Origin of the sequence: Pseudomonas sp. BTN1, assembly GCF_001907715.1 — a bacterium.
Classification (GTDB): Bacteria; Pseudomonadota; Gammaproteobacteria; order Pseudomonadales; family Pseudomonadaceae; genus Aquipseudomonas; species Aquipseudomonas paracarnis.
This window is the reverse complement of record NZ_MPBM01000001.1, coordinates 1-57,671: the sequence shown is the minus strand read 5'-3', so window position 1 is coordinate 57,671 and position 57,671 is coordinate 1. Positions and strand designations below refer to the sequence as shown.

General features: G+C 61.3%; 46 protein-coding genes (1 of these 46 running past the window's edge). 17 read left to right on the top strand and 29 right to left on the bottom strand.

Features of this window, described 5'->3' with window-relative positions:
- The 9 genes from BMH52_RS00230 to BMH52_RS00190 all read right to left on the bottom strand — a co-directional run.
- A protein-coding gene (locus BMH52_RS00230; protein WP_072434081.1) for a carbohydrate kinase crosses the window boundary here: on the bottom strand, window positions 1–152 show its 5' portion. 787 nt of this gene lie to the left of the window's left edge; only the first 152 of its 939 coding nucleotides appear in the window; it begins with the start codon at window positions 150–152; its stop codon lies off the left edge, out of view.
- 12 nt (window positions 153–164) lie between these two features.
- Window positions 165–1,646: a xylulokinase gene (xylB, locus tag BMH52_RS00225; protein ID WP_072434082.1), complete on the bottom strand. Its 1,482-nt coding sequence runs from the start codon at window positions 1,644–1,646 to the stop codon at window positions 165–167.
- A gap of 135 nt (window positions 1,647–1,781) precedes the next feature.
- Window positions 1,782–3,263: a mannitol dehydrogenase family protein gene (locus tag BMH52_RS00220; RefSeq protein ID WP_072434083.1), complete on the bottom strand. Its 1,482-nt coding sequence runs from the start codon at window positions 3,261–3,263 to the stop codon at window positions 1,782–1,784.
- An 18-nt stretch (window positions 3,264–3,281) separates the two neighbouring features.
- Window positions 3,282–4,385: an ABC transporter ATP-binding protein gene (locus BMH52_RS00215; protein WP_072434084.1), complete on the bottom strand. Its 1,104-nt coding sequence runs from the start codon at window positions 4,383–4,385 to the stop codon at window positions 3,282–3,284.
- Between the two features lie 23 nt (window positions 4,386–4,408).
- On the bottom strand, window positions 4,409–5,239 hold the full coding sequence (locus BMH52_RS00210; RefSeq protein ID WP_005788583.1) for a carbohydrate ABC transporter permease: 831 nt from the start codon (window positions 5,237–5,239) through the stop codon (window positions 4,409–4,411).
- 10 nt (window positions 5,240–5,249) lie between these two features.
- Window positions 5,250–6,140 carry a carbohydrate ABC transporter permease gene (locus BMH52_RS00205; RefSeq protein WP_034127650.1) on the bottom strand — a complete coding sequence of 297 codons (891 nt, stop codon included), beginning with the start codon at window positions 6,138–6,140 and terminating at the stop codon, window positions 5,250–5,252.
- A gap of 176 nt (window positions 6,141–6,316) precedes the next feature.
- Complete coding sequence (locus BMH52_RS00200; RefSeq protein WP_072434085.1) at window positions 6,317–7,627, bottom strand: sugar ABC transporter substrate-binding protein; 1,311 nt, start codon at window positions 7,625–7,627, stop codon at window positions 6,317–6,319.
- Between the two features lie 924 nt (window positions 7,628–8,551).
- Window positions 8,552–9,457 carry an AraC family transcriptional regulator gene (locus BMH52_RS00195; protein WP_014718698.1) on the bottom strand — a complete coding sequence of 302 codons (906 nt, stop codon included), beginning with the start codon at window positions 9,455–9,457 and terminating at the stop codon, window positions 8,552–8,554.
- Window positions 9,458–9,529: 72 nt separating this feature from the next.
- On the bottom strand, window positions 9,530–10,819 hold the full coding sequence (locus BMH52_RS00190) for a glycosyltransferase (RefSeq protein ID WP_073842484.1): 1,290 nt from the start codon (window positions 10,817–10,819) through the stop codon (window positions 9,530–9,532).
- Between the two features lie 158 nt (window positions 10,820–10,977).
- Here BMH52_RS00190 and tpx point away from each other — a divergent pair, with 158 nt between their 5' ends.
- The 7 genes from tpx (at window position 10,978) to BMH52_RS00155 (ending at window position 24,011) form a co-directional block, all read left to right on the top strand.
- Window positions 10,978–11,478, top strand: a complete 501-nt coding sequence (gene tpx / locus BMH52_RS00185) for a thiol peroxidase (RefSeq protein ID WP_014718696.1) — start codon at window positions 10,978–10,980, stop codon at window positions 11,476–11,478.
- 232 nt (window positions 11,479–11,710) lie between these two features.
- A complete protein-coding gene (locus tag BMH52_RS00180) occupies window positions 11,711–13,009 on the top strand; it encodes an MdtA/MuxA family multidrug efflux RND transporter periplasmic adaptor subunit (protein ID WP_014718695.1) in 1,299 nt (432 codons plus the stop codon).
- Complete coding sequence (locus BMH52_RS00175) at window positions 13,006–16,107, top strand: MdtB/MuxB family multidrug efflux RND transporter permease subunit (protein ID WP_014718694.1); 3,102 nt, start codon at window positions 13,006–13,008, stop codon at window positions 16,105–16,107. The genes BMH52_RS00180 and BMH52_RS00175 overlap by 4 nt, the downstream gene beginning before the upstream one ends.
- Complete coding sequence (locus BMH52_RS00170) at window positions 16,104–19,211, top strand: efflux RND transporter permease subunit (protein WP_073842482.1); 3,108 nt, start codon at window positions 16,104–16,106, stop codon at window positions 19,209–19,211. The genes BMH52_RS00175 and BMH52_RS00170 overlap by 4 nt, the downstream gene beginning before the upstream one ends.
- A complete protein-coding gene (locus tag BMH52_RS00165; protein ID WP_083610630.1) occupies window positions 19,208–20,749 on the top strand; it encodes an efflux transporter outer membrane subunit in 1,542 nt (513 codons plus the stop codon). The genes BMH52_RS00170 and BMH52_RS00165 overlap by 4 nt, the downstream gene beginning before the upstream one ends.
- 364 nt (window positions 20,750–21,113) lie before the next feature.
- On the top strand, window positions 21,114–23,210 hold the full coding sequence (locus BMH52_RS00160) for a bifunctional diguanylate cyclase/phosphodiesterase (RefSeq protein WP_019816867.1): 2,097 nt from the start codon (window positions 21,114–21,116) through the stop codon (window positions 23,208–23,210).
- A gap of 54 nt (window positions 23,211–23,264) precedes the next feature.
- Complete coding sequence (locus tag BMH52_RS00155; protein WP_014718690.1) at window positions 23,265–24,011, top strand: SDR family oxidoreductase; 747 nt, start codon at window positions 23,265–23,267, stop codon at window positions 24,009–24,011.
- Here BMH52_RS00155 and mapR read toward each other — a convergent pair.
- The 3 genes from mapR to BMH52_RS00140 all read right to left on the bottom strand — a co-directional run bounded on the left by mapR (window position 24,008) and on the right by BMH52_RS00140 (window position 27,406).
- Window positions 24,008–25,417: a GntR family transcriptional regulator MpaR gene (mapR, locus tag BMH52_RS00150; protein WP_073842480.1), complete on the bottom strand. Its 1,410-nt coding sequence runs from the start codon at window positions 25,415–25,417 to the stop codon at window positions 24,008–24,010. The genes BMH52_RS00155 and mapR overlap by 4 nt on opposite strands.
- Before the next feature lie 155 nt (window positions 25,418–25,572).
- Window positions 25,573–26,982 carry a cytochrome c oxidase accessory protein CcoG gene (gene ccoG, locus BMH52_RS00145; RefSeq protein ID WP_073842517.1) on the bottom strand — a complete coding sequence of 470 codons (1,410 nt, stop codon included), beginning with the start codon at window positions 26,980–26,982 and terminating at the stop codon, window positions 25,573–25,575.
- 184 nt (window positions 26,983–27,166) lie between these two features.
- Window positions 27,167–27,406, bottom strand: coding sequence for a DUF3203 family protein (locus tag BMH52_RS00140; protein WP_032901622.1), 240 nt, complete (start codon window positions 27,404–27,406; stop codon window positions 27,167–27,169).
- 122 nt (window positions 27,407–27,528) lie between these two features.
- Between BMH52_RS00140 and BMH52_RS00135 the strand changes: the two genes are divergently transcribed.
- On the top strand, window positions 27,529–28,020 hold the full coding sequence (locus BMH52_RS00135; protein ID WP_014718686.1) for an MgtC/SapB family protein: 492 nt from the start codon (window positions 27,529–27,531) through the stop codon (window positions 28,018–28,020).
- Between the two features lie 19 nt (window positions 28,021–28,039).
- Here BMH52_RS00135 and BMH52_RS29435 read toward each other — a convergent pair whose 3' ends face one another.
- Window positions 28,040–29,053: a M10 family metallopeptidase C-terminal domain-containing protein gene (locus BMH52_RS29435; protein ID WP_256575652.1), complete on the bottom strand. Its 1,014-nt coding sequence runs from the start codon at window positions 29,051–29,053 to the stop codon at window positions 28,040–28,042.
- A gap of 195 nt (window positions 29,054–29,248) precedes the next feature.
- Window positions 29,249–29,413 carry a hypothetical protein gene (locus BMH52_RS29235; RefSeq protein ID WP_165835081.1) on the bottom strand — a complete coding sequence of 55 codons (165 nt, stop codon included), beginning with the start codon at window positions 29,411–29,413 and terminating at the stop codon, window positions 29,249–29,251.
- A 204-nt stretch (window positions 29,414–29,617) separates the two neighbouring features.
- Here BMH52_RS29235 and BMH52_RS00120 point away from each other — a divergent pair, with 204 nt between their 5' ends.
- The 4 genes from BMH52_RS00120 to BMH52_RS00105 all read left to right on the top strand — a co-directional run bounded on the left by BMH52_RS00120 (window position 29,618) and on the right by BMH52_RS00105 (window position 38,539).
- Window positions 29,618–31,606, top strand: a complete 1,989-nt coding sequence (locus BMH52_RS00120; protein WP_073842478.1) for an alpha-1,4-glucan--maltose-1-phosphate maltosyltransferase — start codon at window positions 29,618–29,620, stop codon at window positions 31,604–31,606.
- Between the two features lie 139 nt (window positions 31,607–31,745).
- Window positions 31,746–35,093 (top strand): maltose alpha-D-glucosyltransferase, encoded by a 3,348-nt coding sequence (gene treS / locus BMH52_RS00115; protein ID WP_073842476.1) that lies wholly within the window; start codon window positions 31,746–31,748, stop codon window positions 35,091–35,093.
- Complete coding sequence (glgB, locus tag BMH52_RS00110) at window positions 35,090–37,336, top strand: 1,4-alpha-glucan branching protein GlgB (protein ID WP_072434093.1); 2,247 nt, start codon at window positions 35,090–35,092, stop codon at window positions 37,334–37,336. The genes treS and glgB overlap by 4 nt, the downstream gene beginning before the upstream one ends.
- A 42-nt stretch (window positions 37,337–37,378) precedes the next feature.
- The gene (locus BMH52_RS00105) at window positions 37,379–38,539 is read left to right on the top strand and encodes a diguanylate cyclase (protein ID WP_019816876.1); all 1,161 of its coding nucleotides are present in this window, start codon (window positions 37,379–37,381) and stop codon (window positions 38,537–38,539) included.
- Here the strand turns inward: BMH52_RS00105 and BMH52_RS00100 are convergent.
- From BMH52_RS00100 to BMH52_RS00075, 6 genes are all read right to left on the bottom strand, one after another.
- Complete coding sequence (locus BMH52_RS00100) at window positions 38,518–40,722, bottom strand: GAF domain-containing protein (RefSeq protein ID WP_073842474.1); 2,205 nt, start codon at window positions 40,720–40,722, stop codon at window positions 38,518–38,520. The two genes, BMH52_RS00105 and BMH52_RS00100, sit on opposite strands and share 22 nt — an antisense overlap.
- A gap of 172 nt (window positions 40,723–40,894) precedes the next feature.
- Window positions 40,895–41,746: a CAP domain-containing protein gene (locus BMH52_RS00095; protein WP_014718680.1), complete on the bottom strand. Its 852-nt coding sequence runs from the start codon at window positions 41,744–41,746 to the stop codon at window positions 40,895–40,897.
- Window positions 41,747–41,828: 82 nt separating this feature from the next.
- Window positions 41,829–43,154, bottom strand: a complete 1,326-nt coding sequence (locus BMH52_RS00090; RefSeq protein WP_014718679.1) for an MFS transporter — start codon at window positions 43,152–43,154, stop codon at window positions 41,829–41,831.
- A 56-nt stretch (window positions 43,155–43,210) separates the two neighbouring features.
- A complete protein-coding gene (gene lhgO, locus BMH52_RS00085; RefSeq protein ID WP_072434094.1) occupies window positions 43,211–44,404 on the bottom strand; it encodes an L-2-hydroxyglutarate oxidase in 1,194 nt (397 codons plus the stop codon).
- 106 nt (window positions 44,405–44,510) lie between these two features.
- On the bottom strand, window positions 44,511–45,221 hold the full coding sequence (locus BMH52_RS00080; RefSeq protein WP_072434095.1) for a FadR/GntR family transcriptional regulator: 711 nt from the start codon (window positions 45,219–45,221) through the stop codon (window positions 44,511–44,513).
- A 38-nt stretch (window positions 45,222–45,259) separates the two neighbouring features.
- Complete coding sequence (locus BMH52_RS00075; protein ID WP_072434096.1) at window positions 45,260–46,492, bottom strand: MFS transporter; 1,233 nt, start codon at window positions 46,490–46,492, stop codon at window positions 45,260–45,262.
- 113 nt (window positions 46,493–46,605) lie between these two features.
- Here BMH52_RS00075 and BMH52_RS00070 point away from each other — a divergent pair, with 113 nt between their 5' ends.
- Both BMH52_RS00070 and BMH52_RS00065 read left to right on the top strand, forming a co-directional pair.
- Window positions 46,606–47,490: a LysR family transcriptional regulator gene (locus tag BMH52_RS00070; protein WP_073842472.1), complete on the top strand. Its 885-nt coding sequence runs from the start codon at window positions 46,606–46,608 to the stop codon at window positions 47,488–47,490.
- Window positions 47,491–47,546: 56 nt separating this feature from the next.
- A complete protein-coding gene (locus BMH52_RS00065; protein ID WP_073842470.1) occupies window positions 47,547–48,224 on the top strand; it encodes a GNAT family N-acetyltransferase in 678 nt (225 codons plus the stop codon).
- Here the strand turns inward: BMH52_RS00065 and BMH52_RS00060 are convergent.
- Window positions 48,214–48,816, bottom strand: coding sequence for a TetR/AcrR family transcriptional regulator (locus BMH52_RS00060; RefSeq protein WP_014718673.1), 603 nt, complete (start codon window positions 48,814–48,816; stop codon window positions 48,214–48,216). The two genes, BMH52_RS00065 and BMH52_RS00060, sit on opposite strands and share 11 nt — an antisense overlap.
- Window positions 48,817–48,888: 72 nt before the next feature.
- Between BMH52_RS00060 and BMH52_RS00055 the strand changes: the two genes are divergently transcribed.
- Complete coding sequence (locus BMH52_RS00055; RefSeq protein WP_073842468.1) at window positions 48,889–49,488, top strand: NAD(P)H-dependent oxidoreductase; 600 nt, start codon at window positions 48,889–48,891, stop codon at window positions 49,486–49,488.
- A gap of 1 nt (window position 49,489) precedes the next feature.
- Here BMH52_RS00055 and BMH52_RS00050 read toward each other — a convergent pair whose 3' ends face one another.
- From BMH52_RS00050 to BMH52_RS00040, 3 genes are all read right to left on the bottom strand, one after another.
- Complete coding sequence (locus tag BMH52_RS00050; RefSeq protein ID WP_034127625.1) at window positions 49,490–49,879, bottom strand: hypothetical protein; 390 nt, start codon at window positions 49,877–49,879, stop codon at window positions 49,490–49,492.
- A gap of 61 nt (window positions 49,880–49,940) precedes the next feature.
- Window positions 49,941–51,197: a 3-phosphoshikimate 1-carboxyvinyltransferase gene (aroA, locus tag BMH52_RS00045; RefSeq protein ID WP_014718670.1), complete on the bottom strand. Its 1,257-nt coding sequence runs from the start codon at window positions 51,195–51,197 to the stop codon at window positions 49,941–49,943.
- Window positions 51,198–51,330: 133 nt separating this feature from the next.
- On the bottom strand, window positions 51,331–51,885 hold the full coding sequence (locus BMH52_RS00040; protein WP_073842467.1) for a UPF0149 family protein: 555 nt from the start codon (window positions 51,883–51,885) through the stop codon (window positions 51,331–51,333).
- A 184-nt stretch (window positions 51,886–52,069) separates the two neighbouring features.
- On the opposite strand from BMH52_RS00040, the gene BMH52_RS00035 reads away from it, so the two are divergent.
- Both BMH52_RS00035 and nudC read left to right on the top strand, forming a co-directional pair.
- A complete protein-coding gene (locus BMH52_RS00035) occupies window positions 52,070–52,882 on the top strand; it encodes a crotonase/enoyl-CoA hydratase family protein (RefSeq protein ID WP_073842464.1) in 813 nt (270 codons plus the stop codon).
- Window positions 52,883–52,887: 5 nt separating this feature from the next.
- Window positions 52,888–53,721 carry an NAD(+) diphosphatase gene (gene nudC / locus BMH52_RS00030; protein ID WP_032901605.1) on the top strand — a complete coding sequence of 278 codons (834 nt, stop codon included), beginning with the start codon at window positions 52,888–52,890 and terminating at the stop codon, window positions 53,719–53,721.
- Here the strand turns inward: nudC and BMH52_RS00025 are convergent.
- The 5 genes from BMH52_RS00025 to BMH52_RS00005 form a co-directional block, all read right to left on the bottom strand.
- Window positions 53,689–54,468, bottom strand: a complete 780-nt coding sequence (locus BMH52_RS00025; RefSeq protein WP_073842462.1) for a TSUP family transporter — start codon at window positions 54,466–54,468, stop codon at window positions 53,689–53,691. The two genes, nudC and BMH52_RS00025, sit on opposite strands and share 33 nt — an antisense overlap.
- Window positions 54,469–54,577: 109 nt before the next feature.
- Window positions 54,578–55,294 carry a phosphatidylcholine synthase gene (gene pcsA, locus BMH52_RS00020; RefSeq protein ID WP_014718666.1) on the bottom strand — a complete coding sequence of 239 codons (717 nt, stop codon included), beginning with the start codon at window positions 55,292–55,294 and terminating at the stop codon, window positions 54,578–54,580.
- Window positions 55,295–55,442: 148 nt separating this feature from the next.
- Complete coding sequence (locus BMH52_RS00015; RefSeq protein ID WP_073842460.1) at window positions 55,443–56,363, bottom strand: class I SAM-dependent methyltransferase; 921 nt, start codon at window positions 56,361–56,363, stop codon at window positions 55,443–55,445.
- Window positions 56,364–56,412: 49 nt separating this feature from the next.
- A complete protein-coding gene (locus BMH52_RS00010; RefSeq protein WP_014718664.1) occupies window positions 56,413–56,901 on the bottom strand; it encodes a DUF1289 domain-containing protein in 489 nt (162 codons plus the stop codon).
- A 230-nt stretch (window positions 56,902–57,131) separates the two neighbouring features.
- Window positions 57,132–57,671 (bottom strand): ribonucleotide-diphosphate reductase subunit beta (locus BMH52_RS00005; protein ID WP_143192505.1); only part of this gene is annotated, 540 nt, incomplete at its 5' end.

Here is a 57,671-nt window from a genome sequence, read left to right as displayed (position 1 = left end):
AGCCCCGACTCGATCCCCAGGCGGCGCAAACCCACCGCGACGTTGAACGGCGAGCCACCGGCAATCGCCTTGTAGTTGAGCTTGGCGGCCTGCCCGCTGGCATCCTCCTCGCTGAAGAAATCAAACAGCGCTTCACCACACACCAGATACATAGTTGCTCGCTCTCAAAGGGTTGCCACGTGCTGTTGATAACGCTCATACGCCTGTTGATAAGCGCTGACATTGGCCGCCACGGGTAAGGTGCGGCTGGCCGGGTCAATGCTCACGCATTTGTCGCACAGGCTGGCCAGCGGTTCGCCGCTCTGGCACCACGCCGCCTGGATCGCCGCGCCCAGGGCGGCCGCCTCGCTCTGTTCGGTACACACCACTTCGGTGTGCATGATATCGGCGACCATCTGCCGCCACAGCGGGCTTTTCGAGCCGCCCCCGATCAGGCGGATGCTCTGGCTTTGCAGGCCGGTCTGGCGCAGCAGGTCCAGGCCATAACGCAGGCCGAAGGTGGTGCCTTCGACCACCGCGCGGCACAGGTTGGCACGGGTCAGGTTGGTCATGGTCAGGCCCTGCAGGCTGCCGGTGGCGTGGGGCAGGGCGGGCACGCGTTCGCCGTTGAGGAACGGCAGCATGCTCACCCCATCGGCCCCGATGGATGCCTGTTCGACCAGCGCGTTGAAGGCATCGAGGTCCAGTTCGAACAGCTCGCGAATCACCCCGGTGGCGTTAGTCAGGTTCATGGTGCAGATCAGCGGCAGCCAGCCGCCGCTGGAGGAGCAGAAGGTCGCCACCGAGGCCTGGGGACTGACGTTGGGCTGGTCGGCAAAGGCATACACGGTGCCCGATGAGCCCAGGCTCATGGTGATCACGCCGGGGGCGATATTGCCGGTGCCAATGGCGCCCATCATATTGTCGCCGCCACCACTGGACACCACCGCGTTGGGGTTGATGCCCAGGCGCTCGGCAATGGCCGGCAGGATCGTGCCCACCGCTTGGTCGGCTTCGATCAACGGCGGGAGCGCTGCCTCCAGGCGTCCGCTGGGGTCGATGTGCCTGAGCAGCGCCACATCCCAGGTGCGGCTGCGCACGTCAAAGTAACCGGTGCCCGAGGCGTCGCCGTACTCGGCGCAGGCGCGGCCGGTGAGCCAGTAGTTGAGGTAGTCGTGGGGCAGCAGGATATGGGCGATGCGCGCGAACACGTCCGGATGCTGCTCGCGGGTCCAGAGCAGTTTCGACACCGTGTACCCCGGTGCGATTGCAACGCCCAGGCGCTCCAGCGAGCCGCTTTCGCCGCCAAGGTGTGCCAGCAGGCGCTCGTTCTCCGGCGCGGTTTCGGTGTCGCACCACAACTTGGCCGGGCGCAACACTTCACCTTGTTCGTCCAGTAGCACCAGGCCATGTTGCTGGCCGGATACGCCGATGCCGAGGATGTCCTGGCCGTCCACCCCGGCTTGTTGCAGGGCGCGGTGGGTGGCTTCGGTGAAGGCGTCCAGCCATTCCTGGGTGTGTTGTTCACGCCGGCCGTTGGCGCCGCTGATCAAGGTGTGCGCGGCGGCGCCCAGGCCCAGCACCTTGCCGCTGGAGGCGTCGAGGACGATGGCCTTGGTGCCTTGGGTGCCGCAGTCGATTCCGAGGAACAGGTTTTGCTGGGTCATGATGGAGTGCTCAGCATTATTATTGGGTTGAAAATACGGTCGATGTGGGAGCTGGCTTGCCTGCGATAGCGGTCCGGCAGTCATCACAGGGTTTACTGGACCACCGCTATCGCAGGCAAGCCAGCTCCCACCTGTTTAATCCGGTTTGTTCAGCAGGTTTTGTAGTGTGGTGGTGACGCCTTTGTCGCGCAGGCTTGCATAACACCGCTCGAACGCTGCCACAAACGCCGCCGACTTGGGAATAGCTGTGCCAAAAATCTCTTCCACCCCCAGCAACCGCTGGCTGATCAGCGCGTCATCGCTCACCAGGTCCTGGCAGAACGCTGCCCGCGGATCCGGGATGCTGTAGCGCACGCCGTTTTCATCCACACCTTTCAAGTACAGCGCCCAGGCCGCCACCACCAGGGCGGCACGGTCCGTGTCGCGGCCGTCGGCAATCAGGCGGTTGATGGTCGGCACGGTGAACTTGGGAAACTTCGATGAACCGTCGGAGCACACGCGCTCCAATTGGTCGGCAATCGCCTGGTTGGAAAAGCGTTCCACCAGGGTCTGCTTGTATTCGGTCAGGTCGATACCAGGTACCGGCGCCAGGTTCGGCGTGACGTCCAGGTCCATGTAGGCGCGCATATACGCCACGAACAGGGGGTCGTTCATGGTCTCGTGAACGAACCGGTAGCCCTTGAGGAACCCCAGGTACGTGAGGGCCAGGTGGCTGCCGTTGAGCAGGCCGATCTTCATTTCTTCATAAGGCGTGACGTCATCGGTGAACTGTACGCCGACCTTTTCCCAGGCCGGGCGGCCGTTGACGAATTTGTCTTCCAGCACCCACTGCACAAACGGCTCGCACACCACCGGCCAGGCATCGTCGATCCCGTGCTGGTCATGCAGTTGCAGGCGGTGGGCGGTGCTGGTCATGGGCGTGATGCGGTCAACCATGGCGTTCGGGAAGCTCACGTTGGCCTTGATCCAGTCATGCAGGCCCGCGTCGTGCAGGGCGGCGAAGGCCAGCAAGGCCTTGCGGGTGACGGCGCCGTTGTGAGGCAAATTATCGCAGGACATCACCGTAAAGGCCGGGGTGCCAGCGGCGCGACGCTGGGTCAGCGCGGCGCAGATAAAACCGAACACGGTTTTCGGCACTCTCGGGTGCGCCAGGTCATGCTGGATCTGCGGCAGGTGGGCCATGAACTCGCCGTTGCTGTCGTCGATGCAGTAACCGCCTTCGGTGATGGTCAGCGAGACGATGCGGATCTGGGGGCTGGCAAGTTTATCGATCAGCGCCTGGGCGCCGTCTTCGGCCAGCAGCATGTCGCTGATCGAGCCGATCACGCGCACTTGCGTGTCGTCGGTGTCGCCCAGTTCATACAGGGTGAACAAATAATCCTGGCCGGCCAGGTCATCGCGGGCCTTGCGGTCTTCACTGCGCAGGCCGACGCCGCAGATGCCCCAGTCCAGGCCTTCGCCAGTGTTCATCAGGGCATCAGTGTAAAACGCCTGGTGCGCACGGTGGAAACCGCCGACGCCAATGTGCGCGATGCCCTGGCGGGTGTCGGCAATCGCATAGGCAGGCAACTGCACTTGGGGCGCCAGTTGGGTAAGGTTGGTTTTATTCAATTTCATCTGGAAATACTCACGGAATCAGGCGGCAGCGCGCAGTGGACGGGCCACGGCTACGCCATCGGTGTCGAACAGATGGCAGTGCGCCGGGTCCAGGTGCAACTGCAGCGTTTCGCCGTATTGGCTGGCCATGTCGCCACGGATACGCATGGTCAGCGGTTCGCCGTTGCGGGTGATGACGTGGCAGAAGGTGTCGCTGCCCAGGCGCTCGCCAACGTCAGCGGTCACGGTCAGGGTGGTTTGCCCTTGCGCGGCGATTTCCAGATGTTCCGGGCGAATGCCCAGGGTTACCGCGCTGCCCACGCTCAGGGTGGCGCCGCTCAACGGCAGGCTGATCAGGGTGCCGGCGTCCAGTTGCACCTCGCAGCCTTGGCTGTCGACGCGGGTGACCTGGCCCTTGAGGAAACCCATCTTCGGCGTGCCGAGAAAACCGGCCACAAACAGGTTGGCTGGCTGGTGGTACAGCTCCAGCGGCGAGCCGACCTGTTCGATGCGCCCACTGTTGAGCACCACCACCTTGTCGGCCAGGGTCATGGCTTCGACCTGGTCGTGGGTCACGTAGATCATGGTCGCTTGCAGTTCTTTATGCAGGCGCGCCAGCTCCAGGCGCATCTGCACACGCAGGGCGGCGTCGAGGTTGGACAGCGGTTCGTCGAACAGGAAGATCTTCGGATTACGCACAATCGCTCGGCCAATCGCCACGCGCTGGCGCTGGCCACCCGAGAGTTGCTTGGGCTTGCGCTCCAGCAAAGGCCCCAGCTCAAGGATGCGTGCCGCTTCGCTGACTTTGCTCTCGACCAGCTTCTTGTCGACGCCCGCCAGGTCCAGGGCAAACGACATGTTCTTGCGCACGCTCATGTGCGGGTACAGCGCGTAGGTCTGGAACACCATGGCCAGGTCGCGCTTGGCCGGGGTGACTTCGGTGATGTCGCGGCCATCGAGTTCGATGGTGCCGTCGCTGACTTCTTCCAGGCCGGCGATCAGGCGCAGCAAGGTGGACTTGCCACAGCCCGACGGGCCGACGAACACCACGAATTCCTTGTCGTTCACTTCCAGGTCGATGCCCTTGATGATGGAAAAACCTTCAAAGCCTTTTTGCAGATTCTTGATTTTCAGGTTGGCCATGATGGGCCCTCCGCTGGGAATTATTATTTGACGGCGCCAAAGGACAAACCGCGTACCAACTGCTTCTGGCTGATCCAGCCAAAGATCAGGATCGGCGCGCAGGCGAGGGTCGAGACGGCGGACAGCTTGGCCCAGAACAAGCCTTCGGGGCTGGAGTAAGAGGCGATCAAGGCGGTCAGCGGCGCGGCGCTGGAGGAGGTCAGGTTCAGCGACCAGAAGGCCTCGTTCCAGCACAGGATCAACGACAGCAGTACCGTGGACGCCAGGCCACCCTTGGCAATCGGCAGCAGCACGCGCACCATTTCCTGCCACAGGGTGGCGCCGTCCAGGCGGGCGGCTTCGAGGATGTCCTTGGGGATGTCCTTGAAGTAGGTGTACACCATCCACACCACAATCGGCAGGTTGATCAGGGTGTAGATGATGATCAGCGCAATGCGCGTATCCAACAGGCCAAAGCTCTTGGCCAGCAGGTAGATCGGCATCAGTACGCCCACCGGCGGCAGCATCTTGGTGGACAGCATCCACAGCAGCGTGCCCTTGGTGCGCTGGGTTTCGTAGAACGCCATGGAGTAGGCGGCCGGTACCGAAATCAGCAGGCACAGGGCGGTGGCGCTGAACGAAATCACCACCGAGTTCCAGGCGTAGGCAAAGTAGTTGCTGCGCTCGTTGATGTGCAGGTAGTTCTCCAGCGTCGGCGTGAAGATGAACTGCGGCGGCGTGGCGAACGCGTCGATTTCGGTCTTGAAACTGGTCAGCACCATCCAGAAGATCGGGAAGAAAATCAGGATCGCAATGGCCCAGGCCAGCGTGCCGAGCAACAGGCTTTGCAGGCGGCGGGATTGTTGAAGCGTCATGGCGCGGCCCTCAAGGTTTGTCAGTCAGATTTTTGCCAATCATCCGCACCAGGATGATCGCCGCGATATTGGCGATGACCACGGCAATCAAGCCGCCGGCCGAGGCCATGCCTACGTCGAACTGCACCAGCGCCTGGTTGTAGATCAGGTAGGCGAGGTTGGTCGAGGCGTAGCCGGGGCCACCGTTGGTGGTGGTGAAGATTTCGGCGAACACCGAGAGCAGGAAGATGGTTTCGATCATCACCACCACGGCAATCGGGCGGGCCAGGTGGGGCAGGGTCAGGTGCCAGAAAATCGCAATGGCGCCGGCACCGTCCAGGCGTGCCGCTTCCTTTTGCTCTTGGTCTAGCGACTGCATCGCGGTCATCAGCAGCAGGATCGCAAAGGGCAGCCATTGCCACGACACAATGATGATGATCGACAGCAGCGGGTAATGCGCCAGCCAGTCCACCGGCTCGGCGCCAAAGAACTTCCACACGGCGGCGAGAATCCCCGACACCGGGTGAAAAATCAGGTTCTTCCAGATCAGCGCGCCCACCGTGGGCATGATGAAGAACGGCGAAATCAGCATCACCCTGACGATGCCGCGCCCCAGGAACTCACTGGCCTCCAGCAGCGCACTGATCAACACGCCGAACACCACGCTGATCAGCAAGACGCTGCCCACCAGCAACAGGGTATTGGTGGCGCCGGGCAGGAACCCCGAATCGGTGATGAAGTAGCTGAAGTTTTCCAGCCCCACGAATTGGTTTTCGCCGGGGTAGAGCAGGTTGTAGCGGATCAGCGAAAAGTACAGGGTCATGCCCAGCGGCACGATCATCCACAGCAGCAACAAGGCCACCGAGGGGCTGACGAGAAACCAGCCGGGGTTGGCCAGGCGGTTTTTTGGAGGTGTATTCATGGTGATCAGAACCAGTCAGATGCCTACAGAACCTGTGTCGGAGCGCGGTCACTGTGGGAGCTGGCTTGCCTGCGATGGTATCGCCTCGGTACTACTGATAGACCGAGTTGTTTCCATCGCAGGCAAGCCAGCTCCCACAAAAGCCCTGCTCCTACATTTGCGCGGGTGAAGCTGGGTTACTTGGGGTAACCAGCCCGCTTCATTTCCCGCTCGGTGGTGGTCTGCGCGGCGGTCAACGCAGCATCGACGCTCTGCTGACCGGTCAACGCGCCCGAGAAGAACTTGCCCACCTGAGTACCAATCGCCTGGAATTCAGGAATGGTCACCAACTGGATACCGATATACGGCACCGGCTTCTCGGTCGGCTTGGTCGGGTCCGCCACTTTCAGCGATTCCAGCGTCACCTTGGCGAACGGCGCGGCCTTCATGTATTCATCGCTGTAGGTGGATTGGCGCGTACCTGGCGGCACATTGGCGATGCCATCGGTCTTGGCCACGAGCTGGCCGTATTCCTTGGAGGTGGCCCAACTGGTGAACACCTTGGCGGCGTCCTTGGCCTTGGAACTGGTGGGGATCGCCAGGCTCCAGGAGTACAGCCACGAGGTGCCCTTATCGGTTTTCTCATGGGGCGCGAAAGTAAAGCCCACATGGTCTGCGACCTTGCTCTGGCTCTTGTCGGTAACAAACGAGCCGGCCACGCTGGCATCCACCCAGATCGCGCACTTGCCGCTGTTGAACAGCGCCAGGTTTTCGTTGAAACCGTTGCTGGAGGCACCCGGCGGGCCGGATTTTTTCATGTTGTCGACGTAGAAGTTCAGCGCGTTCTTCCACTCGGGGCCGTTGAATTCTGGCTGCCACTTCTCATCGAACCAGCGCGCGCCGAAGCCGTTGGCCAGGGTGGTGATCAGCGCCATGTTCTCACCCCAACCGGCTTTGCCGCGCAGGCACAGGCCGTATTGCTCTTTGGACTTGTCGGTGAGTTTGGCGGCGAATTCGCCGATCTGGCTCCAGGTTGGGTGCTCAGGCATGCTCAGCCCGGCGTCCTTGAACAGGTCGGTGCGGTAATAGGTGATCGAGCTTTCGGCATAGAACGGCAGGGCGTACAACGAGCCCTTGACCGACAAACCGTCACGCACCGAAGGGAACACATCGTCGAGGTCGTAGGAAGCCGGCAAGTCCTTCATCGGCTCCAGCCACCCCTTGGCGCCCCAGAGTGCGGCTTCGTACATGCCGATGGTCAACACATCGAACTGCCCGCCTTGTGTGGCGATGTCGGTGGTCAGGCGTTGGCGCAGCACGTTTTCTTCGAGCACCACCCAGTTCAACTTAATCTCCGGATGCTCGGCCTCGAAGGTTTTCGAGAGCTTCTGCATGCGGATCATGTCGCTGTTATTGACGGTGGCAATGGTCAGGGTTTGCGCGCCAAGGCTGACGGCGCTGAGGGTCATGCAGGTACAGGCAAGCAATGCTTTTGCTGTGAACTTCATCGCGCACTCCATTTCCGCGCCCAGAGGGCTACAGAAGGACGGTTATTGTTGTTGTGTCTTCCTACGAGAAGTCAGGAAGAGTGTGCGTTGATTACAGCCTTCAAAAGCGGCGGTGACAAATCCTTGGGCGCACGCTCACTGATACTTTTTTGCACTCATCGACCACCTGATCGTTCCCACGCTCCGCGTGGCAACGTCGCTAGGGACGCTCTGCGTCCCGGGGTGACGCAGAGCGTCACGGTATGCATTCCCACGCAGAGCGCGGGAACGATCCTCAGTGCAGTGCTTAACGCTTGATCGTTCCCACGCTCCGCGTGGTAACGCCGCTTGGGACGCTCTGCGTCCCCAGGTGACGCAGAGCGTCACGGAATGCATGCCCACGCAAAGCGCGGGAACGATCCTCAGTGCAGTGCTTAACGCTTGATCGTTCCCACGCTCCGCGTGGTAACACCGCTTGGGACGCTCTGCGTCCCCGAGTGATGCAGAGCGTCACGGAATGCATGCCCACGCGGAGCGCGGCAACGATCGATGCCGTCTTTAACGGTGAATAGCACGCTGGGTGCTGGATCGTTTGGGGGATTTGGGGTGGGTTTGATCATGGTGAAACTCCTGATTTAAGTGGAGCTGCCACCCTTTCGCCGCGACGCTATGGGGTGGTAGCCGTACGCAGGTTCGCGGACCGGAATCAGGAAACCGGCATACCCGAAGGTATCCCGCGCACAGCCACCATGAAGCCGCACAGTAGACGATAAAAAAACGCCGACTAAAAGCGGAAATGGCACTTTGCATCTGATTAAACCGGGCCGCGACGCCCGACGCTGCCTGTGCAGCGGTGTACGGAGACTAGAGATCGAGTGTCCTAGGGGCAACCTCAAAGCCTTGTAAGACGTTTCTGTTTCCCACCACCTAGATGAACGATCAACCTCAAGCCAAATTCTGCTCAGTCAGCCGCTGCACCGCCAACCGCCGATAGTGAGACGGCGTCATCCCCTTAAGCTGCTGAAACCGCCGATTAAAGTTGGAAATATTATTAAACCCCGACTCAAAGCACACATCCGTCACGGCCTTGTCCCCATCGGCCAGCAATTCACAGGACTTGCTGATGCGCAGCCGATTGACGAATTCAATAAAAGTCCGCCCGGTCGCCTGTTTGAACACCCTGGAAAAATACGTCGGCTTCATCCCCAGGTACTCCGCCACTTCTTCCAACGGCAGCTCTCGGGCGTAGTGGGCAAAGATGTAGTCCACTGCGCGGTTGGTGCGGTCGATGCTGTGTTCGTCGGCTTGCTGTGGCGTGGTGACGCCGGACAGTAACTGGTAGTCCTCACAGGCGCTCAACACCTCCAGCAAGATAAAGAAGTGCCCCAGGCGTGCCATGCCTTGGGCGTCTTCGATGCGTTGCATCAGGGTCATGGCGTTGGCGATGGTTTTTTTGCAGCGAAATTCGATGCCGTATTGCGCACGTTCAAGCAGCGGCGCCAGGCTTTTGAGTTCGGTGAAGATGTGGCTGCCGTGTTCGAACAACTCATCGGTGAAGTTCACCAGCATGTCACGCTTGGGCACCACTTCATCTTCCTCCACCTGGCTGATCCAGTTATGGGGCAGGTTGGGGCCGGTGAGGAACAGGCTTTCCGGGTAGAAGTTGCCGATGTAGTCGCCGATAAACACCTTGCCGGAGCTGGCGACGATCAGGTGCAGTTCGTATTCCTTGTGGAAGTGCCAGCGCACCAACGGGCAGGGGAAGCCATGCTGACGATAGATGATGGACAGACCGTTGTGATCGTCCATCAACTCGTAGGAAGGGTCGGTGATGCGCGTTGCTCGGGTCATGCTGCCGTCGCTTTATTGTGGTCGCTGCGTAGGATAATGCCCCGTCGCGCGCGACCTCGCCAGCAGCAGTGTTTATAGGGTGCGGTTTTTGGCCTCGATCCACTGGGACATGTACTGGGTACTTTTATGCGCGTGATGGCGCAGCATGCTGCCGGTGAAGTTGTCCCGGCGATGGGCGGCGAGGCTGCTGCGGCAACGTTCCAGGCATTCCACCAAGGCGGGCCCGTGCACGTCCTGGTCATAGCGTCGGGCCAGGAGTTGGCGCCCATGCTCCTGGGCTTGAGTCCAGCGCTCGCGGTTTTGGTAAAGGGCCACGGCAGCGGCGGCCAGGGCCGGGGCGTCCTGTGCGATCTCGCCGGGCCAGGGCTGGTCATCGCCCATGGCTTCGGCGCCGATCGGGGTGGTGACATTGGGTGTGCCGCACAGCATGGCGTCCACCAACTTGCCCTTGATGCCGGCGCCAAAGCGCAGTGGCGCCAGGCAAATACGCGCCGCCGTCATGACTTGCAAGGCATCTTCGGCCCAGTTCATCACATGAAAACCCTGTGCCGGGTTGTGCAGGGCGGTGGCTTTGGGCGGGGTGTAGGCGCCGTAGATGTGCAACTGCGCGCCCGGCAACTGTTGGCGGATCAGCGGCCACAGGCTGTGCTTCATCCACAGCACTGCGTCCCAATTGGGCGCGTGGCGGAAGTTGCCGATGCTGAGGAAATGCGCACGGTCTTCAAAGGGCGCAAAGGCTGCAGTGGGCGGTTGCAGCATCAAGGGGCACCAGTGGAGCAGGGCGGCAGGCACCTTGAACTGTTCGGTGAGCAGGCGGATTTCCACGTCGGAGATCATCAGGCTGATGTCGCAGCGGTAAATCGCGGCGATTTCGCGCTTGGCCAGGTCGGTATCGGCCATGCGCTGGAATTCGTCCTCCAGCGCCGGCGCGAACAGGGCGCTGAAGTCGTCGCTGTCGGGGTTGGCTTTTACTTGTTCTTTGAAACGCTGGTGGCGGGCGTCGCGCAGGCTTTGCAGGTCGGAGGTTTCCAGCACGCGCAGGGCGTCGGGGCAGCATTGTTCTACGCGCCAGCCGAATTGCTCCTCCATCATGAAACGGTCGAACAGCACGATATCCGGGGCCAGTTCGCGAATAAAGTCGTCGAAACTGCTGTTATTCAGTTCGATGGCGCGTTCGGCCATCCCGAGTGCCGGCAAGTCGGCCTTGTGCTCGCCAATGGTGGCCGGGCTGCTGAAGGTAATGTCCCAACCTTGCGTAAGAAAGCTCTCAAGGATTTGCATCATATGCCCGCCCGCTGCCGAGGAGCGGGGCTCGGGCCAGACGTAGCCAATGACCAGGACTTTGGTGGCGGGCTGATTCATCGACGAAGGTTTCCTTGAAGGGCAGGCGCAAAGCGCGCAATTAAACCACAACCTCAGGACATGACAATTTGTGTCTGGCGGTAGGTAGCTTCGGCACTTTGTGGTTAACTTCCGCCTCTCGAATTCGTTTAACCAAACCCAGCATAAGGATTCCGTTCATGGCTCAAGTCACCCTTAAAGGCAACCCGGTCCAGGTTGAAGGCCAATTGCCGAAAGTCGGCGCCAAAGCTGCAGACTTCACCCTGACCGCCGGCGATCTGTCCAACGCCACCCTGGCTACCTTTGCCGGCAAGCGCAAAGTGCTGAACATCTTCCCAAGCGTTGACACCCCAACCTGCGCCACTTCGGTGCGCAAGTTCAACGCCCAGGCCAACGATGTGGCCAACACCGTGGTGCTGTGCATCTCCTCCGACCTGCCATTCGCCCAAGCGCGTTTCTGTGGTTCCGAAGGCCTGGAAAACGTTAAGAACCTGTCGGATTTCCGCAATGCCGACTTCGCCGTCGACTATGGTGTTTCCATCGCTGACGGCCCGCTGCAGGGCCTGACCGCTCGCGCTGTCGTGGTGCTGGATGAAAACGACAACGTGCTGCACAGCGAGTTGGTCAAGGAAATCGCTGAAGAGCCAAACTACGACGCCGCCCTGGCTGTGTTGAAGTAACTGTTTCTACGTATGACTGTCGTTTGGCAGTAACACGTATGATGCATGATTGCGGCCTGGCCTAGTCCAGGCCGTTTTTATTTGAGCGTCAGCGGCTTAGCGAAATAGCCGGTGGACTAAGATCAAAAAGTTAAACGTTGTAAGCCTAAGGTAAATAGCCGGTAAAGGTGCTTTTCTAAACGCACCCCAGTGCTTATCTTTCAGCCTCCCGAAGAAGAAGCTCTCACCCCCAATGGTTGATCACTCCATGCAATCCTCCTCCCGCAACTCCCGCCGCTGGCTGTTTGGCCTGCTCGTGCTGCTGGTTATCGCCGGCCTGTGCTGGAAATTCTGGCCCAGTGGCGCGGCCCATAAAGATGCTCCGGCGGGACACACGGGCAAGACCGGCATGGCGCGCCCAGGCTTCGGTGGTTCCACCGGGCCGGTACCGGTGCGTGTGGCGCCGGCGGTGCTGGGGGAGTTTCCGGTGTACTACAAGGCCCTGGGGACGGTCACTGCACTGAACACCATTAATGTGCGCAGCCGGGTGGGCGGCGAGTTGGTCAAGATCGCCTTCGAGGAAGGGCAGATGGTCAAGGCCGGTGACCTGCTGGCAGAAATCGACCCGCGCAGCTACCAGAACGCCTTGCTCCAGGCCCAGGGCACCTTGCTGCAAAACCAGGCCCAGTTGAAGAACGCCCAGGTCGATGTACAGCGTTATCGCGACCTGTACGCCCAGGACAGTATCGCCAAGCAGACCCTGGACACCGCCGAAGCGCTGGTGTTGCAGTACCAGGGTACGGTCAAGACCAACCAGGGCGCGGTGGACGATGCCAAGCTCAACCTGGAATTCACCAAGATCCGTGCGCCCATCAGCGGCCGCGTCGGTTTGCGCCAGCTTGACGTCGGCAACCTGGTTGCGGCCAACGACACTACCGCCCTCGCGGTGATCACCCAGACCCAGCCAATCAGCGTGGCCTTCACCCTGCCGGAAAATACCCTGGAAACCGTGCTGGCCCGTTACCACGCCGGTAACAAGTTGCCCGTGGAAGCCTGGGACCGTAGCGACGTGAAAAAACAGGCGGTCGGTGTACTGCAAAGCCTGGACAACCAGATTGACGTCACCACCGGCACCCTGAAGTTCAAGGCGCGTTTCGATAACAAGGACCAGGCGCTGTTCCCCAACCAGTTCGTCAATGTGCACCTGCTGGCCGATACCTTGAAGAACGTGGTGCTGGCACCCTCTGCGGCGATTCAGTTCGGCAACAATGGCACCTTTGTCTATAAGCTCGACGGTGACAAGAAGGTCAAGGTCCAGCCGCTGGTGGTGGGGGATACCGATGGCGAAAACACCGTGATCAAAGAGGGCCTGGTCGCTGGCGACCGCGTGGTGCTGGAAGGCACCGATCGCCTCAAGGACGGTAGCGAGATCGAAGTGGTCAACGCCAGCAGCGAGGTGCCGACCACGCCGACCGAACACCTGCAAGGCAAGCCCGCAGCTAAAGGGGAGACCGGGGCAGACGCCGGCAAGGCGCAAAAGGTCGGTTCATGAACCTGTCGCGCCTGTTCATCCTTCGCCCGGTCGCCACCACGCTGAGCATGCTGGCCATTGTCCTGGCCGGCATCATTTCGTACCGCCTGCTGCCGGTATCGGCGTTGCCCCAGGTGGATTACCCGACTATCCGGGTGATGACCCTGTACCCCGGCGCCAGCCCCGACGTGATGACCAGTGCGGTCACCGCACCGCTGGAGCGTCAGTTCGGGCAGATGCCCGGGCTGACCCAGATGGCGTCCACCAGCTCCGGCGGCGCGTCGGTGCTGACCCTGCGTTTCAACCTCGACATCAATATGGATGTCGCCGAGCAACAGGTGCAGGCCGCGATCAACGCCGCCACCAACCTGTTGCCCAAGGATTTGCCGGCGCCGCCGGTATACAACAAGGTCAACCCGGCGGACACCCCGGTGCTGACCCTGGCAATTACCTCCAAGACCATGTTGCTGCCCAAGCTCAATGATTTGGTCGACACGCGCATGGCGCAGAAAATCGCGCAGATCAGCGGCGTCGGCATGGTCAGCATCGCCGGTGGCCAGCGCCAGGCCGTGCGCATCAAGGTCAACCCCGAGGCCCTGGCGGCCAATGGCTTGAACCTCTCGGACGTGCGCGCCCTGATCGCCGCCTCCAACGTCAACCAGCCCAAGGGCAACTTCGACGGCCCCACCCGCGTGTCGATGCTCGACGCCAACGACCAGTTGGTCTCGCCCGAGCAATATGCCGAACTGATCCTGGCCTACAACAATGGCGCTCCGCTGCGGCTCAAGGATGTGGCGCAGATTGTCGACGGTGCCGAAAACGAACGCCTCGCCGCCTGGGCCAATGAGAACCAGGCCGTGTTGCTCAATATCCAGCGCCAGCCGGGCGCCAACGTGATCGAGGTGGTGGACCGCATCAAGGCCCTCCTGCCGAGCATCACCGACAACCTGCCGGCCGGCCTGGACGTGACGGTGCTCACCGACCGCACCCAGACCATCCGCGCCTCGGTCAAAGACGTACAGCACGAGCTTCTGATCGCCATTGCCCTGGTGGTCATGGTGACGTTCCTGTTCCTGCGCCGGGTCAGCGCTACGATCATTCCGTCCATCGCCGTGCCGCTGTCCCTGGTGGGCACCTTTGGTGTGATGTACCTGGCCGGATTCTCCATCAATAACCTGACGCTGATGGCCCTGACCATCGCCACCGGGTTTGTGGTGGACGACGCGATCGTGATGCTGGAGAACATCTCGCGCTATATCGAGGAAGGCGAGACGCCGATGGCGGCCGCGCTCAAGGGCGCCAAGCAGATCGGTTTCACCCTGGTGTCCCTGACGCTGTCGTTGATCGCGGTGTTGATCCCTTTGCTGTTCATGGCCGACGTGGTCGGGCGGCTGTTCCGTGAGTTCGCCATCACCCTGGCAGTGGCGATCCTGATTTCCCTGGTAGTGTCCCTGACCCTCACGCCCATGATGTGCGCGCGCCTGCTCAAGCGCGAACCCAAGGAGGAAGAGCAGGGCCGCTTCTACAAAGCCAGCGGCGCCTGGATTGACTGGTTGATCGAAGCCTACGGCCGCAAGCTGCAATGGGTGCTCAAGCACCAGCCGCTGACGTTGCTGGTGGCGATCGCCACCCTGGGGCTTACGGTAGTGCTGTACCTGGTGGTGCCCAAGGGCTTTTTCCCGGTGCAGGACACCGGCGTGATCCAGGGTATTTCCGAAGCGCCGCAGTCGATTTCCTTTGCGGCGATGAGCCAACGCCAGCAGGAGTTGGCGAAGATCATCCTTGCCGACCCGGCGGTCGAGAGCCTGTCGTCCTACATTGGCGTGGACGGCGATAACGCCACCCTCAACAGCGGCCGCTTGTTGATCAATCTCAAGGCCCACGGCCAGCGCGATTTGAGCGCAGCCGAGGTGATCACCCGCCTGCAACCGCAAATCGACAAGCTGGTGGGCATCCGCCTGTTCATGCAGCCGGTGCAGGACCTCACCATCGAAGACCGCGTCAGCCGTACCCAGTACCAGTTCAGCATGTCCTCCCCGGACGCCGAGTTGCTGGCGTTGTGGAGCGGCAAGCTGGTACACGCCCTCAGCCAGTTGCCGGAACTCACCGACGTCGCCAGCGACCTTCAGGACAAAGGCTTGCAGGTGTACCTGGTGATAGACCGCGACGCGGCCTCGCGCCTGGGCGTGAGTGTCTCGACCATTACCGACGCGTTGTATGACGCCTTCGGCCAGCGCCAGATTTCCACCATCTACACCCAGGCCAGCCAGTACCGGGTGGTGTTGCAGGCCCAGTCCGGCGAAACCCTCGGCCCGGCGGCCCTCAACCAGATCCATGTGAAAACCACCGACGGTGGCCAGGTGCGGCTGTCGAGCCTGGCCCATGTGGAGCAGCGCCAGGCGCAGTTGGCGATTGCCCATATCGGCCAGTTCCCGGCGGTGATGATGTCGTTCAACCTGGCGCCCGGCGTGGCGCTGGGCAAAGGCGTGGAGCTGATCAACCAGACCCAGAAGGACATTGGCATGCCGGTGGGCGTGCAAACCCAGTTCCAGGGTGCGGCCCAGGCGTTCGAAGCCTCGTTGTCGAGCACCTTGCTGTTGATCCTGGCGGCGGTGGTCACCATGTACATCGTGCTCGGTGTGCTCTATGAGAGCTATATCCACCCGATCACCATCCTCTCGACCTTGCCATCGGCGGCGGTGGGGGCCTTGCTGGCGTTGCTGCTCAGTGGCAATGACCTGGGCATGATTGCGATCATCGGCATCATCCTGCTGATCGGTATCGTGAAAAAGAACGCGATCATGATGATCGACTTCGCCCTCGACGCCGAACGCAACCAGGGCCTGGACCCGCAGACGGCGATCTACCAGGCGGCGCTGTTGCGCTTCCGGCCAATTTTGATGACCACCCTGGCCGCGTTGTTCGGTGCGGTGCCGTTGATGCTCGCCAGCGGTTCCGGCGCCGAACTGCGCCAGCCCCTGGGCCTGGTGATGGTCGGTGGCTTGCTGGTGAGCCAGGTGTTGACGCTGTTCACCACGCCAGTGATCTACCTGTACTTCGATCGTCTTGGCCGTCGCTGGCGCAAAGAGCCGCAACGCCTGGAGCCGGTTGAGCCATGAACCTGTCCGGACCTTTCATTCGCCGGCCTGTAGCGACCATGCTGCTGAGCCTGGCGATCATGTTGCTCGGTGGCGTCAGCTTCAACTTGCTGCCGGTGTCGCCGCTGCCGCAGATCGACTTCCCGGTGATCGTGGTGTCGGCCAGCTTGCCCGGTGCCAGCCCCGAGGTGATGGCGTCCACGGTGGCCACGCCGCTGGAGCGCTCGTTCGGCGCGATTGCCGGTATCACCACCATGAGCAGTTCGTCGAGCCAGGGCTCAACCCGGGTGATTCTGGCGTTCGATTCCGACCGCGACATCAACGGGGCGGCGCGGGAAGTGCAGGCGGCCATCAACGCGTCGCGCAACCTGCTGCCCAGCGGTATGCGCAGCATGCCCACCTACAAGAAGATCAACCCGTCCCAGGCGCCGATCATGGTGCTGTCGCTGACCTCTGACGTGCTGCAGAAGGGCCAGTTGTACGACCTGGCCTCGACCATCCTGTCCCAGAGCCTGTCCCAGGTGCCGGGCGTGGGCGAAGTGCAGATCGGCGGCAGTTCGTTGCCGGCGGTGCGCATCGAGCTGGAACCCAAGGCCCTCGATCAGTACGGCGTCGCCCTGGACGATGTGCGCAACACCATCGCCAATGCCAACCAGCGCCGGCCCAAGGGCTCCTTGGAAGACAGCGAGCGCAACTGGCAGATCCAGGCCAACGACCAGCTGGAAAAAGCCAAGGATTATGAGCCCCTGCTGATTCGCTACCAGGATGGCGCCGCTCTGCGCCTCAAGGACGTGGCGAAGATCACTGATGGCGTGGAAGACCGCTACAACAGCGGCTTCTTCAACAATGATTCGGCGGTGTTGCTGGTGATCAACCGCCAGTCCGGCGCCAACATCATCGAAACCGTGCGGCAGATCAAGGCGCAGTTGCCGGCGTTGCAGGCGGTGCTGCCGTCCAGCGTCAAGCTCAGCCTGGCCATGGACCGCTCGCCCGTGATTACCGCCACCCTGCATGAGGCGGAAATGACCTTGCTGATCGCTGTAGGGCTGGTGATCCTGGTGGTGTACCTGTTCCTGGGCAACTTCCGCGCTTCGTTGATCCCGACCCTGGCGGTGCCGGTATCGCTGGTGGGCACCTTCGCGGTGATGTACCTGTACGGGTTTTCTCTGAACAACTTCTCGCTGATGGCGCTGATCCTCGCCACCGGGCTGGTGGTGGACGATGCCATCGTGGTGCTGGAGAACATTTCCCGGCACATCGACGACGGCGTGCCACCGATGAAAGCTGCGTACCTGGGCGCTAAGGAAGTCGGCTTTACTTTGCTCTCGATGAACGTGTCGCTGGTGGCGGTGTTCCTGTCCATCCTGTTCATGGGCGGGATCGTCACTAACCTGTTCCGTGAGTTTTCGATCACCTTGTCGGCGGCGATCATCGTTTCGCTGATTGTCTCGCTGACCTTGACGCCCATGCTGTGCGCCCGCTGGCTCAAGCCCCACGTCAAGGATCGGCAGACCGGTTTGCAGCGCTGGAGCCAGAAGGTCAACGACCGCATGGTCGCCGGCTACGCCACCAGCCTGGACTGGGTGCTGCGCCATCGGCGCCTGACCTTGCTCAGCCTGTTGATCACCGTGGGCGTGAATATCGCGCTGTACGTGGTGGTGCCCAAAACCTTCATGCCCCAGCAGGACACCGGCCAGTTGATCGGTTTTGTGCGCGGCGACGATGGCCTGTCGTTCAGCGTGATGCAGCCGAAGATGGAGATCTTTCGCCAGGCGGTGCTCAAGGACCCGGCGGTGCTCAGCGTGGCCGGCTTTATCGGTGGCAACCAAGGCACTAACAATGCGGTGATGCTGGTACGCCTCAAGCCGATCGGCGAACGCAAAATTTCCGCCCAGGCGGTGATCGAGCGCCTGCGCAAGGAGGTGCCGCTGGTGCCGGGCGGGCGCTTGTTCCTGATGGCCGACCAGGACCTGCAGTTCGGGGGCGGCCGCGACCAGACCAGCGCGCAATACTCCTACATCCTGCAAAGCGGTGACTTGGCCGCGCTGCGCCTGTGGTACCCGAAAGTGGTGGCGGCCATGCGTGAATTGCCAGAGCTGACCGCCATCGACGCCCGTGAAGGCCGGGGCGCGGCCCAGGTCACGCTGATTGTCGACCGCGACCAGGCCAAGCGCCTGGGCATCGACATGAACATGGTCACGGCAGTGCTCAACAACGCCTACAGTCAGCGGCAGATTTCCACCATCTACGACAGCCTCAACCAGTACCAGGTGGTGATGGAGGTCAACCCCAAATACGCCCAGGACCCGATCACCCTCAACCAGATGCAGGTGATCACCGCCGACGGCGCACGGGTGCCGTTGTCGACCATTGCCCACTATGAGAACAGCCTGGCCGATGATCGCGTCAGCCATGAAGGCCAGTTCGCTTCGGAGAATATCGCCTTCGACATGGCGCCCGGGGTCACGGTGGAGCAGGGCACGGCGGCTATCGAGCGTGCGATTGCCAAAGTCGGGTTGCCCGAGGACGTGATCGCGAAGATGGCCGGTACTGCCGATGCGTTCGCCGCGACCCAGAAAGGCCAGCCGTTCATGATTCTCGGCGCGCTGGTGGCGGTGTACCTGGTGCTGGGTATTCTGTATGAAAGCTACGTTCACCCGCTGACCATCCTGTCGACGCTGCCGTCGGCCGGTGTCGGCGCGTTGCTTGCGATTTACCTGCTGGGCGGCGAGTTCAGCCTGATCTCCTTGCTGGGCTTGTTCCTGTTGATCGGCGTGGTGAAGAAAAACGCGATCCTGATGATCGACCTGGCGCTGCAACTGGAGCGCAACGATGGCATGAGCCCGCTGGAGTCGATCCGCAGCGCCTGCCTGTTGCGCCTGCGGCCGATCCTGATGACCACCCTGGCCGCGATCCTCGGTGCCTTGCCGTTGCTGCTCGGCAGTGGTGATGGCGCGGAAATGCGCCACCCGTTGGGCCTGACCATTATTGGCGGCCTGGTGTTCAGCCAGATCCTGACCCTTTACACCACCCCGGTGGTTTACCTTTACCTGGACCGCGCGCGCCATCGCTTCAACGCCTGGCGCGGCGTGCGTACCGATGCTGCCCTGGACACTGCGCTATGACCGACTCAACCAACGCCCCTGCGACCTCTGTAGGAGCGAGCTTGCTCGCGAAAAAGGCCCAGACGCCGCGCTCATCCAGAATGAACGCGTTAACGTTGGCAGTCTTCGCGAGCAAGCTTGCTCCTACAGTGGGCTTGGCCATGTTGCTCAGCGCCTGCGCCATCGGCCCTGACTACAAACGCCCGGACGTCATCGAGCCGGTGCAGTTCAAGGAGGCCCAGGGCTGGCGCCAGGCCAATCCGAGCGACTCCCTGGCCCGCGGCGCCTGGTGGGAGCTGTACGGTGACCGACAACTCAATGACCTGGTGGTGCGCCTCAACGCGTCCAACCAGACCGTCGCCCAGGCCGAAGCGCGTTTTCGTCAGGCAAAGGCGCTGGTGCGCAGCTCACGCGGGGCGTTTTACCCCAGCGTTGACCTGAGCGTGGGTAAAACCCGCGCCAGCCAGGGCACCGGCAGCAGCAGCGCCAGCCTCAGCAGCTCCAGCAGTGGTATCCGCGACACCCTCAATGCCCAGTTGGGTGTGAGCTGGGAAGCCGATATCTGGGGCAAGTTGCGCCGTGGCCTGGAGGCCAACGAAGCCAGCGCCGAGGCAAGCTCGGCCGACTTGGCCGCAATGCGTCTGAGCCAGCAGTCCGAACTGGTGCAAAGCTACCTGCAACTGCGGGTCATGGACGAACAGACGCGGCTGCTGCAAGCCACGCTGGACACCTACCAGCGTTCATTGAAAATGACCGAAAACCAATACCGCGCCGGTGTGGCCGGCAAGGACGCCATTGCCCAGGCGCAAACCCAGCTCAAGACCACCCAGGCCAGCCTGATCGACTTGATCTGGCAACGCGCCCAGCTGGAAAACGCCATAGCCGTGCTGATTGGCGAAGCCCCGGCCAACTTCAATCTGGCGGTGAGCAAAGATATTCCGGCGCTACCGCAAATACCGGTGAGCCTGCCGTCCCAACTGCTGGAGCGTCGCCCCGATATTGCCTCGGCCGAACGCTCGGTGATCGCCGCCAACGCCAATATCGGCGTGGCCAAGGCGGCCTATTACCCGGACCTCAGCCTGAGCCTGCAGGGCGGCTATTCCAGCAGCACTTATGAAGATTGGATCAGCCTGCCGAACCGCTTCTGGTCGGTGGGGCCGAAACTGGCCATGACCCTGTTCGATGGCGGCCAGCGCTCGGCGGAAGTCGACCGCAGCGTGGCCAGCTATGACGAGACCGTGGCCAAGTACCGCCAGACCGTGCTGGACGGTTTCCGTGAGGTGGAAAACTACATGGTCCAGCTCAAGGTGCTCGCCGATGAGGCGGTGGTCAGCAATGAAGCGCTGGAAGCGGCGCGTGAATCCTTGCGCTTGACCGAAAACCAATACAAGGCCGGGTTGATTGCCTATCTGGATGTGGTCACGGTGCAGGCAACGGCCTTGAGCAACGAGCGCACCGTGCTGACCTTGCTGCAATCGCGCCTGGTGGCGAGTGTGCAATTGATTGCAGCGTTGGGCGGAGGCTGGGACGGCCAGACCTCCCTGGCCGAAAAGGAGTAACCGGATGCGCCGCGCATCCTGGGGGAGCAAGATCAACTGTGTGGGCTTGCCCCAATGCCAGTCAGTTAAGCACAGTACCCTGTGGGAGCTGGCTTGCCTGCGATAGCGTTAGTGCAGTAGTAGTTGCGGTGACTGACACACCGCCTTCGCGGGCAAGCCCGCTCCCACAGGGGATCTGCGCAGGCCACATTTTGATGTCCATGACGTCGTTGAAAACAGCCTGGCGAAGCCATCCGATTGACGCCAAAAACTCACTAATGGCCAACTGATTAATTAATCACCTGCCTCGGATTCATACTCGCTACAATCGCCCGCTTTGCCACCCGGCACGGGCTTTTTCGCCCCGTCGCCAGCGAGAAAACCTATGTTGATCGGTAGCTATTCAACCTCCCTTGTCGTGATTTCCCTGTGCGTGGCCATCCTGGCGTCCTACACGGCCTTGGACCTGGCCGGGCGTATCGCGACCGCCAAGGGGCGGGCTGTATACCTATGGATCACTGGCGGCGCAGTGGCGATGGGCGTGGGCATCTGGTCCATGCACTTTATCGGGATGTTGGCCCTGCGCCTGCCGTTTGCCCTCGGGTTTGAGGTAGGCATTACCCTGTTTTCGCTGTTGATCGCCGTGCTATCCAGTGGTTTCGCGTTATGGCTGGTCAGCCAGCCACGCTTGCCGGTCTGGCAACTGGCATTCGGGGCGTTGGTAATGGGCGCTGGAATTGCCAGCATGCATTACACCGGCATGGCCGCGATGCGCATGACACCCGGCATTGATTACGACCCGACCTTATTTGGCGCTTCGTTGGTGATCGCGGTGGTGGCTTCCGGCGCCGCCCTGTGGATCGCCTTCAACCTGCGGCGCAACACACCTTATGTGCGGCTGGCACGGGGTGGCGCCGCCGTCGTGATGGGCGTGGCCATCGTGGGGATGCACTACACCGGGATGGCTGCGGCGCGCTTTGCCGATGGCAGCTTCTGCGGCGCCGCATTGACCGGCCTGAGCGGCAAGGGCCTGGATAACCTGGTCTTGGTCACTTCGCTGGCGGTGCTGGTCATTGCGCTCTTGACCTCGGTGCTGGATGCGCGCCTGGAAGCGCGCACCGCCGTACTCGCCGATTCCCTGACCTTGGCCAATCAGGAACTTACTCACCTGGCCCTGCATGACATGCTCACCGGCCTGCCCAATCGCACGTTGTTGGCTGATCGCATTCAACAAGGCATCCAGGCGGTGAACGAGCGGGGCGGTTGCTTTGCCTTGATGTTTATCGACCTGGATGGCTTCAAACCGGTCAACGATGCCTTTGGTCATCACTTGGGCGACCAGTTACTGCGCGAGGTCGGCTTGCGCTTGCGTGAGGACTTGCGCAGCCAGGACACCCTGGCCCGTATCGGCGGCGATGAGTTCGTATTGCTGGTGCAACTCACCCAGCCCGACGATGCCATGGGCTTGGCCGAGCGCCAGGTGAGCCTGATCAACCGCACCTTCACGGTGGCCGAGCATGAGTTGCAGATCTCGGCCAGCGTCGGTATCGCCATGTTCCCCGGTAACGGTAATAGTCCTCAGGAACTGCTGATGAACGCCGACGCGGCGATGTATCACGCCAAGGGCATGGGCAAGAACGGCTACAGCTTCTTCGATGTGTCGATGAACACCAATGCGCGCAAACAACTGCAATTGCTGCAGGACCTGCGCAATGCCCTGGAGCAGGGGCAATTTCGTTTGCACTACCAACCCAAGTTCGACGCCGTCAGCGGTCTTGCCGTGGGGGCCGAGGCGCTGTTGCGCTGGGAGCATCCGCAACAAGGCTTGTTGATGCCCGCTACGTTTATTGCACTGGCGGAGAAAACCGGGCTGATCATCCCCATCGGCGAATGGGTACTCGATGAAGCTTGTCGCCAGATGAGTCAGTGGTACGCACAGGGTTATGAGCACTGGCGCATTGCCGTAAACCTCTCGGCGTTGCAGTTCTGCCACGCCGGGTTGGTCAACAGCGTAGCGGCCGCGCTGGAGCGTCACCAATTACCGGCCAACAGCCTCACGCTGGAGATCACCGAGACCACCGCCATGAGCGATGCCGACGCGAGCATGAAGGTATTGCAGCAACTGTCGGACATGGGCGTGGACCTGTCCATCGATGACTTTGGCACCGGGTACTCCAGCCTCATGTACCTCAAGCGCCTGCCGGCCAATGAGTTGAAGATCGACCGCGGCTTTGTACGTGACCTGGAACACGACAGCGACGACGCCGCCATCGTCTCGGCCATCGTGGCCCTCGGCCAGGCTCTGGACTTACGGATTGTCGCCGAAGGCGTGGAAACCGATGCGCAGCAAAATTTCCTTACCCGCCTGGGGTGTGATTCCTTGCAAGGCTATCTGTTGGGGCATCCATTGCCGGCCGACAGCTTCATGACCAATATCCGCAGTGCCGAACAGGCAGCAGTGCCTGACAAACGCCCTGAGTGACGGGTATTCTTGGATCCAACCCTAAACATCAGGTTGATTCAGGAGACCGCAGCCATGGACAAAGTCGTCATCATCACCGGGGGCAGCCGAGGGATTGGCGCCGAGACGGCCTTGCTGGCCGCTCGCGAAGGTTATCGCATCTGCATTAATTATCAGTCGGACGAGAAGGCTGCCCATGCTGTGCTTGAACAAGTGCGCGGCCTCGGAGCACAGGCCATCGCGGTGCGCGCCGATGTCAGCATCGAAGATGAGGTGATTGCGCTGTTCAATCGTGTGGATGCCGAATTGGGGCGTGTCACTGCGCTGGTCAATAATGCCGGTACCGTGGGGCAAAAATCGCGGGTCGACGAGATGTCCGAGTTTCGTATCCTCAAAATCCTCAAGACCAATGTGCTGGGCCCGATTCTGTGTGCCAAGCACGCGGTGTTACGCATGTCGCCCCGGCATGGCGGGCAGGGCGGCAGTATCGTCAACGTGTCCTCGGTGGCGGCGCGGCTGGGCTCGCCGGGTGAGTATGTCGACTACGCCGCCTCCAAGGGCGCGCTGGATACCTTTACCCTGGGGTTGTCGAAGGAGGTGGCGGGCGAGGGCATTCGCGTCAACGCCGTGCGCCCAGGCTATATCTTTACCGATTTCCATGCCCTGAGCGGCGACCCGGACCGGGTCAGCAAGCTGGAGTCCGGCATCCCGATGGCGCGCGGCGGGCGTCCGGATGAAGTGGCGGAGGCGATTATCTGGTTACTGTCGGACAAGGCATCGTATTCCACCGGAACGTTTATCGACTTGGGAGGCGGCCGTTAAAACGATCGCACAATCCGCCCTAATGTCTCCATGGCCTTTTCCGATGCCTCGTTCCACGGGCTGCCATAGTTCAAGCGTATGCAGTTTCTGAACCGCTGAGTTGCGGAAAAGATCGGCCCCGGCGCAATGCTGATGCCCTGGGCCAAGGCCATCTGGAACAACTTCAGCGAGTCGGTCTGCTCCGGCAATTCCAACCACAGGAAATAGCCCCCCGCCGGCTGGCTGACCCGTGTCTGGGCCGGGAAGTAGCGAGCGATAGCCGCGAGCATGGCGCTTTGCTGTTCTTCCAGGGCGTAGCGCAGTTTGCGCAGGTGGCGGTCATAGCCGCCGTGTTGCAGGTAGTCGGCAATTGCTGCCTGGGCCGGCATCGACGGGCATAACGAGGTCATCAACTTGAGCCGCTCGACCTTCTGTGCAAAGCGCCCGGCGGCGACCCAGCCCACTCGGTAACCCGGCGCCAGGCTCTTGGCAAAGGAGCCGCAATGCATCACCAGCCCTTCGGTATCGAAGGCCTTGGCCGGTTTAGGCGCTTGTTGCCCGTAGTACAGCTCGGCGTAGACGTCATCTTCGATCAGCGGCACTTGATGGCTGCGCAGCAGTTCCACCAGCGCCTGTTTTTTCTCTTCAGGCAGCGTGGCGCCCATGGGGTTCTGGAAACTGGTCATGGTCCAGCAGGCCTTGATCGGATAGCGCTCAAGGCTTTGGGCCAGGGCGTTCAGGTCAATACCGTCGCGCGGGCGCACCGGGATCTCCACGGCCTTGAGCTTCAGGCGTTCAAGCACTTGCAAACACGCGTAGAACGCCGGCGCCTCGATGGCCACCAGGTCGCCCGGTTCGGTCACAGCCTGCAGGCACAGGTTCAACGCTTCGAGGGCACCGTTGGTGATCAACAGCTCCTCCATCGGCAGCATCAGGCCACCGACCATATAGCGCAGGGCAATCTGCCGGCGCAGTTGCGGGTTGCCCGGCGACATGTCGGTGACCACCAAGCGTGGGTCCATTTCGCGGCTGGCGCTGGCCAGGGAGCGGGCCAGGCGCGGCAGCGGGAACAGCATGGGGCTGGGGAAGGCCGAGCCGAAGGGCACGGTGTTGGGGTCTTTGATGGAGTCCAGTACCGAGAACACCAGCTCACTCACGCCCACCTCGGTGGACTCATGCACCTGCTCACTCACCACCGGTTCGGAAAACGGGCTGGGCGCATGGGCGTTGACGAAGTAGCCAGAGCGGGGGCGTGCGCGAATCAGGCCACGACGCTCCAGCAGGTAGTAGGCCTGGAACACGGTGGACGGGCTGACGCCGTAGGCCTGGCTGGCATAGCGCACCGATGGCACGCGCTGGCCGGGGCCGAGGACGCCGGAGCGGATCAGTTCTGCGATGTCGTCGGCAAATTTTTCGTAGCGTTTCATGGCGGCCTAATTAGCTTTTTGAATGTGGACGCAGGGCAAATTGTAGGCGCTGGCTTGCCTGCGAAGGCGGTGTGTCAGTCACTGCATCTGTTACTGCTCTACCGCTTTCGCAGGCAAGCCAGCTCCCACATTTGATCTCTGTTGTTGATGAAGTATCAGCGATTCAAGGGCGCTACGAAGCGGCTGTCAGCAGCGGTATAGATCCAAGGTTCATCCACATCAGTGACTTTAAAACGTAAGGATTGAGAGCTGCTGGCCGGTGTGTCCGCCAGCAATGCTACCGACACCGGTATATCGACAATTTCCCCGGCAGCCAGGCTGACCTGGGTCTTGCCTTGCAACTGGAACCCCTCGGCATCCACCAGTTCCAGGCGGTATTCCTGGCGCTGCTGGGTTTTGTTGATCACCTTGAGGCTGTAGATGTTTTCGATCAAACCCAGGCTGTTTTCGCGGAACATGCCACGGTCTTTGGTCACATCCAGCGACACCATCGGCCGTTCAATCAGGGCCACCACCAGTGCCGCGAGCATCACCACCAGCACGGCACTGTAGCCGATCAGGCGTGGCCGCAGCAGATGAGTCTTGCCACCCTGCAATTGGTGCTCACTGGTATAACTGACCAAGCCACGGGCATAGCCCATTTTGTCCATGATCGAATCGCAGGCGTCGATGCAGGCTGCGCAGCCGATGCATTCCATCTGCAGGCCGTCGCGGATATCGATGCCCGTGGGGCATACCTGCACGCATAGCTGGCAATCGATGCAGTCACCGAGGCCAACCTGCGCTGGCGGCACGTCACGTTTACGCGGGCCACGGTGCTCGCCGCGGGCGGCGTCGTAGGAAATAGTCAGGGTATCTTTATCAAACATCACGCTCTGGAAGCGTGCATAGGGGCACATATGCATGCATACGGCTTCGCGTAGCCAGCCGGCATTGATGTAAGTGGCCCCCGTGAAAAACAGTACCCAAAACAGGCTCACACCGCCCATCTGCCACGTCAGCAGTTCGGCGGCCAAGGGGCGGATGGGGGTGAAGTAGCCCACAAACGTCAGCCCGGTCAACACACTGATACCCAGCCACAACGTATGTTTGGCCGAGCGCCGTGCCAGCTTATTCAGGCTCCAGGGTGCCGCCTGCAGTTTGATACGTTGGTTGCGTTCACCCTCGGTCACCTTCTCGCACCACATGAACAGCCAGGTAAACGAGCTTTGCGGGCAGGTGTAGCCGCACCAGACGCGGCCGGCAAACACCGTGATCGCGAAGAGGCCGAAGGCACAGATGATCAACAGCGCCGAGAGCAGGATGAAATCCTGGGGCCAGAATGTCGCACCAAAGATATGGAACTTGCTCTCGGCCAAGTCCCACAGTACGGCTTGGCGTCCACCCCAGTTCAGCCACACAGTGCCAAAAAAAGCCAGAAACAGCAGGCCGGCACCGCCCACGCGCAAGGTGCGGAACACACCGGTAAAACTGCGGGTATGGATCAGGTTGTCGCTGGATTTGGCCTTCACCTTCTTTGGGTGAATGGGCTCAAAGGTTTCCACGGTTGGGATTCGTTCGCTCATGGTCATTCGCTCATCAGCCTCCATCAGGCGGATGAACTATGGGCGACAGACTGTTTGCATAACAGACTCAGGTGGAAGGATAAAAAGCGGATCAGATAGGCTTGATGCGTTCTTGTGCGTCAATGTGCTGCACCCCGAGTCTATAGGGGTGCAGGGATTCAAAGGGTTCGATGATACAGATCAATCAAATCACCGAACCAGGCTCTTGCGCCTTTACATGGTTACGGCCATCCGTGGCCCCTTCAACCGTCAGCGCGTCGGCTTCGGCTTCAGTGATATAGATCCGCTCGCCCGCCAACTCCACATAGGACATGGCTTTGTCATGGTCGGTAAGGATCTTCACGCGGGTGGCTGGCAGGCTTTGTTCCTGGCCGTCCACGTCGAGCGTGAAGTAGCACAAATGGTTTTCGATGCGCAGGGGCATGGCGATCTCCTTTCTATGGGCTCTATCACGTTAGGCGACCCCTATGGCAAGGGGTTCCAGGCAACTGACTGGCGGTCTGCGCTGTCCATCCTTTATCTATCCATAATAAAAGGAGCGCATCCATGGACGCCTGGTGGCATCAAGTGTGGCAAACACTGCAAGCCGAATTCGCGGACATCGGCGATGCCCGGCAGCTCACCCAAGTGACGGTGCGCCTGCTGATCGCCGCGATCCTGGGCGGGATCCTGGGTTTTGAGCGTGAGCACAAGGGCAAGGCGGCTGGCGTGCGCACCCATATGCTGGTTGCGCTTGGTGCGGCGCTGTTCGTGCTGGTGCCGCAGATGTCCGGCAACCAGGCGGACGCCATGAGCCGTGTGGTTCAGGGGGTGATTGCGGGTATCGGCTTCCTTGGCGCTGGCACCATCCTCAAGGGCAAGGAAGATGAAGAGGGCCAGCATGTGAAGGGCCTGACTACGGCGGCCGGGTTGTGGATGACCGCCGCCATTGGTGTGGCGGCGGGGATGGGGCGTGAATCGACGGCAGTACTCAGTACACTGCTGGCCCTGGCGGTGTTCAGCATCATGCCGAGAATCGTCAGATTGTTGGAAAAGTGATCCTGAGTCATACCGCGGATCAGGTCACGATGTTGCTTTGGCGTACCTCACCAAACACCTTGAGCAAAAAGGGGTCTTTGCCCGGCGCATCGGCGATGACAATTACGCTGGTGTTGGCGCTGGGCGAGTGATGGATCTGCATTTCACCGATTACTTCTGGAAACCGATCGACCGGCCGCAGCGACGTGTTCAGCTGCCGCTGGATGCCGGACAGGTCCAGTTTATCTCCCGATTTGAAATTGCGGATCTCGCTGGGGGCCTCCAGGGTAGATTCACTGGTGGCGTTGAAACTGTAGGTTGCAGCGCGAGTGTCGGCAGGCGATGAGTCCTGCGTTTCAGGCGCCGCCGATTGGTCGAGCTTTTCGTCGCTCAGGGACGAAGCTGCATCCGTGAGGGCTTTGGACTTGGTCTCCATTGCAGAAAAATTTTTGCTCAGAGCACCCAGTTCTTCGAGCCAATTTTTGTGATGGTCAACGGTGTTCCAGATGTCGCCGTCGAACGCGGCGGTAATGATTTCCAGAAGTTTGAGCCTCATTTTATCGGCCGCCTCATTGATCACCTGGTGCTTGGCAGACTCCAGGTTTGAATCAATATTTTTTTTGTCGAGCTTGTCCCTGATCTCTCGAAGTGTTTCGCGGTTTTTTTTCGCGTTGGCGCCCCTCGACATTAATTTGACATTCTCTGGGGTCAATGTGGTGTTGAACTGCTCAGTGATTGCGCGAGATTTCGGCGAGCTTGGATTGCGTTGTATCTCCTTGATGGTGTCTGGGGTCAATGCCGTATTCAGGTCGTCCAACTTATTCTTCGCCTCTACCTCCGACATAGAAGGTGAGGTGTTGGACTTCGTCGTTGGCGATAGAGGGGGATGGGGTGAGCGGTCAGGCGCCTTAGGGGAGGAGGACCAGTTCGGGCCGGCCTTTAGCAACGTATTTATTCGCTCGGGTGTCAGCGCCTGTTGATTGGAGACGGGATTGGAGGATGTGGGTGTTGTGACTGGAGCAGTGGGCGTTGATGGGGAGGCGATAGTCGACATGGGGCTACTCGTGATAAATGGGCTAAAGGCCAGGTGAAAAAAAGGCTGAGCATTCACGCGAGATCAATATAAAAAGGAACAGTAAAACGAACATTCAGCCTTGACGTGGAACTTCGTAGGACTTCTCGTTTTTTTGTGTGCTCGAACACCAGGACGTCTAGGTGTTCGAGCAGGTCGTGTTCTTGCTCTGATGATTTAGACGATCACCGGAGGCAGGGTCGTCGGCGGCTCTTGCACGGGCGGTGGGTCGTTTTCCGGCGGCTCTCTCTCTGGAATGGGCGCCGGTTCACTGGGTGGCGTCGGTAGTGGCGGAGTGTCGATATTCGGATCTTCAGGTTCAGGTGGTATCGGGATATTCATCGGTGTGGCCTCCTTTGTGCTTTGCTCTAGCGGTGGACCGCTGCCTGGGGCAATTGATTCCCTGCCCAGCGGCGGCATATCCACCTGAACTTTTGCGGCGCGCCCAGGCTCGGACCTTATACGGCCACGCTCAGGGAAAGCGTCGCCGCCTTTGAATTCGGATCAAGCCAAGAGCGTCCACAGGGCGTAAGGGGAAGATGCTCGATGATTGCTGAAACACTGGCTCCAGAAGGCTCGATACTGCCGCTGTCGCAAGCGCTGTTGTTACCCAGGATCGCTATCGAAAGCACCATGCCGGTGATCGACAATGGTGAGTTCGCCGTCAAGGCTGTGGTCGGCCAGCGTGTCAATGTCACCAGCAAAGTGTTCGCTGATGGCCACGACAAGCTGGCGGTGCTGATCCGCTGGCGCGTGCTGGAGGAAGAAAGCTGGCACAGCGTGGTCATGACCGATGTCGGCAACGATGGCTGGGAAGGCGCGTTCACCGTCGCCCAACTCGGGCCGCATGAGTACTGCATCGAGGCATGGACCGATACCTTCGCCAGCTTCTGCTATGAATTGCGCAAGAAACATGAGGCCGGGGTGCCGGTCAGCCTTGAATTGCAGGAAGGCCGCAGCCTGGTGTTGCAGGCTGCCGAGCGCAGTGACAACGAATTGCGCGACCGTTTGATGGTGTTGCACCACGAACTGTCGGGCCTGCTGGAAACCGAGCAGGTGGCGTTGTTCCTGCACGAAGACAGTGCACACCTGATGACCCAGGCCGATCATCGCGCGTATCTGAGCATCAGCCCCGCCTACCCAATTGACGTAGAGCGTGAGGCGGCGCAGTTCGCCAGTTGGTATGAGCTGTTTCCCCGCTCGATCACCGATGATCCGGCCCGCCACGGTACATTCAACGACGTGCACTCGCGCTTGTCGATGATCCACGACATGGGTTTTGACGTGCTGTACTTCCCGCCGATCCATCCTATCGGCCGCAGCCACCGCAAGGGCAAGAACAACTCACTCACCGCAGGCCCCGATGATCCGGGCAGTCCGTATGCCATCGGCAGCGCGGAGGGCGGGCATGAGGCGATTCACCCGCAACTGGGCAGCCGTGAGGATTTCCGTCGCCTGGTCAAGGCCGCTGCCGACCACGGCCTGGAAATTGCCCTGGACTTCGCCATCCAGTGCTCCCAGGACCACCCATGGCTTGAACAGCACCCTGGCTGGTTCAACTGGCGCCCCGACGGCACGATTAAGTACGCCGAGAACCCGCCGAAAAAGTATCAGGACATCGTCAACGTCGATTTCTATGCGGCGGATGCGATTCCGGGCTTATGGACAGAACTGCGCGACATTGTGGTGGGCTGGGTGGAAGAGGGCGTGAAGACCTTTCGCGTCGACAACCCGCACACCAAGCCGCTGCCGTTCTGGCAATGGCTGATCAGCGACGTGCGTGCCAAGTACCCGGAGGTGATCTTCCTCGCCGAAGCTTTCACCACCCCGGCAATGATGGCGCGCCTGGGCAAGGTCGGCTATTCCCAGAGCTATACCTACTTTACGTGGCGCAACACCAAGGCTGAACTGAGCGAGTACCTCACTCAACTGAACCAATCGCCCTGGCGTGAGTGCTACCGCCCGAACTTCTTCGTCAATACGCCGGACATCAACCCGGGTTTCCTGCATGACTCCGGCCGCGCAGGCTTCCTGATCCGCGCTGCGCTGGCCACGATGGGCTCGGGCCTGTGGGGGATGTATTCAGGCTTTGAGTTGTGTGAGTCGGCGCCCGTGCCAGGCAAAGAAGAATACCTCGACTCCGAGAAGTACGAGATCCGCCCCCGCGACTTTACCGCCCCCGGCAACATCATCGCCGAGATCGCCCAGCTCAACCGCATCCGCCGCCAGAACCCGGCGTTGCACACGCACCTGGGGCTCAAGCTCTACAACGCCTGGAACGACAACATCCTGTACTTCGGCAAGCGCAGCGAGGACGGCAGCAATTTCATTCTGGTCGCCGTCAACCTCGACCCGCACAACGCCCAGGAAGCCCACTTTGAATTGCCGCTGTGGGAGATGGGCTTGCCCGACGATGCCCAGACCCAGGGCGAAGACTTGATGAACGGCCATCGCTGGACCTGGTACGGCAAGACCCAATGGACCCGGCTGGAGCCGCAGATGCCGTTCGGGATATGGCGCATCAGCACCCCCTGAGTGCTCGTTCCCACGCTCTGCGTGGGAATGCCTCGCTTGACGCTCTGCGTCGCGCTTGGGACGCGGAGCGTCCGGGGCTGCATTCCCACGCGGAGCTTGGGAACGATCCTCGAGAACTTTGTATTTTCAGGAGTTTGCAATGGCCAAGAAACCCAAGGCAGCCACCTTCATCAAAGACCCGCTCTGGTACAAAGACGCGGTGATCTACCAGGTACACGTCAAATCCTATTTCGACTCCAACAACGACGGCATTGGTGACTTTGCCGGGCTGATCGCCAAACTCGACTACATTGCCGACCTGGGCGTGAACACCATCTGGCTGCTGCCGTTCTACCCGTCTCCCCGCCGTGATGACGGCTACGACATTGCCGAATACCGCGGCGTGCACAGCGACTACGGGACGATGGCCGACGCCAAGCGCTTTATTGCCCAAGCCCATCAACGCGGGCTGCGCGTGATCACCGAGCTTGTGATCAACCACACCTCCGACCAGCACCCCTGGTTCCAGCGTGCGCGCAAGGCCAAGCCAGGCTCGGCGGCGCGGGACTTTTATGTGTGGTCGGACGATGACCAGAAATACGACGGCACGCGCATTATTTTCCTCGACACCGAAAAGTCCAACTGGACCTGGGACCCGGTGGCCGGCCAGTACTTCTGGCACCGTTTTTACTCGCACCAACCGGACCTCAACTTCGATAACCCGCAGGTCATGAAAGCGGTGCTGTCGGTGATGCGCTATTGGCTCGACCTGGGCATCGACGGCCTGCGCCTGGACGCCATTCCCTATCTGATCGAACGGGACGGCACCAACAACGAAAACCTGGCGGAAACCCACAACGTCCTCAAGCAGATCCGCGCTGAGATCGATGCCCATTATCCCGACCGCATGCTGCTGGCCGAAGCCAACCAATGGCCGGAAGACACGCAGCTGTACTTTGGGGATAGAAAGGGTGATGACGGCGATGAATGCCACATGGCCTTTCACTTTCCACTGATGCCGCGCATGTACATGGCGTTGGCCCAGGAAGATCGCTTCCCCATTACCGACATTCTGCGCCAGACCCCGGAGATTCCCGCCAACTGCCAGTGGGCAATTTTCCTGCGCAACCATGATGAGCTGACCCTGGAAATGGTCACCGACAAAGAGCGCGACTACCTGTGGAACTACTACGCCGCAGACCGCCGCGCCCGCATCAACCTGGGCATTCGGCGACGCCTGGCGCCGCTGGTGGAGCGCGATCGTCGGCGGGTGGAATTGCTCAACAGCCTGTTGCTGTCGATGCCGGGCACGCCGACCCTGTACTACGGCGATGAAATCGGCATGGGCGACAACATCTACCTGGGCGACCGTGACGGCGTGCGCACGCCCATGCAATGGTCCATCGACCGCAATGGCGGGTTTTCCCGTGCCGACCCGGCCAGCCTGGTGTTGCCGCCGATCATGGACCCGCAATACGGCTACCAGTCGGTCAACGTCGAGACCCAGGCCCAGGACCCGCATTCATTGCTCAACTGGACCCGGCGCATGCTCGCAGTGCGCAAGCAGTCCAAGGCGTTTGGTCGTGGCAGCTTGAAAATGCTCTCGCCGACTAACCGGCGCATCCTGGCTTACACCCGTGAATACACCGGTGAAGACGGCCACACCGAGATCATCCTGTGCGTGGCCAACGTGTCGCGCAGCGCCCAGGCGGCGGAGCTGGACCTGTCGGCCTTTGCCGGCATGGTGCCGGTGGAGATGCTTGGCGGTAATGCCTTCCCGCCAATCGGCCAGCTGAATTTCCTGCTGACCCTGGCGCCCTATGGTTTCTATTGGTTCGTGCTGGCAGCGGAAAACCAGATGCCCAGCTGGCATGTGGAACCGGCGCAAAGCATGCCCGACTTCACCACTTTGGTACTGAAAAAACGCATGGAAGAGCTACTCGAAGAACCTTGCCGCACCAGCCTGGAACATACGTCACTGCCCGCCTGGCTGCCCAAGCGGCGCTGGTTTGCCGGCAAAGATACGGCAATCGACACGGTGCACATCGCATATGGCGTGCGTTTTGGCGACCCGCAGCATCCGGTGTTGCTCAGTGAGATCGAAGTGACCAGTGCCGGCCAGGTCAGCCGCTACCAACTGCCCTTGGGCTTCCTTGGCGAAGACCAGTTCACCAGCGCCTTGCCCCAGCAATTGGCGTTGGCCCGAGTGCGACGCACCCGCCAGGTAGGTTTGGTGACCGATGCCTTCAGCCTTGAGCATTTTATCCTTGAGGTGATCCAGGCCATGCAGGCCGGCACCGTGCTCAATACCCCTGACGGCGATCTGCGATTCGAGGCCACTCAACACTTGGCCGCATTGCAACTGACCCGTGAATCGCCGGTGCGTTACTTGTCCGCCGAGCAGTCCAACAGCTCGGTGGTGGTCGGTGAGAGTCTGGTGCTCAAGCTGATTCGCAAAGTCAGCGCCGGCGTGCACCCGGAGCTGGAAATGAGTGCGTACCTGACCGCCGCTGGCTACCCGAACATCTCGCCGCTGCTGGGCTTTATGAGCCGCCAGGACGGGCAGGGACAGGACAACTTGCTGATGATTGCCCAGGGTTACTTGAGCAATCAGGGCGATGCCTGGAGCTGGACCCAGAACAACCTGGAGCGGGCGATCCGCGATGAGCTGGCCGACGCGATCTCTGAACAGGAACAGCATTACAACGCCCTCGGGGAACTGGCAGATTTTGCCGGTTTGCTCGGTCAGCGCCTGGGTGAAATGCACCTGGTGCTGGGTGCGCCAACGGCCGACAAGGCCTTCAAACCCGAACCCACCACAATCAAAGACACCCAAGCCTGGGCCAAGGATGTCGGCGCCCAGATCGACCGTGCCTTGCAGTTGCTCAAGCTTAATCAAAGCCAGTTGAACCCCGCCGACCAGGCGTTGGTCAGTGAATTACTGGCGCAGAAAAAAGCCATCGCGGCGCATGTCCAGGCGTTGGCCAAAGCCACGGCGGGCGGATTGCGCATTCGCGTCCACGGTGACTTGCACCTGGGCCAGGTATTGGTGGTCAAGGGCGATGCCTACTTGATCGACTTCGAGGGCGAACCGGCGCGACCGCTGCATGAGCGGCGCGGCAAACACAGCCCTTATAAAGATGTGAGCGGTGTGCTGCGTTCCTTTGATTATGCCGCGGCCATGGCGCTGAATGTACAAGGGGTGGATCACACGCCAGAAGCGAACGCTGCGCGCAAACGCGTGACCGACCGCTACCTGAATGAAGCCCGCGTAGCATTTACCCAGGCTTACCAGGCCGCTGCGTCTACACTGGCGCATGACTGGCAGGATGCCAACGGCCAAGACGCAGCGCTGACCTTGTTCAGCTTGGAAAAGGCCGCGTACGAAGTGGCCTACGAAGCAGAAAACCGCCCGACCTGGCTGCCGGTGCCCCTGCAAGGGCTGCACGGCTTGTTGAGCGGGCTGACACCTATATCTAAACCTGTACGCGGTGGGGAGACGTCATGAGTTTTACACAGAGAGAACCGCTGCAGCCCAAGTTGACTGCATTGCCGGCGTCCAAGGACGTCGATGCGCTGGTGCGCGCCGAGCACCCCGACCCCTTTTCGATCCTGGGGCCCCATGATGACGAGCAGGGCGGCCAGTTTATCCGTGCGTTCCTGCCCGAGGCCCTGAGTGTCCAGGTACTGGCGCGTGACACAGGTGAGCCGTTTGGCAGCCTCGATGCCACCCAGGTGCCAGGCCTGTTTATTGGGCACTTCAGCACTCGCCAGCCCTACCTGCTGAAAATCCAGTGGGCCGGCGGTGAGCAGATCACCGAAGACCCCTACAGCTTCAGCCAATTGCTGCTGGGGGAAATGGACCTGTACCTGTTTGCCGAAGGCAATCACCGTGACCTGGGCAACTGCCTGGGGGCTCAGGTGGTCAGCGTCGATGGCGTGCAAGGCGTGCGCTTTGCCGTGTGGGCGCCGAACGCCCGGCGGGTTTCGGTGGTGGGCGACTTCAATATCTGGGACGGGCGCCGCCACCCGATGCGCCTGCGTCATCCATCGGGGGTGTGGGAAATCTTTATCCCGCGCCTGCAACCGGGCGCGGCCTACAAGTATGAAATTCTCGGTGCCCACGGCATTCTGCCGCTCAAGGCCGACCCTGTGGCGCTGGCCACCCAACTACCGCCGGACACCGCCTCGAAGGTCGCCGCACCTTTGCAGGTGGATTGGCAGGACCATGAGTGGATGCAATCGCGGGGAGACAAGCAGAAAGCCACCGCGCCGTTGTCGATCTACGAGCTGCATGTGGGGTCCTGGCAGTGCGAGCTGGACGAGGCCGGTGAAGTGGCTCGGCAATATGGGTGGCGCGAATTGGCCGAGCGGCTGATTCCTTACGTTCAACAATTGGGCTTCACCCATATCGAACTGATGCCGATCATGGAGCACCCCTTTGGTGGCTCGTGGGGTTATCAAGCGTTATCCCAGTTTGCCCCCAGCGCGCGCTTTGGCTCGCCGGAAGACTTCGCCTGGTTCGTCAATGCCTGCCATCAGGCCGATATCGGCGTGATCCTTGATTGGGTGCCAGCGCATTTCCCCACCGATACCCACGGCCTGGCGCAATTTGACGGTACCGCGCTGTACGAATACGCCAACCCGCTGGAAGGTTTTCACCAGGACTGGGACACGCTGATCTACAACCTGGGCCGCACCGAGGTCCACGGTTTCATGCTCGCGTCGGCCTTGCACTGGCTCAAGCATTTCCACGTGGACGGCCTGCGTGTGGACGCAGTGGCCTCCATGCTGTATCGCGATTATTCGCGCAAGGCCGGTGAATGGGTGCCCAACCGTCATGGCGGCCGCGAGAACCTGGAAGCCATCGATTTCTTGCGGCACCTGAACGACGTGGTTGCCCTTGAAGCGCCGGGCGCGTTGGTAATTGCCGAGGAGTCCACGGCCTGGCCCGGCGTCAGCCAGCCGACCCAACAGGGAGGCCTGGGCTTCAACTACAAATGGAACATGGGCTGGATGCACGACTCCCTGCATTACATCCAGCAAGACCCGGTGTACCGCGCCCATCATCACAACGAGCTGAGTTTCGGGCTGGTGTACGCCTGGTCGGAGCGCTTTATCCTGCCGATTTCCCATGATGAGGTGGTGCACGGCAAGCACTCGCTGATCGACAAGATGCCCGGCGACCGCTGGCAGAAATTTGCCAACCTGCGCGCCTACCTCAGTTTCATGTGGATGCACCCCGGCAAGAAGCTGCTGTTCATGGGCTGCGAATTTGGCCAATGGCGCGAGTGGAACCACGATCAGCAACTGGATTGGTATTTGCTGCAGTACCCCGAGCACCGTGGGGTGCAGAAGCTGGTTGGCGACCTGAACCGCCTGTACCGCGAAGAACCGGCGTTGCACGAACAGGACGATGCGCCCCAGGGCTTCCAATGGCTGATCGGTGATGACGCGATCAACAGCGTCTACGCCTGGCTGCGCTGGAGCAAGGATGGCAAGCCGGTGTTGGTGGTTGCCAACTTCACCCCGGTGCCCCGTGAAGGCTACGCAGTCGGTGTGCCGTTTGGTGGGCGTTGGAGTGAGGTGATCAACAGTGATGCCGATACCTACGCCGGCTCCAATTACGGGAATGGCGGAGCCGTGTTTACCCGGGATGAGCCGCGCCATGGGCAACCGGTGTCATTGTCGTTGAACCTGCCGCCCCTGGGCGTGCTGATTTTGCGACCTCAAGAGCCTGAAACGCTCTAGCGCGGCGTATGCCGCTGTTCGGCTTGCTGGCAAGGTGCCACAATGGCGCCTTTGCCGTCGCCGGTCAAACAGGCCAACCCCATGAATAGCCTCGGGCAGGACCAGGGTCACTCCATCGAAGAGCAGGTGCGAACCGACCGTTTGCACCAGCTGTTTCGTCAATCATTCTCGGCGATCTTCGGCAGCTACCTGGGCGCCGTCATGCTCTGCTGGCTGTGCTGGGATCGGTTCGATCATCAGGTCATCCTGGTGTGGTTGGTACTGTTGGCGGGCTCGTCATTGGTGCGCCTGCATCTGTTCGTGCAATGGTTTCGCTGCCCTGACGCGGCGCGCACGCCCGCCCGTTGGGAACGCCGCTACTGGGTCACGCTGATGCTGTCGGCGGGTATCTGGGGCGGCGGGGCGCTGGCGGTGATGCCGGTCGATGACCGCTTATCCCAGGTGCTGGTGATGCTGTTTACCGTGGGCATGTCGGTGAGCGCGGTGTCCTGTTATTCAGCCTATCGCTACATGACGCTGGGCTCGATGGCGCTGGTGTTGCTTCCCTGTACGGTATGGATGCTGTTTCAGCCTTCGCCGATGCAGGTCGGCGTGGCGTTGGCGGTGCTGGTGTTTGCTTCGTTTGTGGCCGGTGCCACGCGCAAACTCTCCGATGCCCTGGAAAAAGCCTTTCGCCTGACGAGGCAAATGGAACGCGCTCATCATATTTCCACCCGCGCCGCTCAGACCGACGAACTGACCGGGCTGATGAACCGTCGGGCGTTCTACGAACAGGCTCAGTTGCTGTATGCCCAGTGCCTTCGCGAGCAGCAGCCGTTGTGTGCATTGATGATGGACATGGACCACTTCAAAGCCATCAATGACACCTACGGCCACCAGGCCGGCGACCAGGTGTTGCGTCAGATTGGCGCGGTGATCAGCGCGTCCTTTCGCCAGACCGATATCTACGGTCGCCTGGGGGGCGAGGAGTTTGCAGTGCTGCTGCCCAATACCTCATTGGAGACCGCACGCAGCATTGCCGAGCAGTTGCTCCAGACGATTTATCACTTGCCCGCCGACCCTGTACAAGGGGTGAGCGCAAGCTTGGGCGTGGCATCGACCCACGCTCAGCCTCTGGATTTGAACGGCTTGATGAACAGCGCCGACAAGGCCCTGTACCAGGCCAAGGCATCGGGCCGCAATCAGGTGGCGGTTGTCGACTGATCCTTGCTCATCGCCTTTGCCAGCACTCGCGCAACCTGGTCGGCGGAGTAGGGCTTGGCGAGGAACTCAAAGCCTTCATAGCCGCTGTCCGCCAGTTCCTCGCTGTAGCCGGAGACGAGTACCACGGGCAGGTCCGGGCGGCGCTGGCGCAGTAGCTTGGCCATGGCCACGCCGGTCATGCCGGGCATCACCACGTCGGAGAAAATCGCATCGAACCCCTGGACGTCTGTGCCGGCGAGGTTCAGCGCCTGTTCGGCATTGGTCGCCCACGTGGTCTGGTAACCCAGGTCCTTGAGGATCTGGCTGGCGAAGCGTCCTACCTCAAGGTTGTCCTCGACGATCAGCACGTGCTGATGAGCAGCCTCTTGAGGCGCTGGCAAGTCTGTATGCGGGTCTTGATCTGGCGCCGCTTCGCCTTCGACCTGCGGCAGGTACAAGGTAAACACCGTACCCTGGCCGAGGGTGCTGGCCACATCGATATTGCCGCCTGACTGCTTGGCAAAGCCGAATACCTGCGACAGGCCAAGGCCCGTGCCTTTGCCCACGGCCTTGGTGGTGAAGAACGGCTCGAAGATGCGTTCGAAGGTATCGCTGGGAATCCCGGTGCCGGTATCGGCCAGGGAAATGGCGATGTAGGGCATGCACGACTCGGCATCCCCGCGAATACGTGGCAGCGTTTGCTCGCTGGCGACTTTGAGGGTCAGGGTACCCTGGCCGTCCATCGCATCGCGGGCGTTTAGGGCGATGTTGATCAGCGCGGTTTCGAACTGGCTTGGGTCGATGCGTGCATAGCAGTGCCGATCGGGCAATTGCACCTGCACATGAATGCGTGCGCCGGTGACGCTTTCGAGCATCTCGCCGATGTTCTGCACGCGCTGGCCGACATCGAACACCTGCGGGTTCAATGGTTGGCGACGGGCAAAAGCGAGCAGTTGGCTGGTGAGCTTGCTGGCCCGCTCCACCGTGTCGGACACCGCGCACATATAACGTTGCCGACGCTCTTCGGACAGGCCCGGTTGGCGCAGGAAATCCACGGATGAGCGGATAATGGTCAGCAGGTTATTGAAGTCATGGGCGACGCCACCGGTCAGTTGGCCGATGGCCTCAAGTTTTTGTGACTGGCGCAGTGCAGCTTCGGCTTCGGCCAGCGCACGGGTACGCTCATTCACGCGCTGCTCCAGGCTGGCATTGAGTTCCGCATAGGCGGCCAGGCCCTTACGCACGGCGGCGTCGGCACGCACGCGCTCGATATGCGCCCATGAACGTTCGGTGACTTCGCCCAACAGCGCGATGTCGTAGGACGACCAAAAACGCGGCACTTTGTCGTGTACGGCCATCAGTGCGGTGAGCCGCCCGTCTTTGATCAAGGGCATGCAAATGGTGGCCGTCACACCGAGTGCCTGGAAGCTCGCGGCGTCATGGGGCGGCAGCTCGATCAGATTATTGCGTATCACCAGTGGCTCGCCGGCACGCAGGCAGTTGACCGCGCATTCGCCAAACGCCGCCAGGCTGTAATGGCCGATGATGCTCGGCGAGCCTTGCGCCGACCAGTCGCCTCGAATGGTAAAGCCATCTTCATCCTCGTCCATGTCGGCGTAGGCACAGATGGACACCTGCAGATGTTCGGCCAGCAGGCGGGTCGTAGACGTCAGGATGGTTTCGGCGTCGGTAGCGTTGGTCACGCTATTGCTAATGGCGTCCAGCACTTCAAGACGACGGGCGAGGAACACCGTGGCAGTGGTTTCGGTCACCGTGTCGAGCAAACCGACCACTACACCTTGGGCATTGCGAATCGGGCTGTAGCAGAAGGTGAAATAGGCTTGTTCCGGCGCTTCGTTGCGTTGGATCAACAGCGGGAAGTTTTCGATATAGGTGGCGTGCCCATCGAACGCGGCGTCGGCGATAGGGCTGATATCGTCCCACACCTCGTGCCAGATCTCGTTGAACGGGCGGCCCAAGGCGTCGGGTTTGCTACCCAGGATCGGCGTGAACGCGTCGTTGTAGAGGGTAATCAACTGAGGCCCCCAGACGATGGCCTGGGGGAAACTCGACGCGAAGCACAGCGCAACGGTTGTCTTCAACACATCGGGCCAGTGTTCAAGTGGCCCCAGGGGCGTACTGGCCCAATCGTGCTGACGAACCCGCTCTGCCATTTCGCTGCTGCCTTGCAGCCAATTCATCATGGGGTTCACACCTTGCTTGCTACGTACTGTTTAGCTTTGAAGAGTCATACCGACTAGCAACAGACCGGAATGATCGCATTCAGTTCAGCGCGATTATCTCCCTGATAGCACTTTGATTTCATTGTCTATTTGCACGCCGTCATTATTGGCCGGGTTGGGCCGGCGCCCAACCTTATTGCGTGCCGAATAAGCCCGTCCAATAGATGCCCGCGTCACTCTTGGGGTCCATGGCGTAGGCAGCACCCAATTCGCGAAACTGCGGGTTCATCAGGTTGGCGCAGTGGCCGGGGCTGGCGAGCCAACCGTCGACGACCTTGCGCGGCGTGTCGAGGCCGGCGGCGATGTTTTCGCCGATATTCTTCGCGATATACCCCGCCAACTCGGCGCGGTCACCCGGCGTGCGGCCGTCGGGGTCCAGGTGGTCGAAGAAATTGCCGTTGGCCATGTTGCGGGTATGGCTGTTGGCTGCGCCGGCCAGGGTGTCGTTCCACGACAGGGGCGCCGTGGCGGTGAACGCCTGGGTGCCACACTGGCGCGGCTCGGCACGGGCGGTGTTGATCAGGTCGAGCAGTTTTCTGCCTTCGGTCTGCCAATCGCCCAGGCCGCTGGTCACCAACGGGCGAGCCAGCACGATGCGCCAGTCCTGGCCGCTGTTGCTGACGCCGATGTCGACAAATTGCGGATCGAGCACTACGCGGCAAAAGCTTTCGCGCACCGCTTTCATCGCGGCCTCGGCATCCTTGGGCCCGGACAGGCTGATGGCCTGCACATTCACCATCGGGTAGGCAGCGCGCGCCAGCGACTGCTGCAAATCGCCGACATTGGAGGCCGGCAGCACCAGCCGCGTGTCGCTGGTCAGCGGCGGAAGCTCCTGGGAACCCTGGTCACCGCAGCGTTGCACCTGGCTGCGGTATTGGTTGATCTGTTGGACTAACTGACTTTCTTCATTCGCCATCGCGCTGGCGCAGAACACCGTAGTGGCGGCCAGCGTCGTAAGACCCATCATCAATGACAGAACGCGCATGGACGTTACCCTTGAGCTTGAAAGTGCCCATGATGCGCGATCCAGGTGCATCCATGCACCCGTTGGTCCGAACTTTTTTTGCTCAGTTCTTGAATGTCGAGTGTTTCGCGCCCTGATCGCAGAGGGCAAACACCACCACCAACAAGGCAGAAATCGCGAGGATCACCACCACGCCATCGGTGGAGTGGGTGGCCGAGGCCGCTACCATCGACAGCGCGCCCAGCGGTGCCAGGCCACCGGCAATGGCGGTGCCGATCTCCCGCCCGGTGCCAAAGCCCGATGAGCGCGTTTGCGTCGGGAACTGCCGGCTCAGGAACGAACCCTGGGGGGCGAACATCATCGGCGCGAGGATTCCGGTGCCCACCCCGATGGCGAGGTAAATCATCAGGCTTTCACCACTGTTGAGCAGGGCCAGGAACGGGTAGGCGAACAACAGCGAGCACAGCCCGCCGAGCATCAACACGGTCTTGCTGCTCCACTTGTCACACAGCCAGCCGAAGCAGGGCACGGCGACGATGGCCACCAGGCTGGCGATGGTCACCGACAGCGAGGTGACATGCACGTCCACGCCTTTGAATTGGGTCAGGTACGCCAGGGAGAAGGTCTTGAAGATGTAGCTCAGGGCGTTGTAGCCAATCGCGACAAAAAACACCACGGCGAGGCCCTTGAGGTCATTCTTGAACAAGGCTTTGAGAGGCGATGGCTTGGCCTTGGCTTTTTCTGTGCTCAGCGCTTCGAACTGTGGGGTCTCCGGAATGCTGTTGCGCACCCACAGGCCGACGCCTACCAGCACGATGCTGCAGATAAACGGAATGCGCCAGCCGCCGGCCAGCAGGAACTCGTTGCCGTTGATGGTCAGCAGGTAAATAGTCAGTGAGGACAGCAACAGGCCCAGGTTCAGGCCCAGTGCCGGCCAGGCGCCCTGGCTGCCACGCTTGCCTTGGGAGGCATGCTCGTAGGAGGTGACTGCCGCGCCCGACAACTCGGCACCTGCGCCCAGGCCCTGGATGATGCGGATAAACACCAGCAGGATCGGGGCCCAGATGCCGATGGAGGCGTAGCTGGGGATCAAGCCGATCAAGGTGGTGCACACGCCCATCAGGCAGAAGGTCAGCACCAGCACTTGCTTGCGCCCGAACTTGTCGCCCAGGTAGCCAAACAGGATGCCGCCGAAGGGGCGGGCGATAAAGCCGATGGCAAAGGTCGAAAAGGCCATCAGCGTGGCGGTCTTCGGGTCGCTGTTATCGAAGAAGATCTTCGAAAACACAATCGCCGCCATGGTGGCGTACAGGTAAAAATCGTACCACTCCAGCATCGAGCCGAAGATGGTGGCGGCGGCTACTTTGCGTAGGCGCTTGCGGGTTTGTTCGGGCGTTTCGGTACCGGGAATGGAGGCGGATGCCGACATGCTGGACTTCCTTCTGGGTCTTTGTAGTTATTGTTGGGTGAGCGGGCGGTGCGGTCTTACTGGGGGTGGAACAGGCGGTCGGCGATCATCGCGCCGATGGGCATGGCTGAGGTGGCGGCCGGTGAGGGCGCATTGCACACATGCAGCATTCGTGAGGTTTGGGCGAACAGAAAGTCGTGCACCAGGCTGCCGTCGCGCATTACCGCCTGGGCACGGATGCCGGCCTCGTAGGGCAGCAGGTCATCGAGCGTCAGGGACGGGCAGTACTTGCGGCACTGCTCCAGGTAGCCGGACTTGAACAACGAGTTCTTCATCTCGGTGGTGCCGGAGCCGAGGTTTTGCCACAGGGTTTTCCAGAAACCGGGGAAGCTGGCGTACTGCGCCACGTCGCGCCAGTTCACCGAAAACTTGCGGTAGTTCTCGCGGCCCAGGCCCAGCACGGCATTCGGGCCGACGGTGACGCTGCCGTCGATCATGCGGGTCAGGTGCACGCCGAGGAAGGGCAGCTCCGGGTCGGGGATCGGGTAGATCAGATGGTTGACGATGTTGTTCTTGGTGGCGGGCAGGCGGAAGTATTCGCCCCGAAACGGGATGATCTGATGGTCGATGCGGATGCCGGCCAGGCGGGCCAGGCGGTCCGACTGCAAGCCGGCACACACCACCAGGTGGCGGGCCTGCCAGGTCTCGCCCTCGGTGTTGACGGTGACCGTGTCGGTATTTTCTTGGATGGCGGTGACGGTGCGCTCCAGGCAGATCTGCCCACCGCTGCGACGAATCACCTGGGCCATGGTCTCGCACACCTGGCGGTAATCGACAATGCCGGTGGCATCGAGAAACAAGCCGCCGAGGCCGACGATGTTTGGTTCACGCTGGCGCAGTTGTTCGGCATTCAAGCGCTCGACCTGCATGCCATTGAGCTGGGCACGGGCGTACAGCGCTTCCATGCGTTGCATTTCAAGCGGGCTTGAGGCCACCAGCAGCTTGCCGCACACCTCGAATTTGATCCCGTGTTCGCGGCAGAACTGCTTGGTGGCTTCGGCGCCGCGCTTGCACAAGTCGGCCTTGAGGCTGCCGGGTGCATAGTAGATGCCGGCATGGATCACGCCGCTGTTGTGGCCGGTCTGGTGCTTGGCCAGCACCGTCTCTTTTTCCAGGATCACCAGCGACGCGCCCGGTTGGCGCTTGAGCAGCTCCATGGCGGTGGCCAGGCCGACGATGCCGCCGCCGATAATGCAAAAGTCATGAATCATTGCAGAAGTACCTAGGCTGTACATTTCAGTCTGCTTATCAGGTTGTCAGACTAATGTTTTTGTTAAAAAAATGGCGTGTCCGCGGACACGCTGCAAACAAGGTGGATCAGTTCGTGGTCGGTAATTCCAGTTGCAGGCGTCGCGCCGCGGCACGCAGGTGCGCCTCGGCACTGGCGGCGGCGCGTTGGGCGTCGCCGTCGGCAATGGCCTGGTAGAGCTGTTGATGTTCCTGGGTGGCATCGGCCGAACCGGTGGCAAAGCGCGACGCCGAGTTCTCCCACGCGGTTTTACGCGCACTGGCCAACTGGCTCCTGAGGAAGTCATGGAAGGCCACGAAGTAGTCATTCTTGCTGGCGTCGGCAATGGCACGGTGGAATTCCACATCGGCCAGGGCTGCGGCTTCATAGTCGTCGCGGTTGTCCTGCATGGCCTGCAACGCGCTTTTCATGCGCTGCAGGTCGGCACTGTCGCGGCGCTGGGCGGCAATCGAAGCGGCCTGGGTTTCGATCCACAGGCGCACTTCGAACATCTGCGCCAGGTCAGGTCGTCGACCGTTGGGCTGCGGAAACCGAAACACAGTGCCCGCAGGGGTCTGCGAAATAAACGAGCCTAGGCCACGGCGGGCGGTGAGCACACCGTCGGCCTTGAGCTGGGCAATGGCTTCACGCACCACGGAACGGCTGACGTTGAGTTGTTCGGCCAGTTGCTGTTCGGTCGGCAGGCGCGACTCCGGGGCCAGTTGGCCGGATTCGATTTCTGCGCGAATGGCGCTGACAACCCGTACGACAAGCGAATCGGGGCGCTGGAGCTCAAGCATGGGAAAACCTTGGTGATCAGGTTGTCAGACAATAGTCGTTACGATTTTAGCTTGTCAATATTTGTCTGCTTCGCGCTGGCCAGGGAATACCCACGTCTCCAGGCAATCAGCACCGCCAGTAACAGCAAACCTACCGCCATGGCGAAGGTGGCGTGCAGGCCGGCAGCCACCGCCTGGGGCGCGGCGAGGCTGACATCCGGGGTGGCGCGGGCGAACACCGCGCCGAGGGCCGAGGCGCCGAAAATCAGGCCCAGGTTCCGTGACAGATTCAGCAGGCCGGACACTGTGCCTCGGCGTGTCGCCTGTATATCGCTCATCACCGCCGTGTTGTTGGCCGCCTGGAACAGGCTGTAGCCGGCCGTCAACACGATCAGGCCCGCGAGATAAACGCCAAGCCCGGACGCCTGCGACAGCAACAGGGCCCCGCACAGCATCACGCTTAGCCCCACGAGGGTCAGGCGTTGGCTGCCAAGGTGATCGGTCAGGTAACCCGCCGGTACACCGGTCACCGCCGCGACCGTTGGCCCGACGGCCATGGCCAAGCCCATCCAGGCGGGATCGAGGCCCAGGCCACGTGACAGGTAGAACGGCCCCACCACGAACGTGGCCATGATCACCGCCGACACCAGGGCACTCATGGCCAGGCCGGCGCGCAACGGCGCATCGCGCAGGGGCGCCCAGACTGTATCGCCTGGCCAAGCGTCGCGGCGGTGAGCATCCACCGGCAAATAACGGTAGGCGAAGGCGGCAGCCACACCCGCCAAGGGCAGGCCGATCAAAAACAGCGCGCGCCAGCTCCACAGGCTGAGCAATACCCCGCCGACACTCGGACCCATGGCCGTGCCGAGTGCCGACAGGGTGCCCAGCAGGCCCATGACTCGGCCGGTATTCTCTTTCGTGACAGTGTCACCCACCATGCCCAGGGTCATCGCCATCATGATCGCCGCGCCCAGGCCCTGGAATGCCCGTGCGCCGATCAGCCAGGGCAGGGTTGGCGCGGCGGCACACCCGGCGCAGGCCAGGGCAAACACCAGCAACCCGGCCAGCAGCAAGCGCCGGCGCCCCAGACGGTCGCCCAGGCGCCCGGCGCTGACAATCACGGCGGTGATGGCCAGCAGGTAGGCGAGCACCACCCACTGCACGGCCTGAAACGAGGCACCGAAGGCGTGCGCCAGGCTGGGCAGGCCGACATTGGCGATGCTGGTGCCCAGGGCGGCCAGCAACATGGACAGCGACAAGGCGACCAGGCCGCCGCGTGTGGAGGTTTGCATGCGCGTTTCCTTGAGTGAATGCACCTGTCACAAATCTACGGCGTCGCCTAACATGGCGGAAGACGCATGGCTTGCAGGTTATAGCTGCACCCAACGCCTGATCAGGAGCCCGCATGCCCGACCTCAATTTACTCATCACCCTCGACGTGTTGCTTGCCGAAGGCAGCGTCGCTCGCGCCGCCCAGCGCCTGCGCCTGAGCCCTTCGGCCATGAGCCGGGCCCTGGCGCGTTTGCGTGCGGCCACGGGCGATCCGCTACTGGTACGTGCCGGGCGCGGCCTGGTGCCGACGCCCCGGGCGTTGCAATTGCGCGAACAGGTTAGCCAACTGGTGCAGGACGCCCATGCGGTATTGCGCCCGGCGCACAGCCTGGACTTGGATGAGGTGGTGCGCACCTTCACCCTGCGCACCAGTGAGGAGTTCGTCGAACGCTTCGGCCCTGCATTGCTCGCGCGTATCGCCCAGGAGGCTCCAGGGGTGCGCTTGCGTTTCGTGCACAAGAGCGACAAGCACAGTGCGCTGCTGCGCGACGGTGGCGTCGACCTGGAAACCGGTGTGGTCGATGTCGGCGCCAGCCCGGAGGTGCTGACCCAGGCGCTGTTCCGTGATCGCCTGGTGGGCGTGGTGCGCGAGGGCCATGCTCTGAGCCGCGGCCCCTTGAGCGCAGCGCGTTTCGCCCAGGGACAACATGTCTACGTGTCGCGGCGCGGCCAGGACCGTGGCCAGATCGATGAGGCCCTTGAGGCGCAAGGTCTGGTTCGGCAGGTCAGCATCGTGGTCGCCGGTTTCAATACGGCCATCGCCCTGGCGCGTGACACCGACCTGATCGCCAGCGTGCCTGAGCGCTACATCACTGTGCCGCCTCGAGGGTTGCACTGTTTTGAGCTGCCGGTGACGTTGCCGCCGTTTACCGTGGCGATGCTGTGGCATCCACGACAGGATACCGACCTGGCCCATCGCTGGCTGCGCGCGTGTTTGCGCGAGGTGTGCGGGCCATGAGCGGCGCGCAACAGGTACAATCGCCGCTGCCTTGACGCGAAACCCCAGGAATTTGCATGTTCAGCCTTACACGCTACACCACGCCGTGCCCCGAACCGGTCAACAGCCAGATCCTGCAGATGGTGGTGGACAACCTCACCGATATCAGCAGCGTAGCGCTGGCACCGAGCAACCTGCTCTACAACATCTACCAGTACGCCATCGGGTTTGAGGTACACCTGTACCTTGAGGCGTTGAATGGCGAAAAGGGCATCGCCGTCGAGTTGGTCGTGGCGATGGAAGACGAGACGGTGGTGGGCTTTTGCCTGTACCTGCCGGTGAAGGATGACCCGAACGCGTGTGGCATCGCGTTTATGGCGGTACACGCCCGCTTTCGTCGCCAGGGTGTGGCACGCAGCCTGCTGGACGAGGTGTTGGCGCGTTATCCCCACGCCGAACTGGCCTGTGCGGTAGAGAAGGTTGCGGTGTTCGAAGCCATGGGTTTCCAGGTACGCGGTGCGCGTGGCACCCTGGTCGTGATGAACACCCGCAACTACGGCACCGATGGGCTGATGGGCGTGTTGGATGTGGCTTCAATCTACAGCTCGCTGGAAGTGCGGCAGATCCACACCTACCTGCTGCAAAAACACGGCAAGCGCGCCATGGTCGATGCGGAGAAACAGCGTGATCGGCACCTGGACCAGTTGACGCGCAAGGCGCAACTGTTCGTCCAGGGCCGTCTGCCTACGGCCTGACGCGCATGACCATCCCGAGGATAGTCTCCAGCAGTTCCTGCTGAGCTTCCTCGCGGCTGATCTCGCCATTGGCCGCCGCATGGGACAGGGCTTCCGCCGCGCCGAGCATGGCGCGCAACCCGGCCTGGGAAATACTGCCGCCGTGGGTGAAGGGCGACAGCGCGTCTCTGCACTTATCGAGGAAGATCGCCTCGTATTCGCGCTTGGACGCTTCCAACTCCGGCGAACCGCTCAAGGCGGCAATCACCCCGGGGATTTCCCGACCTTGCAACAACACACAATCGACATACGACGACGCGATAACCCACGCGCGGTCCTCAAGCGTCGCCTTGCTGGTGGCGATGGCATCGGCAAACACCTGGTCCTGGCGCTCGTCGAAGTCTGCATACAGCGCGGCCAGCAACCCCGCGCGTGTAGCGAAGTGGTCGTACACCACTGGTTTGGTGACGCCCGCCAGCTCGGCCAGGCGGCCCAGGGTCAGGGCGTCGGTGCCTTCGTCACGCACCAATTGCCAGGCGACGTCGAGTAACTGGCGCAGGCGATCTTCACGGGACAAACGACGACGGGGGGCAGGGGATTCATTGCTTGACATGTTTATATACCAAAAGTAACTTATTCGACGTAACTTACTAAAAGTAGATTAAGCCGAAACGGAGTCAAAGTCATGCACGCACTGATCGTTGTTGCCCATCACGACCCGCAATCCCTCACCCACAGCGTGGCCGCCGAGGTGGGCGCGGGCTTGAGCGCCTCTGGCCACACCTTTGAAATAGCCGACCTTGCCGCTGAAGGGTTCGACCCACGCTACAGCGCGGCCGACCATCGGGTGCACCGTACTCGGGCGACGCCGCCAGCCGACGTGGTGGCCGAGCAGGCCCGCATCGATCGCGCCGACGCGCTGGTGCTGGCATTCCCCATCTACTGGTGGTCAATGCCGGCATTGCTCAAGGGTTGGGTCGACCGCGTATTCGTCAATGGCTGGGCGATTGATTACGGCCCCGATACACCGGTGCAGAAGAAACTAAGGCATTTGCAGGTGCATCTGCTGGCCCTGGGTGGGGCTGATGACAGTGCCTTTGAGCGACACGGTTATGCCAAGGCCATGAATACCCAGATCGACTACGGCATCTTTGATTATTGCGGGGCGCGGGTACTCACTTCCGAGTTGTTGTTGGACTCGGAAAGTGGCACGGCCCAGGCGCATTTGCACAAGGCCTGGGCGGTGGGGCAGGGGTTGTTTGAGCGTGAGGCCGTCGCGGGATAATTCAAGCGTCGCGAAACAGGTCGTGGGCGTCCAGCAAGCGGTAGGCAATCTCTGGGTTTTTCTCCAGGCCACGGCGAATGGAGGCGGGGATCGACTGGCGAGTCTTGCGGCACATGCCCGGCAGTTCGTCGATGACGATCTGGATCCCGCGCATGCTTTTGACCTCGGTATGCCCGGGCGCGATGTGGACGCGGATGCCGAGTTGGTCGTACATCCGCTGTTGCAAGTGTTCGAGGTCTTGCAGGCTCTTGAGGTTTTCCAGGCGCTCCAGCAGGATTTTTTCCTGCTGTCGCGTCAGTTGCAGAATGCGCAGATCAGCGCCGGGAGCTTCCAGCAGTTGTTCACGGTTGCAGACACAGGCGCCGGGTGGGCAGGGTTGGCGAAGGGTCATTGACGCTCCCGGCAAGGTTCAGTTGTAGGAGCGAGCTTGCTCGCCCCTACAGGTTTGTGTGTCAGTAGCTCAAGTGAACGCCCAGGCTGCCGAGGGCTTTCCAGTAGTCAGGGTAGGTCTTGGCTACGCAGTCCGGGTCTTGGATGCGAATGCCCGAGACTTTCAGCCCGGCCAGGGCAAAGCACATGGCGATGCGATGGTCGGCGTGGGTGTCGATCAGTGCGGTGCAGGCGGTGCCAGCCAAAGCGGGGTCGCTGGCAACCAGCAAGTCATCACCCTCGATGGTCGCCAGGCTCGGGCGAATTTCGTTGAGGCCATCGTGCAGCGCCTGCACGCGGTCACATTCCTTGACGCGCAGGTTCGCCAGTTCAGTGAAGCGCACCGGGGTGTTGTTGAACGCGGCGAGCACCGCCAGGGTCGGGATCGCATCCTGCATTTGTGAACCCACCACCGTGGCCTGCATGTTCGGGAATTGCGCGATCACGGCCTGGGCCTTGGCGTCGGGCTGGGTGAAGTCCTGTGGGGCTACACCAATATCGATACGGCCACCGGTCAGTACTTCTGCGGCCCACAGGTAAGTGGCGGCGGAAGCGTCGGGTTCGATCAGGTAATCATGGGCGGTATAGCCGGTGGGGGCCACGCGCCAGGTGGTGTCGTCCACGGCGTCGACCTGGGCCCCGAACGCACGCATGCAATCGAGGGTCAGGTCCACGTAGCCACGGGCGCCAATGTCCTTGCCGGTCAGCGCCACTTCAATCGGCGCTTCGCCGCACGCCGCCAGCATCAGCAGGGCCGATACGTACTGGCTGGACAAACCTGCGTCAATCTCAAAACGCCTGGCCTGGACCTTGCCCGCGCCGTGCACGGTTACCGGTGGGCAACCGGTGGGGCTGTCGACCTGGATGCCGTTCTGGCCCAGGGTGGCCAGCAGCGGGCCGATCGGGCGTTTTTGCATGTACTCGTCACCGTCCAGTACCACGGTGCCTTGCACGGTAGCGACGGCAGCCGTGAGAAAGCGCATGGCGGTGCCGGCGTTGCCGAGGAACAACGGCTGGGCCGGCAATTGCAGCGAGCCTTGGCTGGTGACGACAAAGGTGGTGTCGTCCGGCTCGTCGATGGTGACGCCCATCTGCCGCAGGGCGACCGACATGTGGCGCGTGTCATCACTTTTGAGCGCACCGCTCAAACGGCTGGTGCCCTTGGCCAGTGCCGCCAGCAACAGCGCTCGATTGGTAATGGATTTGGAGCCGGGGGGCGCGACCTTGCCAGTGAGGGGGAAGTTGGGCGGTGTAACGGTCACGGTTTTCTGCGAACTCAAGGTACAAGGCTCCTGGTCAAGGCGAGGTGGCGTGGAGTGGCCGACGTGCGGACCCGAATCATCAGGCAAACACGCCATGCTTGTCGAGTGAGTGGGTGATCTGCGTGATTTATTGGCATGCGCTCCTACTGCCTTAACGCTGGCTCAACCAGTAGTCATGCAGCGCCCGTGCAGCCGGTTCGATTGCGCTGACCTGCAGTTGATGGGCGTTTACATCCAGATCCGCCGGCAATTCGAAATTGTCCTGTTCGGCGCACCAGGAAATCCGCTCCAGTTGCCCGGCTTGTACAGCGGGCAATGGCGGCCAGTTGGCGATTGTCACGCCGCGCACATAACCAAAGCACCATTCCTCGGCAAGGGTCACCGCCTGGCCTTGATGTTCGGTTTCATCGAAACGGGCTTTGAATGCCTGGGAGTCAGTGGCCAATTGCGCGGCCAGGGTATTCATATGGCGTACACACAGCTCGAGAAAAGCCTGGGCCTCGTCCATGTTGTCCCATTCAGGGTTTTGCCCACCCCAGATCGCCGGGAACCACTCGGCCACATCCACCTTGGCCGGGCTGGAAACCAGGGCGGTGAAATAACCGTCGAGTTCGGCCATGTTCAGCACCGAGTGGTCTTCGCCGTATTTGAGCAAGGTGGCGTCAATGAATTCGAAATCGGCGGGAGCGAGGGGTTGGGCGTGCATGGCATATCCTTAAAACGTCGAGCGCCGCGCACAGCGCGGCTTAAAGCGCAAAGGATGGCCTGTGCATCGGGTTTTATCCAGCGTCTTTTCCCTCACCGTGACCAGTCCCGTTTTTGGCCGATGCGCCGTGGCGCACCCTTGATATAGTCTGGCCTTTCTCAATCGCCAGTCAGGGATCACTGCCATGTCCGAATACCAAGCCTTCGTTGTCGAACTCAGTGGCAACGTTGCCCATGTGCAGATCAATCGCTCGGAAAAGATCAACGCCATGAACGCGGCGTTCTGGACCGAAATCATCGACATCTTCCAATGGGTCGACGAGACCGACGCCGTGCGTGCCGTGGTGCTCAGCGGGGCGGGCAAGCACTTTTCCTCGGGCATCGACCTGATGATGCTGGCCTCGATCGCCAATGACTTTGGCAAGGACGTGGGTCGCAATGCGCGCCTGCTGCGCCGCAAGATTCTCGAGCTGCAAGCTTCGTTCAACGCCGTGGACACTTGCCGCAAGCCCGTGCTGGCGGCGATCCAGGGCTACTGCATTGGCGGCGCCATCGACCTGATCAGCGCGTGCGACATGCGCTACGCAGCCGAAGACGCGCAATTCTCGATCAAGGAAATCGACATCGGCATGGCCGCCGACGTCGGCACCTTGCAACGCCTGCCGCGCATTATCGGCGATGGCATGCTGCGTGAACTGGCCTATACCGGTCGTCAATTCGGCGCTGAAGAAGCGCGCAGCATCGGCCTGGTCAATCGCGTGTTTGCCGATCAGCAAAGCCTGCTGGCGGGTGTCATGGACCTGGCCCAGCAAATCGCCGCCAAGTCGCCGATTGCCGTGACTGGCACCAAGGCCATGATCAGCTACATGCGTGACCACACAGTCAATGACGGCCTGGAATACGTTGCCACCTGGAACTCGGCTATGTTGCAATCCAACGACCTGCGCGTGGCCATCGCGGCCCATATGAGTAAGCAGAAACCCGAATTCGTGGATTGACTGACATGACCCCAGGCTGGATTACCACAACGCTGCTGGACAACGACGCCCCCGGCGGCTGGGCCGTCGCCCGCAGCCGCGAAGGCTTTTTACACGATACCAACGGCCCGCTGTTCCCGCGCGAATGGCTCAAGCGCCAGGACCTGTCGGTGTTTGCCGAACACGGCATCGGCCATCTCGATGGCGAGCCGGTGTACCTGTTGGAACTCAACGCGTCGGCAGAGGTGCCAGGGTGCAGTTGGCAAGGCTTGCGTGGCTTTATGCTGCAAGGTGATCACACCCTGTACAAGGTGCTGGGCTACGCCGCGCAGATCGGCACCTGGGCGCGGGAGCACCGTTTTTGTGGCAGTTGCGGCCAGGCGATGGTACAGGTGCCGCGGGAGCGGGCGATGTATTGCCAGGCCTGCGACCTGCGCAGCTATCCACGCATCTCGCCAAGCATGATCGTGCTGGTGACCCGTGGCGATGACATCCTGCTGGCGCGCTCGCCGCGTTTCGTCACGGGGGTCTACAGCACCCTGGCCGGTTTTGCCGAGCCGGGTGAGTCCGCCGAAGACTGCCTGATCCGTGAAGTGCGCGAAGAGGTGCAGTTGGAGGTCAAGAACATCCAGTACATGGGCAGCCAATGCTGGCCGTTCCCTCACTCGATGATGCTGGGCTTTCACGCCGAATACGCCGGTGGCGATATCGTGCCGCAGGCCGACGAGATCGAGGACGCGCAGTGGTTCAATATCCACGAGCTGCCGCCGTTGCCGGCGTCACGCTCGATTGCGCGTTACCTGATCGACCTCTACGTGGCCCGCCGCCTAGGCCACGCTGAACCAGTGCTGCCAGGCTAGGCGCACGGTCAGGCCCAGCACCACGGTGATAAACACTGGGCGGATGAATTTGGCGCCGCCGCTGATCGCGCTGCGTGCGCCAAAGAACGCGCCACACATCACCGACACACCCATCGCCAGGCCGACGATCCAGTCCACCGACCCATTGATGATGAACACCGTCAGCGCCGCGGCGTTGCTGACGAAGTTCATGCTGCGCGCCACGCCGCTGGCCTTCACCAGATCGATGGGGTGCAGCAGCATCGTGCTGACCGTCCAGAACGCCCCCGTGCCGGGCCCGGCCACGCCATCGTAAAAGCCCATGCCAAAGCCCTGGGTGGCTTGCCATTTCTTTTTGATCGGTGCCTCGGCATCCAGTGGCGCCTTGGGCGTGCCCCCGAACAGCAGGTACACACCGCAGGCGAAGACGATCACCGGGAGCATCTTGTTCAGGGTTTCGGCAGGCAAGTAATGAGCGACGACCGCGCCGGTCAGTGCACCGATCAAGGTACCGACGATGGCGTGCACCCATTGGCGTGGGTGGAACAGCTTGCGGCGGTAGAAGGTAAAACTGGCGGTGGCCGAGCCGAAGGTGGAGCTGAGCTTGTTGGTGCCCAGCACCAGGTGCGGCGGCATACCGGCGGTGAGCAGGGCCGGGGTGGTCAACAAACCGCCACCGCCGGCGATGGCGTCGATAAAACCGGCGATAAAAGCGACAACGGCCAGGATGGCCAGGGTGGTGAGGTCTACGCTGAGTTCGAAGGGCATGGGCAGGGCTTATTGTTGGAGGGCCGCAGAAGGCCAGCATCTTACTGCGATGTGACTCAAATGTGGGAGGTGGCAAGCCTCTCCCACATCTTTTACCGGGCCCGCCTGGTTATTTGTGCGCGCCCAGCCATTCCACGGCCGTGCGCCAGATGCAGATACCCAGGAAGTACGCCGACATCAGCGACCACAAGCCAAATGTCCAAGGGTTGGTATTCGGGTAATCCACCACCATCAGGAAGCTGCACAGCAGCCAGATAGTGGTCACCGCGATGTTGATCGGCATGAAGCGCTTGACCCGGAACGGGTGCAGGAACTTCATCGGCGTCACGGTCAACAGCGCCAGGCCGATCACGGTCAGCAAGGTGACCCAGGCATCCGGCTGGATGATATAGACGCACAGGGCAACGACGTTCCAGGCGGCAGGGAAGCCGACGAAGTAGTTGTCCTTGCTCTTCATGTTCACATTGCAAAAGCAGAACAGCGACGACACCAGGATCACCGACACCGCAAACAGGTGGGTGAACTCGGGCAGGTCGATGTAGCGGTAGATAAACAGGGCAGGAATGAACACGTAGGTGAGGTAGTCGATCACCAGGTCCAGCACCGAGCCGTCAAAGCTGGGCAGCACCGTGCTGACATTCACCCGTCGCGCCAGCGAGCCGTCGACGCCATCCACCACCAGTGCCAGGCCCAGCCACAGCAGGCACGCCTTGGGGGAGTTTTCCAGCAGCGCCAGGGTGGCCAAAAAGGCCAGTACCACACCGGTGGCGGTAAAGCCGTGGGCGCCCCAGGCTTTGAGTCTGGCTACATGCAGGGTCGATATCACGGGCGGTTCTCCAAAAGGTCAAACGGGGCAGCCGACGACGTAGCGCCGTCGAGTCTGGCCAGGGAATGCAGGTATCGACCGGGAAGGGGAGGATAAGGTTCACCGCCCGGCGTATCCGTTAGCGTAGCAAGCGTAGGATGTTTCGGCATCAGCCCTGACGGAACACCAGTGCCTTTAGTCCACTCTGCGGATCAATGTCAGGAAATTCCGGTGGGTTTTCCAGCCGCTGTACAAACCGCAGGCCCGGTGCTTCGCGGGTCACGCCGTCGATCAGGAAATCTTCGCCGAAGGCCGGATCGTTCATGCATGCCAGTACGGTGCCGTGGGCACTGAGCAAGTCCGGCAGGCGGCGCAGCACGCGCTGGTAATCCTTGGTCAGCAGGAAACTGCCTTTCTGGAAGGAGGGCGGGTCGATGATCACCAGGTCATAAGGACCGTTGTTCGTCACCTTGGCCCAGGACTTGAACAGGTCGTGGCCCAGGAAACTCACCCGGCTCAGGTCGTGCCCATTCAAACGATGGTTGTCGCGGCCACGGCTGAGGGCACCACGGGCCATGTCCAGGTTCACCACATGGTCGGCGCCGCCTTCGATGGCGGCCACGGAAAAACCGCAGGTATAGGCAAACAAATTCAGCACGCGCTGGCCCTGTGCTTGCTCACGTACCCAGTTGCGCCCGTAACGCATGTCGAGAAACAGCCCGCTGTTCTGTTTTTTACCCAGGTCGATCAGGTAGCGCAGGCCGCCCTCGGTGATGGTCAACTCGTCGATGGCGTCGCCCACCAGCCATTCGGTGGTGCTTTGCGGCAGGTAGCGGTGCTGCAGGGCCACGGTGTGCGCGCCGAAAGCGGCCCAGTCGATGTGCAGTAGCGTCTGCTTCAGGGCCAGCAGGTGCTCGGTTTCCTTGAACAACGCTACCAGCACCACCCCTTGCAGCCAGTCCACCGTCAGTTGTTCCAGGCCCGGCCAGCAGCGGCCACGGCCATGGAACAGGCGCCGGGTTTCCGCGGGCGCGTCAGCCAGGGCAGTGAGCAAGTGGGCGTGCAGGGTAGCGAGTGCGTCTGGGTTCATCGTTAAGGGTCAGTCATCGGGCGGGCGGCATTTTAAACACAACTGTGGGTCAGCGCGTGGCAATCAGCGCCGGGCCGAATGACTCCTTCAAGAAAACCGGAGCGATATAGCGCTCGTAATGTGCCTCGGACAGCAGAAAAAACTCTCGATCTATCGCATCGCGCAAATCCGCCAGGTGGCGTTCGCGAAACTCCGGTAACAGCGTCAACCCATAGGCATCCAGCTTGGAAATCACCCGCGCTCCGCGCGCAATCAACTGGTATGCCCAGCAATACGGCGACTGGTGCGGCATAAAACGAATCTTGCGCGCTTCCAGCTGCTGTCGCAGGCAGTGCGGGTCGAACACTTCCAGCTTGCTGGCCATCACCTGCACCAGCAGTTGTTCCAGACGCAGCCACACCGCCTGTTTTTCCTCGGCGTTATAGCCATTCCACTGGATCACCTCGTGGTGATAACGCTTGCAGCCCCGGCAGACCAGGTCACCGTAGACGGTGGAGCACAGGCCGACGCAGGGGGTTTTGATGGTGTGGTTGGGCATAAAGGCTTACTTGCAAAGTCTATGGATCACAATAGCCAATGTGGGAGCGGGCAAGCCCCAATGCCAGTGTAGGAGCGAGCTTGCTCGCGAAAATCGTCAACGATAACGCGTGCTAGCTGAATGAACGCGGCGCCTGTGAGTTTTTCGCGAGCAAGCTCGCTCCTACAAAAAGCCCTTAACTGACTGGCATTGGGGCAAGCCCGCTCCCACATTTTTTGGTTCGTGTTGATTCAGTCCCAGCTCAACGCGCCGCCAGTCTGATACTCGATCACACGGGTCTCGAAGAAGTTTTTCTCTTTCTTCAAGTCCATGATCTCGCTCATCCACGGGAACGGGTTGGTGGTGCCTGGGTACTCTTCCTTCAAGCCGATCTGCGACAGGCGACGGTTCGCGATGAACTTGAGGTAATCCTCCATCATCGCCGCGTTCATGCCGAGAACACCGCGCGGCATGGTGTCGCGAGCGTATTCGATCTCCAGCTGCGTACCCTGCAGAATCATCTGGGTCGCTTCTTCCTTCATCTCGGCATCCCACAGGTGTGGGTTTTCGATTTTGATCTGGTTGATCACGTCGATACCGAAGTTCAGGTGCATCGACTCATCGCGCAGGATGTACTGGAACTGCTCGGCCACGCCGGTCATTTTGTTGCGGCGGCCCATGGACAGGATCTGGGTGAAGCCGCAGTAGAAGAAGATGCCTTCCAGTACGCAGTAGTAGGCGACCAGGTTGCGCAGCAGTTCCTTGTCGGTCTCGACTGTGCCTGTTTCGAA

Bases quoted from the DNA above. Each gene is read 5' to 3' on its own strand.
- xylB (WP_072434082.1), bottom strand. From the start codon at position 1,646: ATGACCCAGCAAAACCTGTTCCTCGGAATCGACTGCGGCACCCAAGGC.
- BMH52_RS00220 (WP_072434083.1), bottom strand. From the start codon at position 3,263: ATGAAATTGAATAAAACCAACCTTACCCAACTGGCGCCCCAAGTGCAG.
- BMH52_RS00215 (WP_072434084.1), bottom strand. From the start codon at position 4,385: ATGGCCAACCTGAAAATCAAGAATCTGCAAAAAGGCTTTGAAGGTTTT.
- BMH52_RS00210 (WP_005788583.1), bottom strand. From the start codon at position 5,239: ATGACGCTTCAACAATCCCGCCGCCTGCAAAGCCTGTTGCTCGGCACG.
- BMH52_RS00205 (WP_034127650.1), bottom strand. From the start codon at position 6,140: ATGAATACACCTCCAAAAAACCGCCTGGCCAACCCCGGCTGGTTTCTC.
- BMH52_RS00200 (WP_072434085.1), bottom strand. From the start codon at position 7,627: ATGAAGTTCACAGCAAAAGCATTGCTTGCCTGTACCTGCATGACCCTC.
- BMH52_RS00195 (WP_014718698.1), bottom strand. From the start codon at position 9,457: ATGACCCGAGCAACGCGCATCACCGACCCTTCCTACGAGTTGATGGAC.
- BMH52_RS00190 (WP_073842484.1), bottom strand. From the start codon at position 10,819: ATGAATCAGCCCGCCACCAAAGTCCTGGTCATTGGCTACGTCTGGCCC.
- tpx (WP_014718696.1), top strand. From the start codon at position 10,978: ATGGCTCAAGTCACCCTTAAAGGCAACCCGGTCCAGGTTGAAGGCCAA.
- BMH52_RS00180 (WP_014718695.1), top strand. From the start codon at position 11,711: ATGGTTGATCACTCCATGCAATCCTCCTCCCGCAACTCCCGCCGCTGG.
- BMH52_RS00175 (WP_014718694.1), top strand. From the start codon at position 13,006: ATGAACCTGTCGCGCCTGTTCATCCTTCGCCCGGTCGCCACCACGCTG.
- BMH52_RS00170 (WP_073842482.1), top strand. From the start codon at position 16,104: ATGAACCTGTCCGGACCTTTCATTCGCCGGCCTGTAGCGACCATGCTG.
- BMH52_RS00165 (WP_083610630.1), top strand. From the start codon at position 19,208: ATGACCGACTCAACCAACGCCCCTGCGACCTCTGTAGGAGCGAGCTTG.
- BMH52_RS00160 (WP_019816867.1), top strand. From the start codon at position 21,114: ATGTTGATCGGTAGCTATTCAACCTCCCTTGTCGTGATTTCCCTGTGC.
- BMH52_RS00155 (WP_014718690.1), top strand. From the start codon at position 23,265: ATGGACAAAGTCGTCATCATCACCGGGGGCAGCCGAGGGATTGGCGCC.
- mapR (WP_073842480.1), bottom strand. From the start codon at position 25,417: ATGAAACGCTACGAAAAATTTGCCGACGACATCGCAGAACTGATCCGC.
- ccoG (WP_073842517.1), bottom strand. From the start codon at position 26,982: ATGAGCGAACGAATCCCAACCGTGGAAACCTTTGAGCCCATTCACCCA.
- BMH52_RS00140 (WP_032901622.1), bottom strand. From the start codon at position 27,406: ATGCCCCTGCGCATCGAAAACCATTTGTGCTACTTCACGCTCGACGTG.
- BMH52_RS00135 (WP_014718686.1), top strand. From the start codon at position 27,529: ATGGACGCCTGGTGGCATCAAGTGTGGCAAACACTGCAAGCCGAATTC.
- BMH52_RS29435 (WP_256575652.1), bottom strand. From the start codon at position 29,053: ATGTCGACTATCGCCTCCCCATCAACGCCCACTGCTCCAGTCACAACA.
- BMH52_RS29235 (WP_165835081.1), bottom strand. From the start codon at position 29,413: ATGAATATCCCGATACCACCTGAACCTGAAGATCCGAATATCGACACT.
- BMH52_RS00120 (WP_073842478.1), top strand. From the start codon at position 29,618: ATGATTGCTGAAACACTGGCTCCAGAAGGCTCGATACTGCCGCTGTCG.
- treS (WP_073842476.1), top strand. From the start codon at position 31,746: ATGGCCAAGAAACCCAAGGCAGCCACCTTCATCAAAGACCCGCTCTGG.
- glgB (WP_072434093.1), top strand. From the start codon at position 35,090: ATGAGTTTTACACAGAGAGAACCGCTGCAGCCCAAGTTGACTGCATTG.
- BMH52_RS00105 (WP_019816876.1), top strand. From the start codon at position 37,379: ATGGCGCCTTTGCCGTCGCCGGTCAAACAGGCCAACCCCATGAATAGC.
- BMH52_RS00100 (WP_073842474.1), bottom strand. From the start codon at position 40,722: ATGATGAATTGGCTGCAAGGCAGCAGCGAAATGGCAGAGCGGGTTCGT.
- BMH52_RS00095 (WP_014718680.1), bottom strand. From the start codon at position 41,746: ATGCGCGTTCTGTCATTGATGATGGGTCTTACGACGCTGGCCGCCACT.
- BMH52_RS00090 (WP_014718679.1), bottom strand. From the start codon at position 43,154: ATGTCGGCATCCGCCTCCATTCCCGGTACCGAAACGCCCGAACAAACC.
- lhgO (WP_072434094.1), bottom strand. From the start codon at position 44,404: ATGATTCATGACTTTTGCATTATCGGCGGCGGCATCGTCGGCCTGGCC.
- BMH52_RS00080 (WP_072434095.1), bottom strand. From the start codon at position 45,221: ATGCTTGAGCTCCAGCGCCCCGATTCGCTTGTCGTACGGGTTGTCAGC.
- BMH52_RS00075 (WP_072434096.1), bottom strand. From the start codon at position 46,492: ATGCAAACCTCCACACGCGGCGGCCTGGTCGCCTTGTCGCTGTCCATG.
- BMH52_RS00070 (WP_073842472.1), top strand. From the start codon at position 46,606: ATGCCCGACCTCAATTTACTCATCACCCTCGACGTGTTGCTTGCCGAA.
- BMH52_RS00065 (WP_073842470.1), top strand. From the start codon at position 47,547: ATGTTCAGCCTTACACGCTACACCACGCCGTGCCCCGAACCGGTCAAC.
- BMH52_RS00060 (WP_014718673.1), bottom strand. From the start codon at position 48,816: ATGTCAAGCAATGAATCCCCTGCCCCCCGTCGTCGTTTGTCCCGTGAA.
- BMH52_RS00055 (WP_073842468.1), top strand. From the start codon at position 48,889: ATGCACGCACTGATCGTTGTTGCCCATCACGACCCGCAATCCCTCACC.
- BMH52_RS00050 (WP_034127625.1), bottom strand. From the start codon at position 49,879: ATGACCCTTCGCCAACCCTGCCCACCCGGCGCCTGTGTCTGCAACCGT.
- BMH52_RS00040 (WP_073842467.1), bottom strand. From the start codon at position 51,885: ATGCACGCCCAACCCCTCGCTCCCGCCGATTTCGAATTCATTGACGCC.
- BMH52_RS00035 (WP_073842464.1), top strand. From the start codon at position 52,070: ATGTCCGAATACCAAGCCTTCGTTGTCGAACTCAGTGGCAACGTTGCC.
- nudC (WP_032901605.1), top strand. From the start codon at position 52,888: ATGACCCCAGGCTGGATTACCACAACGCTGCTGGACAACGACGCCCCC.
- BMH52_RS00025 (WP_073842462.1), bottom strand. From the start codon at position 54,468: ATGCCCTTCGAACTCAGCGTAGACCTCACCACCCTGGCCATCCTGGCC.
- BMH52_RS00015 (WP_073842460.1), bottom strand. From the start codon at position 56,363: ATGAACCCAGACGCACTCGCTACCCTGCACGCCCACTTGCTCACTGCC.
- BMH52_RS00010 (WP_014718664.1), bottom strand. From the start codon at position 56,901: ATGCCCAACCACACCATCAAAACCCCCTGCGTCGGCCTGTGCTCCACC.